The following is a 57671-nucleotide window of genomic DNA, read 5'->3' as shown; positions in this document are numbered from 1 at the left end:
GAATTCACCATGTAATGGCCAGGGCAATTAAAGATGTCTTTTGCCGATACAAAACCCTTAAAGGTTTCCAGGTAAAAAGAAAAGGAGGATGGGATACCCATGGCCTTCCTGTTGAGTTGCAGGTTGAAAAAGAACTTGGCATCACCAAGGAGGACATAGGTAAAAAAATCTCCGTAGAAGAATACAATCAAAAATGTAGGGAAACCGTTATGCGCTACAAGCATGAATGGGATGACCTGACAGAAAAAATTGGCTATTGGGTAGATTTGGACGACCCTTACATCACCTTTGATGTAAAGTACGTAGAGAGTCTGTGGCATCTGCTCAAAAAGCTATATGACAAAGACCTTATCTACAAAGGCTACACCATTCAGCCCTATTCTCCTGCAGCAGGAACGGGACTAAGTTCCCATGAACTCAATCAACCGGGAAGTTACCGGGATGTTAAAGACACATCTATCACCGCCCAATTCAAGGTGAAAGGTGAAGAGGATCTTTATATATTGGCCTGGACCACCACCCCATGGACTTTGCCTTCTAATTCAGCCCTTGCCATAGGTGAGAAGTTGGATTATGTAAAAGTTAAAACTTTCAATCCTTATACTTTTGCACCTCAGACGGTTCTTTTAGCGAAAGCCAGAATGTCGGCTTATTTTAATCCTAAAGGAGCTAAGGTAGATTTGGATGCCTATAAGCCTGGAGACAAAATCATTCCTTATCAAATCGTTGAGGAAATGAAAGGCAAAGACCTAATGGGCTTGAAGTACGAACAATTGTTCCCTATAAAGGCACTTGAGCTTCCTGAGCCGGCATTTACGGTGATCTCGGCAGATTATGTGACCACGGAAGATGGAACAGGGGTAGTTCACCTGGCCAAAGCATTTGGAGCCGATGACTTTAGAACACTTGTGCAACAAGATGTTCCTGGTGTATTCCTTAAAGATGAAAAAGGGCTTGAAATACCTATTGTTGACAAGAAGGGTAAGTTTCTTCCTGTTGTGGGCGAGTATTTGTTTTCCAAAATTGAAGAGCATGAAATCCCCGTACACAAAACCTTTGGTGTAGATGACTTTTATGTCAAAAATTATAGCCACGATGATGAAAGTGACAAGGCTTACAAGAGCACAGATGTCATTATTTCCATCATTCTGAAAAATGAAAACAAGGCTTTTAAAGTAGAGAAGTACGAGCATAGCTACCCACATTGTTGGCGTACGGACATGCCTATTTTATATTACCCGCTAGAAAGCTGGTTTATCAAAACCACTGCTTACAAGGACAAACTGGTTGCTTTTAATAAAACCATCAACTGGAAACCTGAATCTACCGGAACCGGCAGGTTTGGAAATTGGCTGGAGAATCTTGTTGACTGGAATTTGAGTCGCTCCAGATTTTGGGGAACCCCTTTGCCTATCTGGAGAAACAAAGAAGGAACCGAGACCAAATGCATAGGGTCTTTAGCAGAATTAGAAGCAGCTATAGAAGAATCGGTTGCCAAAGGTTATATGAAAGAATCTCCCTATAAAGGAAAAGAAGTGGATCTCCACCGTCCTTTTGTAGATGACATTGTGTTGGTAGCAGACAATGGAGACAAGATGTTCCGTGAGCCAGACCTTATCGATGTTTGGTTTGATTCCGGAGCCATGCCTTATGCACAATGGCATTATCCTTTCGAAAATGAAGACATCTTTAAAGCCAACTATCCAGCTGATTTTATAGCCGAAGGCGTTGACCAGACCAGAGGTTGGTTTTTCACGCTTCATACGCTGGCAGTGATGCTATTTGATAGTGTAGCCTTTAAAAATGTGATCGCCAACGGTTTGGTATTGGATAAGAACGGCAATAAAATGTCCAAGCGTTTGGGAAATGCAGTAGATCCATTTATAACCCTTAAGGAGTTTGGTCCTGACGCTTTGCGCTGGTACATGTTAAGCAATGCCAATCCTTGGGACAACCTTAAATTCAATAAAGAAGGAGTAGTGGAAGTGCAAAGAAGGTTCTTTGGTACACTTCAAAACACTTACAATTTCTTTGCTTTATATGCCAATTTGGATGCCTTCGCATACGATGCATCAAACAAAATACCTGTTAATGAGCGCCCTGAACTTGACCAATGGATTCTTTCCAAACTTCAGTCGCTGATAAAAGAAACAGAAACTGCCTACGAAAATTATGATGTAACACCAGCATCAAGGGCCATTATGAATTTCACTGTAGACCAGTTGTCCAACTGGTATGTGCGGTTGGCCAGAAAGCGGTTCTGGAGAGGAGACATGAATGCTGATAAGCAAGCAGCTTATGAGACCTTGTATGAATGTCTGGAAGTTATTTCCAGCCTGATATCGCCGATAGCTCCTTTTTATGCAGATTGGCTTTTCCAAAACCTTACTGCAAGTCTAGAGAGCAAACCTTTGTCCGTGCACCTGACGGATTGGAAATTATCTGATGAGGGTTTGATTAACTTGTCCCTTGAAAATAGCATGCAGTTGGCTCAGGATATTTCCTCTTTGGTGCATTCCTTAAGGAAAAAGGAAAGATTAAAGGTAAGGCAACCACTTCAAAAAGTACTTATTCCTGTATTGAATGAAGATACCAAGGCTTTAATTGAACATGTAGAGGAACTAATTAAATCAGAAGTTAATATAAAATCAATCGAATACATTGATGATACCTCTGACATTTTGGTGAAAAGTATCAAGCCCAATTTCGCCTTGTTGGGCAAACGGTTTGGGCCGAAAATGAAAGCTGTTAGCCAAATTATTCAGCAGTGGGGCAAAGAAGAAATTGCTCAAATTGAAAAAGAGGGGCAAGCCAGCATACAATTAGACGGTGAATCTGTCTTGCTTCAACTTGAAGAAGTGTTGATTCAGTCTCAGGATATTCCAGGTTGGTCTGTAGCTACAGACAATGGAATTACTGTGGCATTGGATGTTACTTTGACTACCGAGCTGAAGGAAGAAGGTGTTGCCAGGGATTTTGTCAACAGGATTCAGAACCTTCGTAAAGATATGGGGCTGGAAGTTCAGGATAAGATTCGAATTCAGATTGCTCCACTTAATGAAACCGTGGACAATGCTTTGTTGAATTTCTCTGATTATATTAAAACAGAGACACAGGCACTTGCGTTAACCCTAGATGGGGATAGTAATAATTCCACCGTATTGGACATGGATGAGTTTGAACTCGCCGTTAAAGTAGAGAAAGTATAACATATGAAGTATTGGAAGTATTTTGGGATCACCTTACTGGTGATTGTGATTGATCAGGCGGTGAAGATGATGGTTCATTACGGAATGGATTTTGGCACAGCAGGGCAGATCAAAGTTTTTGGAGATTGGTTCAAGCTGCATTATACCACCAACCCCGGAATGGCATTTGGGATGCAACTAGGCTCAGAATATGGTAAACTTATGTTGACCAGCTTTCGCTTGATAGCCATGTTCGGAATAGGCTATTATTTATATTCTTTGATAAGTAAAAAGGCGCATCCGGGATACATAATTTGTATTGCCATGATCTTAGGAGGGGCAGTAGGAAACCTTATCGACAGTGTATTTTACGGTGTTTGGTTAGGTAATGCACCTTTTGATGCTTCTACACCATGGTTTCATGGACAAGTTGTTGACATGTTTTATGTTGATATTTGGGAAGGTTTTGTTCCGGAATGGATTCCAATCTTTGGTGGAGGCTATACTGCCTTATGGCCAATTTTCAATATAGCAGATGCATCCATTTTTGTAGGAGTAGGCATCATTCTTATTTTCCAGAAACGTTTCTTTGATGAAGAAAATGAGGAGCATGTAGAAAAAGAAGAAGAGGACCAGGTTCAAAAACAGTTTATTGACGAGAAGTAAGTTTACTACTTCTTTAAGTAATTGAACATAAAAAAGGCGGTAAATGTCCCTTAGGGATATTTACCGCCTTTTTTATGTTTGGGCTTCAATTATATTAACCATAGTTGAAAACCCCATAGCCGTTGAATAATTCATCATTACCTCAACCTCGGAAGGGGCTGATCAAGGTTCAGTTTCTCAGTAGGAGCCTCGACTTGTGAATCATCTATGTTTGTTGCACATTTCTGAAAAGTTTTAACATGCCTTGTGCCTTGTCAAAAGTGAGTTATTGGTTTGAACTGAGTGGAGTAAAAACAGTTAAAAACCTTTTAGAAGAAAATTACCGTTTTTTGTTGTATTTAGGTTGTTTCAGCCTCAGCAAAGTAGTAATTTCAGTTTACCCTTTCGCCTTAATGGCGCGTTCTAGCACTTCTTTTATGCCTTCCAGGTTATCACTGAAATTGACCATTTGCAGCACTACCTGTGCCATTTCATCTTGATTTCCTAAGCCTCTTAACTTGTTGTTTTTAATAAAAGTGGTTTTTATTTCATCCCATCTAGCTTGTTCTGATGGTGTAATTGTGCCAGTTAGTTCTTTGTATTTTAATAAATTGGCTTCGGCGGAACTTGTAAGCGTTTGTGCCTCACTTTCGTAATGCGACAACAAAAGATTTTGTAACTCCTTATTGTTCATAATAGGAACCACTTTGGATACCAGTTTATTCATGTCTCGATAAGAGCCTTGTAGTTTAAATGGGGGTTCAGTCCTGTAGGCATCATCCTTAGCAGCGCTTTCTATATAAGCCTGGTTTACTTTGAGTACAGTGTCTCTTATCTTTAATACCTTTTGGATTACGCTTATGTAATCCTGAATTTCTTGATTGGTGTGATTTCCATGAAGTACACCGTCCTGTGTCTCGTTTTCAACTCGATTTAACAAGGTATATACATCTTCAAGAAATTTGTTCCTCAGTTGATTCAATACAGGATTGCTCGTTAAAGAATTTTCTATTAAGCTAAGGTTAAACTGATGGTCTGAATCGCCTATAATGTCCCCAAGATTATAAATATCGGCTCGGTTGGATAGCATGTCTGGAACCTGGAATTTTGCCCCACGCTCTGTATAGGGGTTTCCTGCCATTATTACACAGAACTTTTTGCCTCGAAGGTCATAGGTACGTGGCTTTCCGTTATATATTCCTTCAATTTTTCTGGTGCCATCGGAAAGGGATATGAATTTTTGTAAAAACTCTGGATGGCAATGTTGAATATCGTCTAAATACAACATTACGTTATTCCCCATTTCGAAGGCTAAATTCAGCTTTTTTAACTCCTCTTTTGCTGCACTATTTGTGGCTGCTTCAGGGTCTACCGAGGTAACCTCATGGCCTATGGCTGGACCATTAATTTTCATGAACACCAAGCCCAATCGATTGGCAATGTATTCCATCAAAGTGGTTTTACCGTAGCCTGGAGGCGAAATCAAAAGCAAAAGCCCCATTCTATCTGTCCGACTATTGTTCCCCACGGTACCAAGTTGTTTGGACAGGTTCTCTCCAAATAATGGCAAATAAACCTGATCGATTAGTTTGTTACGCACAAAGGAAGTCAGAACCTGAGGTTTATACTCTTCCAATTTTAACTGCTCTTTTAACTGAAGGGTAATATCGGTTTTTGCCTTTTTAAAGGCTTGGTAAGCGGGTACCTCCTCATTTGTGAAATGAGTTAAAGTAGCCACAAAATCATGATAATTAAAATGAAATTCACCTTCAATAATGGTAGGGTGGTTTCCCGCTAAATTATGAATGACAGCATTTGGCGAAATCATTTTCTTTTTTGCAATGGGTTGATCAAACAAGCAATTACAAACGATCTCATCAATATAACGGGCATTCTTTGGATGCTCCTGATTGATGAATGCAGCAACCCATTGCCTTGCGAGTTTTATTTTCTCATGAAATGTACTGGTATTGTCAATGGCTTCTTTAAAACGTAAATCAGCATTTTTTGCTTTCATGACATTATTAAAGGCTTGCCTTAATTCCTCTGCTTCTGAACTTACTTCAAAGGCATCATTACCCTGCAATTCTTCAAACAAATAATTTGAAATAACATTAATTTCAGCACTTGAAAATAGCTGAGTTTCAGAAATAAGCCTATGGATTTTTTGCTGCAATTCATCTATCAGGTAATTAAACTCTTTAGAATAAGGGAATACTTCCAAAACAGATCCAGCCGCTTTTATCATCCGATTAAAATGCAGGCGTTCCTTTTCAGTAAATGAATACCAACTGTATTGTGCATGGGCTCTTATGGCAGGTGAGTAACGCAGTAAACCCAAGTCTTTATGCGTATTCACTAGGGTTAGTAAAATTTTTGCTGCATCCTCATCGTGTACCCCTTTTGTATACCCTTCATTGTAGTTGGCACTGCTTGCCTTTTTTACCAATTGAACCAAGTTTTCCTGGGAGGCATCCGCCAATTGGTCCCAGGGTGTTTCCTTAAACAGTTTAAAAGCTAGGTAACTCCCCCTATATACTGTGATGTTTTCAGAAGGGTATTCTTGATCCCAATATTTCTGGCTGTTTACCAGTACTTTGTTGGTCAGTCTTTGATAGAAATCTGTCCCTGTTAGATGATAATTGAGGTGATTGTCTTTGAAAACGATGGTTAAATCTAGGGGCTGTTTATTTACACCAAATTTGTACTTGCCCAGTTTAATAACGTTTTCGCCATCTTCATACAGCTCCTGCTTGTCTTTTAATTTACGTAAGGCATCTTCCTTGGCAACCTTTAAAGAAGTGGCTACTTCTTCCGCATTCCCACTTTCATCCAATTCATTTAGCTGATCGATGATGTCACGGACCTTGTTGATCATTAAGTCGGATGCGAAATAACCATTTATTTCTGCAGTGGATTTTAAGGTTTCTGCTTTTTTGGCAACTCCTTTTAAAATGCGTGCTGTTGCAGTTTTTAAAGCAATTGATTTTTTATTGCGTCGCTCAATTAAGCCCGTTTTTTTATTGTCAAAAGCCGCATGGACTTCCTCCCGTTTCTCAATTATTTTGGGAATAAACGCATCATAATCTGCAAATTTACCTTCCAATTCTTCCAGTTGAATAGATATTTTGGTTTGGTATTCATCACATTTTTCGGGGGTATCGGCAATATCCAAATAGTTGATAATGCTTTGGTCCACCAATTTTATTTGCGCAGAAAAATCAGCAATGGCTTCTTTGCTGCCCAGAGATTTGCGTTTGTTTTTTATTGCGGCTTTGAGCTGATTTAACGTGGCAAAAATCAAGGAAATATGATCGATTATTTTAGTTGATTGGGATGTGTCTTCAATTTCTAAATTGGTTACAATCTCAATTAATAACTCTAAATCCTTTGCAATTTGATTTACCTCTTCCTCAAGTTGCTTGGCTTCGATTACTTTAGTGACTTTTTCCAAAGCCATTTTCTTTTCCTTAACTTGCAACTTATAAGGCGCCAATGCATCATCATTAAGTAAAAATGCTACACATTGCTGAGCAATATTGTCGGAATACTCGGCAATCGTATTTTCAAGTTCCTTGGTGTAGTCGGTATTTACATAGCGAACATCGTTTAATTCAATGGTTTCGCCCCTTAAGCCACGAAGCTGGGTTAACATTGATACAAAATCATTGATGCTATTAAATGAGGTGCTTTTTATTATAACAAAAAGTTCATCTGCTTTATTTTGCAAAGCCTTTGATTGGCTTGCAGCCGATTTTTTTAATTGAACAACCTTTGTAAATTCATCTATAGCAGCATTGGCTGCATCACTAATTTCATTTAGAGGTTCAGAAAGATCCTGTGTATCCGGTTCCTTAATCCAATAATACGAGTCTAATAGGTCTTTTGCGGCCTTGGAAACATCCTCATATAGGCCCTCATAATTATCATCTTTGTTGAGTAAATTGATCAAGGCATTGCTTTCAGCCATGGCTTTGACAATGTCTTTATTTCCAATTTTATACAACAGCGAGTCCGTGTGTTTACTTGGGATGAAATCACCTTTTAAATAAGGAGTTTGCCAAATTTGTACCACATGATGCTTGGTTTGCTCTCCCTCACCCTTAAAGTAACTAAGTTCTCCATTTTGTAAAATGGTGTAACCATTACAAATAATAGGCGTGACAATCTGTTGAGTGATCACATTATAACTCATTAGAATATACAAACCTTCCGAGGGTGAATAGAATACGAACATATAATCTTCACCATTGGGAGAAGCAATTCGCGAAACAAACTTTACATTGGGGATGCTATTATCGAAAACATGGTATTCTCCGGTTTGCAAATAGTACCCTGTCGGAAAAATAATTCCTTGGTCATCAGGTAGAAGTACCGCAGCTTCTCGTAAACTGTCAATTTTTTGCACTTCCTGTACCTTGTGATTGTATACAAAAAATCTGGAATCTTCTTGAAATGGTTTTATATCAATAAGAATAAGATTTCCTAAATCTGCATATTTGTACTGTGCATCGTCTAGCGTTTGATCTGGATAATCTACAGGTTCATCATAGACCCCTTTACCATCTTCTGTATTGTCCTCTATTTTTATGGTAAGATCTCCTCCTATTGCCTCTACAAATACTTTATCCAATATTGAAACATGTGAATGCACCCCATACCTGTGCATATCACGAGTAACTTCTAGCCATTTAAACTCATATTGGGCAGGGAACTTGTATTCATGATCGCTTCTGTTGTCTACATATACCAGTTTTCCATCTTTGATAAGCCATTTAAATGCCTTAATATCAGTGACACTTTCACTCAATTGAAAAATCATGTATAGAAAATTGCCTATTTTGGCAAATCTCGCAAAGATGGTATTTCGGTAGTATTTGTATAGATTATCAAAATCTGCTTGAAACTGTACGTCTTCTATGAAATCTAGCCCTATGGCTTCAAACCTGTTATTGGTGAAACTGTATACGCTAAATACATCGTTGAGCTTTATATCTGTACGTAAACCAAAATGCACATTATAGCCAAACACACAAGTATTCCCAAAAGAAACGATATCACGTGCGATACAATTATTTTCCGTGGAAATTCTATCATTAGCTATCAGTTTTGTTTCTAAAGCACCAAAAACAGCCTTACGATCCTCATTAAGTTGGTTTAACCGATTTTGAAGGTCTTGTTTATGTTTTTGTAACCTATTTCTAATGATTTCATATGTGCCACCATCTAAAATTTGCTTTGGTTCCGTTTTATTTGGTTCAGTCATTGGAGTTGTGCTATATAGGTGTGCGTAACTTACATGAATCATTTACACATGAGCTGCTCAATGTTTACACTTGCGTGTTGTTTTAAGAATAACTTTTTGGAATAGAAAAATGCGTTCAATGCACTTATTAAGCTTTTGCAGAAAGACATTGAACGCGATAAGTTTTACAATTTATTTCCTGAAATCCCTAGGCCTTTAGCTAAACTCAGAAGGTTGCCAATCACGTTTTGTTCATTTTTATCTGTAGCCTGATTTTGCATGGTCATCAATAAATTGGCAATAGTGACGTTTTTAATGTCCTCACTTGAGATGTTATATCTTTCAGCAAAATCTTTTATTCGAGACAATAATTCTCCCTCATTACCATTGCCGTCACCTAGTAAGGCCTGCTTAATTTCCTGGATGTTTGTGCTGTTATTTACCATTCTGTCAAAGCCTTTTGCTTTAGTGATTTGACCAATAATTTGCTCAAAAAACATTGTTTCTCCTCCCACGATGTCAATTTTGGAAGTTTTCAAGGCATCTCCAATCACTTGAGCCTGCGCATCTGCAATTGCTTTCTGAATATTGATTTCTGCCAAATCAACCTGTAATTCTTTATCCAACTTAAGCTTAAACTCTTCGTGCTCTTTGCCCACACCATCTAATTTTTTCATTGCATTGGCCTTCTCTTCAATTCCGGCTGCATCGGCTAGAGCTTTTTCTTTAATAACGTCTGCTTCTGCCAATCCGTCTTTGCGTTTTGCTTCTGCATTAGCCTCAATTCCTTTGGCCTCAGCCAAGGCTTTTTTCTCAATTATTAATGCCTCTACAATTCCTTGGCGCTCATTTGCTTCTGCTTTGGCATGCATAACTTGTGCCTCTGACAATCCAATGGTCGCTTCTTCCTTCGCGGTTGCTTCTGCCAGGATTTTTCTACCTTCTGCCTCCTTGGCACTTGCTTCTTTTTTCGCCTGTGCCTCAATGTTAATTTCCTCGGCATGTTGCTTCATGGCCTCCTTTTTGGATTCCGCTTGCTTAATTACTTTAATAAGCTCTTCCTCTGCAACACCTTCTGCAATTGTGATTTTCACCTTTTTATCCCTATCTGCTGTTTTAAAGGCCTCAATATCCTTCATGTTCTCCTGTTCCTGAACCACACCTTTTTCAAGCGCCACTCGGTCACGGATTACATCTTGGATATTTTTCTTTTCAACTTCAACAACTTTTTCCTTTTCAATTTGAGCAAGAGTTACTATACGTTCTCTTTCGGTTGCCTCAAGCATTCTGTCTTTTTCAACTCGCTCCGTTTCTATAGCGTTGGTTCGTTCCTTGTTCTTTTCTGCAACAATGATCTGACGTTGCATATTTTCTTCAGCCACCTTTACTTTCTCCTCAGTGGCTATTCTAGCAGTTTCAGATTTTAATCGCTCTTCTTCGGCCACTTTTAAGATGTCCGCTTGCTCTCTGGCTTTAATGTTGGCAATCTCTCTACGTTGGGATTCCTCCTTTTCTGCCAATTGCCGGTCTAATTCCAGGATTGCTTCTCGTGCCTCCACATCTTGCTTTCGTATGACTTTTTCCTCATCACGTTTAATGAAGTTAGCTTTTTTGTTTTGCTCTGCTGTCAGTTCAGTAATTTTCTTTATTCCTTCTGCATCTAGAATATTGTCAGCCCTTAAATAATTTACCGGAGTCTGCTCTAAAAAATCGATCGCACAATCTTCAAGGGTATATCCGTTTAGATCTGTCCCTATTATATCTACGATCTCATCCCTAAACTCCCGTCTGGCTTCATACAGTTCAATGAAATCAAACTTTTTTCCCACGGTTTTTAAGGCTTCGGAAAATTTGGCCTCGAACAAGTCTTCAAGGGTTTCGATTTTTGAAGCCCGCTCCGCACCAATTGTCTGTGCTACTCTTTTGATAAATTCTATGTCGTTGTTGACACGAACAAAAAATGCTACTTTAATGTCCGCTCGCATATTGTCTTTACATACCAAGCCTTCAGATCCTAGTCTTTCGATCTGGATTTTCTTTACAGAAATATCCATGATTTCTAACTTGTGAAATAAAGGAACCACATACATGCCCTTATCGGTGGCGATTTGGATTCCGCCAAAACCGGTACGGATTAAGGCCTCGCCTTGGCGAACCTTTTTATAGAACAATGCAATAATTGCAAAGAAAATTATAATTAGGAATACGATTAACGCTATTCCTATTGCCAATAATGATGGAATCTCTGTCATAGTTGTTAATTAGTCGTTATATACTTGTGCGTAATAAAAACTTTTGTCTTCTGACTCTTTGATAATGAGAACTATTTCTCTAAAACTGATTTTTTCTCCATTTAAAGATTTGATGTAAACAGACATAGGGTTGCCATCGATGATAAATTCTGCATTGCCTAATTTATCCTTTTCAATACTGGATAAACTTGTGCCTTTTCTTCCGATAAAATCTATGGCCTTATCTCCGTTTTTATTAAAACCCTTGAAAAAACCTTTGAATGGACTTGTGAAAACTTTCGTGAAAATTAGTGCTGGGATAAAACTGGCCAGCATAAAAATAAAGCCTATACTGTTTGAATAGCTATGTGTTATAGTTGTTACAGTCAAAGTGATAAACCACCAGGCAAATACAAAACTTGTGAAAGTAAACATAAAGGGCAAGCCTACAAAATTGAAATAAATCAAAAATACCTGCCACCATTTTAATTGCATTCGCCTATTTCCCGCTACATCTTTCTCGTTGAATTCCGCGTTCGCTACATCTTCAAAATCAATATTGCTACTTTCTAAACCGGTATTAGCATCTAAACCAGCATCAACATCAATATCTAAGTCAAAGTCAATCCCACTAATCATGGTTAATAACCAATAGAGGATCAAAATAATGGTAAAAATACTTAATGGTAGATTTACACTCGAAAATATAATGTCAATAATGTTTTCCACTTTTATGTGTTTTTATCATTTAGGCCAAGATTTTTCTTTAATTCATTCAGCTCATTGTCAGCATTTGCTTCACTGATATTCGCGGCCTTATCTAACTCGCTGTCTATGCTTTGATTCTTATTGGCTATTTCGCCATACGCCTCAGCCAGTGCCTCTTCTTGGTTTACTTTTTCTTTCATTCGCTCCAGCATAGATACGGTTCCTGTACTGTCCAACTGGGCCATTTGTTTGTTCAAGCTATTTTTTGCATTGCTCACCTTCACTCTGGCCTTAAGTGTTTTTAGCTCATTTTCCCAGTTATTAATGGTGCTTTTTAGCTCTTGAATGTTTCCATCAAGTTGATTTACGGATTCTTGCAACTTGCTTGCTTCGTTTGCATATTGGATAGCCTTTTTGGAAGCTTCCTCTTTTTTTAACAATGCCTGTTTTGCCAAACGATCGGCTTCCTCAGAAGCTAATTCTCCCGATTTCCCTTTTTTTATTATAATAACGGCTTTATTGTAGTATTCTTCAGCCGAACTATCCATCTCTTTTTTATCATTTCTTGCACGTATAGCCAATGCTTTAACTTGAGCAAGCGAATCTAAATTTTTATTTAAATCCAATTTTAAATCTCGAATGCCTTGTTCGGTTAGTTTTATTGGATCTTCCATATTATCTATAGCAGCGTTTGCTTCCGCCTGTCCTATTTTAAATATTCGTTTCAAGAAGTTCATTGTTTTTGAATTTTAGTATTTAGAAAACTTAATGATTTGTTCCGAGTATTCACTCAGTAAGAGACTTAGAGAATTTAAGGAAGCTTCTATCTCATTTAGATCTAGGTTTTCTATTTGAAGTGTGTCCCTAAAAATTACTTTATCGCCATCGTCATCCAGTACAAATGCTCCATGAATAATGTCTCTGTTTTTTTGCAATAAACTTTTGTAGATCGAGTTGTTATTGTTTTTGATTTTAAAGATATACTGCTCTAAAATTAAAACCGGGGGTGCAATCCCTACAATAAGGTTCTTGATACCGTTGTCCTCTTTCTGGATTACCAAGATCCCTTCGTCAGGATTTTCTTTTGTAATATCAACATCCAGTTTCAATAAAAATTCTATGATACGATTATAATAGTTATCCATAATTTATTGTTTGCTTAAGTAACAATTTCGCTTATGACAATCTAAAAAAAGAAGATATAGCCGAAGTAATTTTAATTTTTTTGCTGAATAATACAAGTAAAATTCCCTGTAATTAGCAAGTTAGGTCACGGCTCAGCCCCTGAATGATTGGCTAAAATAATTTGCAATACCACTGCTTTTAACTAATATTGCTAGAACAAATATAGTAATAAAATGGATTTATGCAAATTAAATTAGCAAAACATGTCTTTTTTTGGAAGGAATATTAAAAAAATACGAAGTTTGAAGTTGCTATCTCAACAAGCATTTGCAGAGGTTTTTGACCTTAAAAGAGCTACTTTAGGCGCTTATGAGGAAGAACGTAGTGAGCCTAAAATAGATACTATCATCAAAATTGCAAATTATTTTAGCATCCCCATTGATGATTTGCTAACAAAGGAATTGACCATAAATCAATTATTGAAATTTAATACCAATTTAACTACCGATGCAGACCAGATGGAGGTTGCGGCCTTAACAAAGGTGCCTATAATATTACCCGAGTGTGTTGCAGACTATCTTAATCACCATTCAAAGAAAAACTTTATTGCAGACTTGCCTGTGATGAGCTTGCCCATCAGTAATGAGAAAATATTTAGGGCTTACACCGTTACTGATTTGGAAATGGCGAATCAGGATGTGGGATTCTATCCTAACGATGTTGTAGTGGGTGAATTAGTTCCAAAATCAGCCTATAAGAAACTCAATAATCGAACCCCTGTAATAGTTGTCACCGATACCGATATTTTAGTAAGAAGATTTTTTAGCACAGATAAAGGTTATGTGCTAAGGGCGGATCATAAAGGCATTGATGACCAAGTTTTTAACGCGAAGCAAATCTATGAGCTTTGGCGTATTCGCTATGTGTTCTATAAACGAATTCCTGAAACCTCTGGCGAAATATCGGATCAGATTAACCTTTTAAGGATGGAAATTGAGAAATTAAAAAAGTAAAACATCCCGTAATTGTATTGCTTTTTATAGTTATTTACTTAAGGGAAAACTCATAGCCCGAGTTTACTACTTCTTCAAGTAATTGAAAATAAAAAAGGCGGTAAATGCCCCAAAAGGACTTTACCGCTTTTCCGTTTTACTTTGTCATGAGTACTGAACTATCAGTGCTTTCTAGTTCCCTAAAGGGATTTATCTTTTGTTGATTTTTGGCTTTCCTTAATCTTATTTACCATCAGGTAAACGAATGCTCCTCCCAGCGCTGCTGCAATAAGTAAAATAACAATCCAAACTATGTTCATGGCTTTAGGTTTTTATTTGTTATAAGTTATTGAATATCTGGTAGATTTTCAATTAAATGGCTTGAAAATAATTTCGGAAGCAAACCTATTTCACTAAAGGCCTGAAAGGCCTAAATATCAAAGCCATGTGTGCAGCCCATGGTAAGGAGATATATACGTCACGATTTTGGCGGTATTGTTGCCAGCTTTTAGCAACAATGCTGACAAAATCTCATATCGATTTGCTCAATTTAGCTTAAACTTGAAGTCGATGTAATCATCCAAAAAATGATCATCCATAGCAAAGGCAGACTGCTACACCCTTTCCACGCCAACAGCCCCCAAAAAAGGGTTCGCAGTGACGATTTGTTGGGGGCTATACGATATTATAAAACCAAAAAAATAGGCCGGAACAATGTCTCGGCCTATTGGATTCACCTTAAAGGGTGTAATGGGTTTTTATTTATAACTAACCCCTATTCTTCACTGCATGGTCCACTGCTCTTGCAGTAATTGCCATATAAGTAAGGGAAGGATTTTGGGTGCTGGTGGAGGTCATACAGGCCCCATCCGTAACGTATACATTTGGGCAAGCATGTACCTGATTCCATTTATTGAGTACGGATGTTTTCGGGTCTTTGCCCATTCTGGCTCCTCCCATTTCGTGAATGTCCAGGCCTGGTGCACGTTTGTCATCCCTAGTACGGATATTGGTGAAACCTGCCGCCTCAAACATTTCCGACATTTGCTCCAAATAATCTTTTATCATGGCCTCATCATTGTCGTCATAATCCATGGAGATTTTCAATTGTGGAATGCCCCATTCGTCTTTTAGATTAGGATCAAGGCTAACCTGGCTTTCTTCTTTAGGAATGGTTTCGCCCATCATGTGAGAACCCATTCTCCAAGGACCGTATTCCGGTGCCTTGGCCATGGACTGTTCCAATTCATCACCTATGCCTGAATAATCATTATGCGTGCTTCTTCCTGAGCTAAAACCTGCCGCATAGCCTCTAAGGAAGTTCGTTTCCTGCTTGTGTAGGTTTCTGAACCTTGGGAAGTAACCTGAAGTAGGTCTTCTGCCTTCGGTGGTGTATTCCTTCAGTCCATCGTATTCGGCTGAAATGCCTGCACGGTAATTATGAAAGGCAACATATTTACCCAGTATACCGCTGTCATTACCTAAGCCATTTGGGAAACGACTGGAAGTAGAATTAAGTAAAATCAAATTGGTATTCAGCGCACTTGCATTGACAAAGATGATGTCTGCATAAAACTCCTTCATTTCTTTGGTTTGGGCATCGATTACCCTTACTCCCGTAGCCTTACCTTTGGCATCATCATAAATGATGGAGTGTACCACTGCATGATGGTGCATGGTAAGATTGCCTGTTTTGGCAGCCCAAGGTAGCGTGGAGGAATTGCTACTGAAATATCCACCAAAGGGACATCCACGCTGGCAAAGGGTTCTGTTTTGACACAGGGTTCTGCCTTGCTTGGCATAGAATTCCTGGTTCCCAGTGATATGCGCACAACGTGCAACTACAATTTCCCTTTCTGGGTAATTGTTTTTCAAAAACTCCTTAAAATATTTTTCTCCGGCTGTCAATTCAAATGGAGGCAAAAATTCCCCATCAGGCAAATTTGGTTTTCCGTCTTTGTTACCCGAAACGCCGATGAATTTTTCTACATGGCTGTACCAAGGCGCCAGGTCTTTGTAGCGGATGGGCCAGTCAACAGCAAATCCATCTCTGGCAGGTCCTTCAAAATCGAAATCGCTCCAACGTTGTACCTGTCTGGCCCAAAGTAGGGATTTGCCTCCGGTTTGGTAGCCACGAATCCAGTCAAAGGGTTTTTCTTGAACATAGGGATGTTCGGTATCTTTTACGAAGAAGTGCTTTGTATCTTCTTTATAAGCATAACACCTGCTTACTACCGGGTTTTCTTCTTTTACACTTTGGAGTATTCCACCCCTGTGCTCAAGTTCCCAAGGCATGCTGTTGGTGGTGGGGTAATCTTTGATATGTTTTACCTCGCGGCCTCTTTCAAGTACCAGGGTATTCAATCCTTTCTCACAGAATTCTTTCGCTGCCCATCCCCCACTTATTCCAGAGCCGATGACGATGGCGTCATAGCTATTTTCTTTTTTGCTTTTTATATTCAAATTGGCCATTGCGTCCGTTCTTTTTAAGCGTTTTCAATTAATTTGCTGCCATAAAATCGGGCAGGAACCAGTTCGTAGGGCTTAATTTCAGTCATGAAATACTCAGAATTGAGGTAGGCCTGAAGTGCGAAACGTTTTGTGGTATTTAGAAATTGGCGGGTATGGCCGGCTTCACTTTCATTTTCGCCTTCCAATGCCATTCCCTTCACAATCGCCTCTTCAGCTTCTTTTTGGTCCATTTTTGAAAATGCCTTGCCAAAGGTTTTCTTTGAAAAATCTTCCCAGCCTTTAAGGCCTTTTACGAAACCATCTTGCTGATCCGCACTTAGGCAATCGTTACTCATTACAAGTACAAAGTCCTGAATCATTAATTCTTCAGCCTTCTTTAGTGTAGTGCCTGGAAAAATGGTATTTGTTACCTGAGTGAGTAAAACTTTATCACTCTGGGTAATGTTTAGGTTTTGATAGGCTTGCAAAATAGATTCCTCGCTGAAGTCACAGGCTGGCATTAATACCGCCCCTCCGGTTAGAATCGCTAATTGCTTCATAGCTGATCTTCTATCCATAATCGTTTTTGGGTAAAATGAAAATACACGAACAAGTTATCAAAATTTTGATTAATCTAGTAAGGTTTTTTTCATCGGTGGTGCATTACTACAAAAATGCCGTAATTTTGGCGTTGAAACTTAACCACAACTATTATAAAATTTACAAAATGAAATTAAAATTATACCTATTAGTATTATGCCTTCTTCCGCTGGGGCTTTTGGCACAAACGAATATTAAAGTATTGGATGCCGAATCCCGAGAGCCAGTTGCCTTTGTCACGGTTAAGGTAGATACCAAAAAAGCCATAACCGCCAATGAAAATGGAGAATTAACGGTTGACCTCAGTGAGCCTTCAAATTTGCTATTTTCACATATAGCCTTTGAGGAACAATCCGTATTGGTGCCTGCTTCAGGTGAGGTTACTGTGTTTTTGGTTAGAGGAGAAAATGCACTTACTGAAGTTTTGGTTAGCTCTTTTGAGTCAGAACGGCCACTATTGGAACAGGCAGCAGGAATAGCGCGTGTATCAGAATCAGATTTGTATAGGTTCAATGAAACCTCCATTGTGCAAGCATTTAATACCAAACCTGGGATTAGAATTGAAGAACGTGCACCTGCCAGTTATCGGGTGTCTATTCGCGGAAGCTCTTTGCGCTCTCCTTTTGGGGTGCGAAATGTAAAGGTTTACTGGAACGGTATGCCTTTTACAGCTCCAGATGGTACCACACCTTTGAACATAATGGACTTGTCCAATATTCAAAATACAGAAATCATTAAAGGTCCTGCAGGTAGTATCTATGGTGCTGGCAATGGAGGAGTGATTAGCTTTACCAGCAAAGAGACGGTAGATGAAAATAGAATTGGTGCAGACCTTTCTGTAGGAGCCTTTGGTTTGGTTCGTTACCGATTGGGCATAGACCAAAAACTAGAAAATGGAGGTCTTAGCGTATCTTATGCCAAGCAAAAATCAGATGGTTACAGAGACCATACTGCCATGGACAGAGAAGTGCTTCAAGTGACAGGTTATTTTCAGCCTTCCAAGAAACAAAAGCTAACCACTCAAATCCTTTATTCCGATCTTTTCTATGAATTACCTGGGGCATTGAATGCGACACAATTAGCTGAAAATCCAAGACAGGCCAGGCCAGGATCTGCAGCTCAGAATGCCTCTATCAATCAAAAGTCAATGTATGGTACGCTGTCTCATGATTATAGATTTAATCATAACCTTGACAATAAAACGTCTATTTATATCAATACCACAGATTTTGAGAATCCTTTTAACCTGGATTACAAAAAAGAGACGCAATTTGGTTATGGCGGAAGGACAAGCTTTACTTATGACGACATATGGTCTAATATTCCTGTAAGGCTTATAGGTGGAGGTGAATACCAGTTTTCTAAAACATCTGCCCAAAATTTTGGCAATAATGGAGGGCAAATTGATACCATCCGTTTTGGTGATGAGCTATTGACAAGTACTGCTTTTCTTTTCCAACAGTTGGAAGCGGAACTCTCCGATAGGTTTTTGATGACCATAGGCTTGAGCGAAAACTTTTCTAGTTTTAACATCGCTAGAAACATTGATATGATCAATGGGGTACCTTCCAATGCCAAGCGTACTTTTGACCCGGTGATTGTGCCAAGGGTGGCTTTGTCAGCAAAATTAAACAACAATGCAGCTTTGCATGCCAGTATTAGCTCAGGCTTCTCTCCACCTACCATCGATGAGGTAAGGACCAATGAAGGCTCAATTAACCTTGACCTGGAGGCGGAAAAGGGAGTGAATTATGAATTGGGTTACCGCTCAAGTTTCAATAAGGGCAGGGTCAATGTAGATGGTTCTGTTTTCTACTTTAAATTGGATGAAACCATCACTACTTTTGTCAATGAGCAAGGGGTGGTGCTCTTTAGAAATGCTGGAGCAACCAACCAGAAGGGAATAGAATTGATGGTAGATTATGCCCTGGTAAGAAAGCAAATGTCTTTCGTACAAGAAGTGAAAGTCACGCATTCTTTTACAGGTCATTATTTTAAGTTTGAGGACTTTGTAAAAGGAGACAACGATTACAGTGGAAACGACCTCACTGGCGTTGCCCCCCACACCTTGGTGAACCAATTGGATATTAAAACCAAGCCTGGGTTTTACCTGAATTTCACCCATCAGTATGTGGATGACATTCCTTTGAATGATGCCAATACTGTGTTTCAGGAGTCTTATCACCTGATGAACTCAAGAGCAGGATGGAGAGGGGATGTTGGAAAAGCTTTTGACCTGGAATTGTATTTTGGGGTTCAAAATTTAACGAATGCCAGTTACAGTCTAGGCAATGACCTCAATCCATTTGGGGGTAGGTATTACCAACCTGCAGCCATAAGAAACTTTTACGGAGGAATAAAGGTTGGTCTAAAATATTAGTGGATCAAAAAAATTATAACAAAATATGAACAACAAGCCTGTATTCAATATAGAAGAAGTCAATAAAATCATCCGCAACAGAAGGTCCCAATTTGTGGCCCAATTCAAGGAAAATGATCCCATAGAGGACAGTATTATTAAGGAGCTTTTGGAAAATGCCAATTGGGCCCCTACTCATAAGTTGACACAACCATGGCATTATATGGTGTTTTCAGGTGAGGGATTGAAAAAGCTGGCTGATTACCAGTCCAATCTATACAAAGAACGAAGCGAAAAAACAGGGGTTTTCAAAGAAGCCGTGTATACCAAATTGAAGGAGAATCCATTAAAAGCTTCTCATGTAATCGCAATAGGTATGAAAAGGGATCTTCGAGCCAATCTTCCCGAAATGGAAGAAATAGCCGCTGTTGCTATGTCAGTACAAAACATGTATCTTACAGCCAGTGCTAGAGGATTAGCTGCATACTGGAGTACAGGTGCACCTACTTTCTGGCCAGAAGCCAAACCGTTTTTTGGACTTGGTGAAGAAGACATGTTAATGGGTTTTTTCTTTATTGCCAAACCTGTATCAGACGGATGGCCTGAAGGAAAAAGAACACCCATTTCGGATAAAGTGACCTGGGTAAAAGAATAATGAGTTTTATTAAAAGACAATTTCAAAATCCTGCTTTGGCAATCTGTTGGTTGGCTTTGCTTTTGATTGGGGCATGTAGTGAAGACTACCTTCCCAAACCCAAAGGCTATAACCGAATTGACCTACCAAAGCGGGATTTTGTTAGCTTAAATAAAAACTTACCTTATAATTTTGAACATTCTGTTCATGCACAAATAGAAAGGGATTCATTTAACTTGCAAGAGAAGACCTGGACCAATGTGCATTACACAGATTTAGATGCCAGAGTGCACCTGACTTACAAAGCGATCAACTGGGACAAGGCTTTATTAAAAACTTATCTGGATGATGCCATGAGCCTTACCTTCAAGCATCAGGTAAAAGCTTACGGTATAGATGAGGCAGTAGTGTTAACCCCCAGAGGGTATACCGGTTTTGTCTCAGAATTAAGTGGAGAGGTGCCCACTCAATTTCAGTTTTTTGTTACAGATTCTACGCAACATTTTTTAAGAGGAGCCTTGTATTTCCAAACAGCAGTTAAAAATGACTCCTTGGCTCCAATCATAGAGTATATCAAAATTGACATGATGCATTTAATTAATACCCTAACTTTTTAATTGAAAATGTCAAATTAAATTGGTATCTTTAATATATCTTAATTGAACCCTACCTAAGGCTATTTTTAATAGTGTACTTAAGCCGAGTAATGTTACCCGAAATCATTTAATTTTAATTTAATATATGGCTACGCCAAAATTCTCCAGACCTAAAATAACATTTCACCAGGATTTAAAATCCAGAGTGGCAGAATATTTTAAAGCACACAATCTAGCACGTTCAGGAAATTCCGAATTATTCGTAAAAGCGGGTATCATGGTCGTTGGATTTGTATTGTTGTACATTCACCTGGTCTTTTTTACACCGCACTGGATTTTAGGACTCGTAGAATGTTTGGTTTTGGGTGCATTGACAGCATTTATTGGTTTTAATGTAATGCATGATGGGGCACATGGGAGTTTTAGTGACCGACCTTGGGTCAATTCTCTGGCCGGAATGTCAATAAATTTTCTAGGAGCGAATGTTTTCATGTGGAAGACAAAGCACAATGTTGTGCACCACTCATTTACAAACGTAGATGGTGTAGATGATGACTTGAATGCCAGGCCATTTTTACGCCTTTCTCCAAGTCAAAAGAAATTTAAAATACACCAGTTTCAACACTATTATTTTATCTTCACCTATTCTTTATTGTACCTCTATTGGGTATTTTTCACAGATTACAAAAAGTACGTTACCGGAAAAGTAGGAATAGTGCCTATTCAAAAAATGAAAATGTCTGATCATATCAGCTTTTGGGCTTTTAAGGCACTTCATTTGGTGCTTTTTGTTGCCATTCCGGTTTATATGGTTGGATGGGGCCCATGGTTAGTAGGTTTTCTTGTATATGGCCTATTCGCAGGGCTAGTGCTGACACTTGTTTTCCAACTGGCACATAGCTTGGAAGAAACGGCTTTCCCTGTTCCTGAGCCTGTGTCCAATTGCCTTGAAGACGAATGGATGATTCACCAAATCAGAACAACTGCAAATTTTGCCACTGGATACAAGTTACTTACCTGGTTTTTGGGTGGGTTAAATTTCCAGATAGAGCATCATTTGTTTCCTAAAGTATCACATATCCATTACCCGGCTATAAGTAAAATCATTAAGCAAACCTGCAAGGATTATAACATTCCATACCTTGAGCATCAAAAATTAAGATGGGCCTTTAGGTCTCATTTTAGACATTTGAAGGGCTTGGGAACGGCCTGATCTAAAGGTCGTGATTTGTCATTTTAAATAATACCAGCTACATTTGTGGCAAGATCATTAGGGGTGCCTTAATATAACGGGCTGAGATCATACCCATATCACCTGATCCGGATAATGCCGGCGCAGGGAAATGAAAAATAGCTAATCGTACGTAATGCTATTGGGTAAACAACTAAAGGAGATTTGTCCCCTCATTTCTGCTATGTTTAACCAGAATAAATTATCAACATGAATCGTATTTGTTTTACAGCAATATTTTTATTGCTGTGCCAATTGTCTATTGCCCAAACCAGTATACAGGGAATAATCACCGATGCTGAAACTTCCTTGCCTCTTCCTGGAGCTACTGTTTACCTGGAAAACACCCAGAAAGGTACTGTAAGTGACCAAGATGGAGCTTTTCAGATTAATGACATCAAGCAAAAAGTGGCAAACCTACGCATAACCTTTGTAGGCTTTTCCTCCAAAAACGTAAGTGTAGCCCTTCCTCAGCAAGGAGATTTATTAATCGCCCTGAACCCAACCACCCTAACTGCTGAAGAATTTATTGTTTCAGGAACAAGGGCCTCTGAGACTACGCCCACTACCTTTCAGGTCATCAGTAAGGAAACACTTGGGAAGGACAACCTTGGGCAGGATCTGCCACTATTGTTAAATTATACCCCTTCCATTGTTACTCACTCAGATGCTGGAACGGGCGTTGGTTATACCGGTTTGAGAATCAGAGGAACAGACCAAACCAGGATCAACGTCACTGTTAATGGAATCCCATTGAATGATGCCGAATCTCATGGCGTGTTTTGGGTAAATATGCCAGATTTTGCCTCTTCAGTGGACAATATCCAAATCCAACGTGGAGTGGGTACTTCTACCAATGGGGCTGCTACTTTTGGTGCCAGCCTTAATATTCAGACCGACACCAAAAAGGAAGAAGCCTATGCAGAAACCGACAATTCCTATGGTTCTTTCAATACCCGAAAACATACCATTAAAGCCGGTACTGGCTTGATCAATGACAAATGGGCTGTAGATGCCCGTCTTTCTCAAGTTACTTCTGATGGATACATTGACAGGGCTTTTTCTGACCTTAAATCTTACTTTGTTTCCGGAGGCTATTATGGAGACAAGCATGTGTTTAAGCTGAATATCTTTGCAGGAGCCGAACAAACCTATCAGGCTTGGAATGGAGTACCGGAAAGCCTACTTAAAAGCAACAGGACATTCAATGGTTATACCTATGAGAATGAAACTGACAATTACCAACAAAACCATTATCAGTTTATCTATGCAGGAACACTGACGGATAATTTGAAAGCGAATTTTGCATTGCATTATACTGCTGGACAGGGTTATTATGAACAGTTTAAGGAAGACGATGATCTGGAAGATTACGGTTTTGCCCCAATTGAAATAGGCAGTGAGGTAATAAACAGTACAGACATTATTCGCAGAAGATGGTTGGACAATGACTTTTATGGTTCCGTTTTTTCTCTGAATTACGTTTCAACCAATGGTAGATTGGACGCTATATTGGGAGGTGGAGCCAATCGATATGATGGAGACCATTTTGGTGAAGTCATCTGGATGGGCGTTACTGGTAATACCAATATTAGAGACAAATATTACAACAATGTAGCTGTCAAAGACGACCGGAATATTTACCTCAAGGCGACCTATGAGGTTAAGGAAAGACTTTATTTGTTTGCTGACATGCAGGTAAGAGGAATCGACTATTCTTTTGATGGGAAAAATAACGACCAAAGGGATGTTAGTGGAAACCAGTCCTATACCTTTTTCAATCCTAAGTTTGGTGTGTCTTACGAAACAGGAACGGGTCAAACCCTTTATGCTTCCTACGCAGTGGCCAATAGAGAGCCTGTAAGAAGTGATTTTACTGACTCTCCATTATCTGAAATTCCAAGACCAGAGAAACTTAAAAATGTGGAGGCTGGAATCAGGGTGAAAAAATCCAACTTCCAGTACAATGCCAATTTTTACTATATGGGATATAAAGATCAGTTGGTGCTGACCGGACAATTGAATGATGTGGGTGCTTATGTTCGGGAAAATGTCGCCAGTAGCTATAGGGCGGGTATAGAACTTGATGGTGCAATAGTGCTAACACCTAAATGGACGCTAGGTGGTAACATTGCTTTTAGTCGAAATAAGATTGATTCCTATACTGAGTACAGTGATGTGTATGACGAGAACTGGGATTTTACAGGGCAGGAAAGCATCACTTATACCAATACCGACATTGCTTTCTCTCCAGATGTTGTAGGAAGTGCTATTATTGATTTCAGGCTATTGAAGAATCTTGAAGTAAGTTTACTTAATAAATATGTAGGACAGCAGTTCCTTGACAATGCACAGCAAAAGGGAAGAAGCCTGGATGCTTATTGGACTTCTGACTTGAGATTTGTGTATTCTTGGAAACCAGGTTTTGTGAAAGAAATGGTTTTTTCAGGTAAAGTTAATAATTTATTCAACAACCTTTATGAGCCAAATGGCTATACCTTTGGTTATTTCGTTCCTTCCAGTGAAGGACAGGGCATGGAACGTATAGCAGAAAACTATTACTACCCAATGGCAGGAACTAGCTTTATGGCTGGTGTAGCTATCCGTTTTTGATATTTCGGGTTTGAGAAATTTAATATTCAGAATTTATTGAAAATGCTCCTTGGCTTAAGCTTGGGAGCATTCTTACTTTATGGGTTGTCCATGGGTTTGAAGAATGAGTTTTTTCGCCAGGTAAGGAGATTTTTTGATCACATTCACAGCAAGGTTTGAAACAAAAGGAGCGCCGAAAAGCTTTTGTACTGCTCTTCCCGTTCTCAGGCGACTGAAAAAATACTGGTTCCAGGCTTTGGCGTATGCTTTTTGAATCATTGCCAATTTCTTGTGCTTGAGAATGGCATCAGCTGCAAGCTTCCCCGTATGAATTGCGATGGCCATACCATTGCCGCACAAAGGGGTAATCATCCCGGCAGCATCTCCAATCATAAGTAACTGATTTTCCACCGGAGACTTGGTTGCGAAACTGATTTCATTGATTACCTCTGGCTTTTCCCAAAGGAATTCTGCCCGACTATATATTTCTTTGATATGAGGGTTTTTAAACAAATATTGTTCCTCCATGCTTTGAATATTCCCAGCGGCCTTTAATTGCTCTCTACTTCCCAGGTAGCAAAGATTAAACGCCCCATTTTCAATTTTATTGATGCCAAGATAGCCACCATTGTAATTGTGTAATGCCACCATGTTTTCCTCATGCGCTATATTAATATGGTATTTAATACCTACATAAGGGCTTCTTTGATTGAGGAAGCCACGGTCAAGGTACTTGTCTATTCGGGATCTTTTACCGTAGGCTGCCAGGACAATAGGAGCAGTCAGAAGATCACCTTCATTGGTATTTACCTCAAATACATTTTGGTCTGCTTTGAAATCGATGGTGGATGCCTGGGTTTTTAAAAGAAATTTAACCCCTACATTAAGGCATTTTTTGTATAAAAAGTTATCCAGGTTGTAACGACTTATTCCAAATCCACCTAAGCCCAGGGGGATTTCTGCCAGCGCACCATTTACGGCACTGAGCCTGAAGGTATTGATTTCAGCAGGTTCAAAAGAAGAAGGGAATAAATCTTCCTGTATTAGAAAATCCCTGACTTCATTGGAAACGTACTCCCCACAAACTCTGTGAAAAGGGTACTCTTTTTTTTCAATAACAAGAACGCTTTTGCCTTCTTTTGCTAAGAGGTAAGCGGCAATAAGTCCCGAAAGCCCTCCTCCAATGATTGTGATTTGATTTTCATCCATGTTTTTTATTAACAACTTGATGCCTGATAGGTTTGCTCCTGTTTGATTTAGGTGTTGGGTTTTGCCAAGTTTACAAATTAAAATTTTAATTTTAGCTTTCTATTATTCCTAACTTAATTAATTGAACTCAAATGTTAAAGTCAAAAGCAAGCATTTTGATTTTGCTGTTAGTAAGTTTTGGCCTGAATCTAATTTCTCCAGATTTGGCAGAGGCACAGCGAAGGAAGAAAAAAAAGGATGAGCAAGAAACCAAAGAACCGGAAAAAAAACCGGCGAAGAGCAAAGATGGTTTGAAATCCTATAAAGAGATTATTAAAGACAGCACCGAAACAAAAGTTGGTCTGTTTACAGTCCACAAGGTGGATGAAAAATACTACTACGAAATCCCAGAAGAAATGCTGGGTAAGGAAATGCTTATGGTCACTACCATTGCCAAAACAGCCAATGGAATAGGCTATGGCGGAGAGCGCACCAATACGCAGATGCTTAAATGGGAAAAGAAAGACAAAAACATATTGTTGAAAGTAGTTTCTTATGCCAATACGGCTGCAGATTCCCTACCCATTTATCAGGCGGTTAAAAATTCAAACTTGGAACCAATTCTTTATAGGTTTGATGTTGAAGCCAAAGGCAAAGACGGAAAAGGCTGGTTGATTGAGGTGTCGGATCTCTTTTCAAAGGATGTGCAGGCTTTGGGCTTACAACAAAGCAGACGAAAAGGATACAAGGTAACGCGTTTGGATACAGATAGGTCTTATATAGAGCGTATAAGTCCTTATCCTACTAATATTGAAGCGAGGTATGTGCTCACTTATGCCGCCTCTGCACCTCCATCTAACACTTCAACTGGACTTATCACAGTGGAGATGAACAGTAGCATGGTCTTGCTTCCTGAGGTACCAATGAAACAAAGATTAGCTGACCAAAGGGTGGGTTGGTTCAATACCCGTGTTACTGACTATGGACTGGATGCCCAAAAGGCAAGTAGAAGAATTTACCTTGATAGATGGAGATTGGAAGTGAAGGAGGAGGATATTGAGAAATTCAAAGCGGGAGAACTGGTTGAGCCCAAAAAACAAATCGTTTATTATATAGATCCTGCCACACCTACAAAGTGGGTGCCTTACCTCAAAGCTGGGGTGGAGGATTGGAATGCAGCTTTTGAAGAAGCGGGATTTAAGAATGCCATCACGGCCAAAGAAGCCCCAAGCCCCGAAGAGGATCCTGATTGGAATCCTGAAGATGCCAGGTATTCTGTCATTAGGTATTTTGCTTCCAATATTCAGAATGCTTACGGGCCACATGTTTCTGATCCAAGATCTGGTGAAATTATAGAATCGGATATAGGTTGGTACCACAATGTGATGAACCTTTTGCGCAACTGGTTTTTTGTACAAACTGCAGCGATCAACCCGGATTCAAGGGGTATGCAGTTTGACGATGAAGTTATGGGCAGGTTGATCCGTTTTGTGTCGTCCCATGAAGTGGGGCATACACTTGGTTTACCGCATAACTTTGCTTCTTCTTTTGCCTATCCTGTAGATTCATTGCGGTCAGCTACTTTTACAGCGAAATATGGTACAGCTCCATCTTTGATGGATTATGCCCGTTTTAATTATGTCGCCCAGCCCGAAGACAAGGGAGTGCACTTATTTCCAGAAGTAGGGCCCTATGATAAATTCGCCATTTCCTGGGGATACAAGCCAATACTGGATGTCGAAACACCGGAAGATGAGCAGGAAATCCTGGACCAATGGATTGTAGAGAAGAATGGAGACCCAATCTATCGCTATGGCAGACAGGGAAATTCTTATGACCCCAGTACCCAAAGTGAAGATTTAGGTGATGATGCTGTGAAGGCTTCTACTTATGGAATTCAAAATCTAAAACGCATTGTTCCGAACCTAATCGAATGGACAGGTGAATTGGACAAGCCCTTTAAAAATTACGATGACTTAGAAGAGCTTTACGGACAAGTCTTGACCCAATACAATCGTTACATGGGACATGTGAGGACAAATATTGGTGGGGTTTATGAGATTTATAAGGCCATTGGTCAGGAGGAAGCTGTTTATACCCATGTAGACAAGGCCAAGCAAAAGGAAGCCATGGATTTTATCCAAAAAGAGCTTTTTGCGACCCAGGATTGGCTTACGGATGATGCCATTACTAGTAGGATCCAGGATTTTGGAATACTAGACAGAATTAGAAAATTGCAAGTAGGTACATTGAACGGTATACTTGATTGGGGAAGATTGGGCCGAGTAATTGAAAATGAAGCCTTAAATGGTTCCGAAGCCTATGGTTTATTGGAATTGATGACAGACTTAAGAAAGGGGATTTGGGAAGAACTAAGTTCTCGCAAAGTCATCGATATAAACAGAAGAAGCCTTCAAAGGGCTCATATTGAAAAGCTTGAAGAACTAATGACTAAGGATGCTAGTGGAAGGTCAGCTTCTTCACTAAATGCCTCTCAGTCAGATATACCTTCTGTGGCAAGGGCATCATTAAAAGTGATTCAAGCTGAAATTAAACGTGCTATATCAGGTACCTCAGACAGTATGAGCAAAATCCATCTGGAAGACTGTCTAGAAAGGATTAATGTAATATTAGATCCTTCCTGAGCAGGAAAATATAAAAAGTAAAATGAAACCCATGGGCAAATGCCTATGGGTTTTTTTATGGTCCATTATTGGACTTTTTTAGTGGTGGTTTTGGCTTATTTATTCCAGATATCCCAGGCAGCCTCAGCTTGTAAGTGAAGCATTTCTATCCCATTTTTAGTTTTCGCACCCATTTTCGCAGCAGCCATCATCATGGCCGTTTCTGTGGGATTGTAAACCAGATCATAATACCAATTGCCTTTGTTTAATTGTGCAATAGGCAGGTCAGGCATGGCCGAAACATTGGGGTAAGTACCCAATGGGGTGCTGTTAATGATAAGTGGATATTTAGCCAGATAATCAGGGGATTTCTTTATTTCATCGTAACTGATGGTGTCCTTGGCTGATGGATCTGGGTTCCGAGATATCTTCAAAAAGGGGATTTCCAGGTCTTTAAGTGCTTGGCAAACCGCCTTCGAAGCACCGCCTGTACCTAGAATCAAGGCTTGAGGCCTTTCTTCACCCAGCCAATTGGTCAATGAGGTTTTGAACCCATAATAATCGGTGTTATAGCCCACCAGACCATTAGACGTAAGTTTGATACAGTTAACCGCACCGATAGCCTTACAAGCAGGGTCTAGCTTGTCCAAATAGGGGATTACCTGTTCCTTGTAGGGTATGGTTACATTGATACCTATTAATTCTTCTTGAGAGGCAATTATTTCAGGTAAAGCCTTGATGCTGTCGATTTCATACAGATCGTATTGGCAGTCTGAGGTTCCCTCTCGGGTGAATTTATCTGAGAAATACTTTTTCGAAAAGGAATGGGTAAGTGGGTAACCGATTAAGCCAAATTTTTTCATTCTTTTCTAAAATTATATGCTACTCTTTCAAGTCCAACCACAAGAATAACCCCGATTAAGAATGCCAAAATGGCAACCAGAAAAGCAGGTTCCTGACCTGTCTCTGTAAGGTATACATGAGGTAAGATGTTCTCAGTTAAAAATGGTTTTTGATCTCCAGAACTTGACATTCTGTAACTGAGTATTTTTTTCCAGGGCCATATTTTGTTAATAGAGCCGATCATAAAGCCGGATAAAAAAGACAAAGTGATGGCATGGTAGTTTTTCAAGAACCATGATATTAGTCTGCTGAATAGTAGCAAACCTGTGATACAACCTAAGGCAAAAACTGCCAAAACAACAAAGTCTTTTTCATTGACAGCGTGAAGGATGTATTCGTATTTGCCAAGAATAAGCAACAAAAAGCTTCCAGATATTCCAGGGAGAATCATGGCGCATATGGCTATGGCTCCAGAAATAAAAGTAAACCAAATGTTGTTCGGGGAGGAAATCATCGGTAGTTCTGTGATGAAATACGCAATGACCACTCCTATCGGAAACATCAAAATGGCAATAATGTTCCATCGCTTAATGTCCCTTAGGATTATTATCGCACTAATAAGTATTAAACCGCAGAAAAAAGACCACAATGGGATGGGATAGCTATCTATAAGAAAGGTAATGGCCTTTGAGAAAGCAAAAATACTGGTAAGGATTCCCAGGAATAAGGTCAGCAAAAAGCTTGCATTTACATGTTTCCAGAAAGCGACAATATCAAACTTTGCCAAGAGCTTAAGGGCATCAAGATCAAATGAATTGATGCTAGAAAGCAGTTCTTCATAAATCTTTGTTATCAGTGCAATGGACCCCCCTGAAACTCCAGGAACAATGTCGGCACTTCCCATACCCATGCCTTTTAAGAAAAGCAATACCTTCTCATTAAACTTATTCATTGGTTGGACTTTGTTTATAAAGAGGTGTAAAATTATTTATCCAAAAAGAAATCGAAAGTATCTCCTCTTAGGCCAAGTCTTAATGTTTCTAAAGGAATGATTTCATTGGGCGCGATATTCCCAAGGTTGACATTTGATCCAAGTAATTTGATAAACCAGACTTGTTGTTCTTTCTGTGGTGCTTCCCAAATGATTTTTTCTTCAGGAACCTGAGTTAAGATTTCTTCTACAAGACCTTGTCTTACTTCTCCGGAATCCCTAAAAAGTCCTACGGTGCCACCTTCTCTTGCTTCACCGATTACTTTCCAAGCACCTGCACTCAACTCTTTTTGCATCTGATCAATCCACTTATAAGGAGGGATGATTTTTGCTGCGTCTTTTGAACCCACTTCTGAAAGAACTGTCACGTCTTTTGCAAGGGTGCGAATGTATTCGCATTTTACGTCATGGTCCAAAGTGATCGACCCATCGGAAACCTCCACGAAAGACAGTTGGTACTTGTCCAATAAACGCCTGTAATCGTCAAATTGATTTCTAATAATAAAGGCTTCAAATAGTGTCCCACCAAAGTAGACGGGTATCCCTGCAGAGCGATAAATGTCTATTTTTTCTTTAAGTTTCGATGTGACATAGGAAGTGGCCCAGCCAAATTTTACGATATCAACGTAATCTCCGTTAGATTCAATAAAGTCCTCCACTTCTCTTAGACTTAAACCCTTGTCCATTGCCATGGTGAATCCTGAATCTCTAGGCTTTTGTGTTCTGGACGGGATGCTTTTTAGAATGTAATTCATTCAATGTGATTTTGATAAAATAGATAAACAAGAATTTTTATTCTTTCAAACCCTCTCTATACTGTTTGATAATTTTGAAGATTGCTTTTTGTTGTTCCAGTTCTGGCATCAACTCATAAAGCAAGATGTGTTTTTCAAAGTCCAAAGTTAATGCATTTTCCAAAATTGAAAAGGCTTCTTTGTATTTACCTGTCTTAATCATGTATACTACCAATCGATAATACAAGGATGCTTCTTCAGGTAATTCCTCCAATCCTTCCATTATAACATCTTCAGCCTCTTCAAATCGGTTTTGGTCAAAATAGATCAAAGAAAGGTTGACGTAAGTTTCTAATATGCCGGGTTCTAGATTGATAGCTTCTTCATAGGCTTCGGAACTTGATTGAAGATTGCCTAATTCGTATTCCGCATCGGCAAGCCCTACCCAGTAGCTGGCATTTTCAGCGGTGAGTTTAATGGCCTTTTTAAAATAATGAATGGCCTCAAAATACTTCTTCTTTTTGACCATGCACATGCCTAAGCCAAACCAAGCATCATCGTATTCTGAATCTAACTTTGCTGACTTTTTGAAATATTTGAAAGCCATGTCTATCTGATCCAGCTTTTCATAAGAGGCAGCCAGATAGCAACAGTTTTCGGCATTGCTTCCTTCGCAGTTTATGGTGTTTTGATAGGCTTCCAGCGCTTTTTCATACTGATTGGTGTTCATCAGTGCATTGCCTAGGTTAAAATAGGCAGAGGAAAAGGTGTCGTCTATCAAAAGGGCATAATCGTAAGCCTCAATGGCATCTTCGAAATTTCCCAGGCGATTGTGGACTACGCCCAGATTGTACCATGCATTGGCATTGTATGGGTCATGGTCAATAAATTCCTGGTAGAAGTCTAAAATCTCATCAAATGAGCCTTCCTCATCGGTCAACATGGCCAATTGGAACAAGGCGTCCTCATGATTGATTTTGAGTTTTACAGCTTCTTTCAAGCATTCAATGGCCTCTTTGTTTTTGTTTTCAATTCTGTAAAAATTACCTAAAAGGTAAAAAACCTCCGCTTTGTCTTCTGCCAAGGGCATGAAACTATTTAGCAACTGAATAGCGTCAGCATTTTGGTCAAGAATAGACATGGCATTGGCAAGTGTCAGTACGATATCCTCATTGTTTGGAGAGATATTGTTTAGGTTTTCAAGAATTTCCAAACCATCCTCTACTTCATCTAAGAAAATGAGTGATTGGGCCATCAATAGTTTGATTTCTATTGAAAATGGAAATTTTGATAGGGCCCATTCGCTTGTTTTTAATGCTTTTCTATATTTAAAATGGTCATGGTAATATCTAATGATGTCCTCTAGTTCTTCTTCTCCGAAGAACAAGTCCAAGTTTGCGCTAAGTGAGTTTTCAAACCTCTTAACCAACTCTTTCTCTTCATCTGGTTGATTATCAAAATCTCCTGTCATAGGTTTGATGTATATTTTAAACTTAAGATACCAAATATTTTCTTTTTGAAGGGCTATGCATTTATATGTTTAAGATAATTTAACGTCAAGCAGTTTTTTTAATTTTCTGACATGGCCCATTTAAATGTATCCTTCAAAGGTGTATAGGTAAAATTCGTTAATTCATTTACTTTAGTGTTGTCATAGCTGATTTTGGTTTGTGCATTTTGAATCGTTTGCCGCGAAATAGGAATTTTGTTTGCGGCAAAATAATTGTAAAACATAGACCAATTAACGACCAATTTGGCCATCCAGTTATTTAAAGGTTTTTTGGGAGCGGTTAGTTTGAATTCAGTAGCCATTTCCTTAAAGAATTTCTCATATGGAACGGCTTCTTTGTTGATAATGTATCGGCTGCCCCAGGATTCTGAGGTGATTATGGAATGGATAAGCGAAACAGCATCTCTTATGTCAATGTAATTGATGTCTCCAGTTGGATAATAACTGTGGCCATCTAAAACATAGCGGTATATCTGACTGCTGCTTCTTTCATCTCCTACTTTAGCGAGGAGTACGGATGGATTGAAAACCATCACTTCAAGACCTTCCTGAGCACCTCTCCATACTTCAAGTTCTGCAAGATGCTTGGAAATTGCATAGGGAGTATTCATTGTGGAATTGACCCATTTTTGATTTTCATTGATGATAGGAATATTGTCCTTTCCAAGTGCCGCCACCGAACTTATAAAAACCAGGTTTTTGCAGTTGGTAGAAAGCATGGCATTGACCAGGCAAGCTGTTCCTTGCGTATTGGTTTTCAATAAGGCCTCCTTTTTGGATTCATCAAAGGAAACCATGCCGGCAGCATGGATAACCAGGTCCTGATCCTTGCAAGCCTCAATGAGTAATTCTACATCTGTGATTTCACCTTCATACCATTGAACCTGGGTGGATAAGTCTCCGAGAAGCGCTGTGCTGCTACTTGGTCTTTTGAGACCTGATAGTTTTGCCTTACCAGCATAGCTTTTCGCTAGATAGCTTCCCAAAAGTCCGGTAATGCCGGTAATCAATATTTTTTTCACACGCAATAACGCTTACAGGTTGTTGTTATAAATTTTTATTCCACAAATCCAATTCCTGCAATTTGTCAAAGTATTTACTATGTGGCAACCTTTCCATGGCATCAAGGTATTTTTCGTTGTGACAATCAGTGCCTACTAATTTCACTAAACCCTTGTCAATCAATTTTTCAGCAAATTTTTTGACTCCTTTGGAATAATAACCAGTCAGAGAAAGCAAGTTAAGCTGAAAAGGAATGTTCCTATCCACCAAAGATTCCAAGGTGTCGGATTCTTGATGCAAGTACATGTACCTTTCTGGATGTGCAAATATAGGCTGATAACCTAACATTTCCATTTTGAAAAATGTTTCCAAAAGAATGGGAGGTTTGCTCATAAAACCAGTCTCTACAAGCACCATCTTGTTGCTGCCGAAATGAAGAAGTGGCTCTTTGTTTTCCACTTTTTCGTACAAAACTTCATCCAGGTAATATTCTGCAGCAGCTTCCAACTCAATGTCAATTCCAGCCTCTTTTACTGCCAATTTGAGTTTCTCTAAACCCGCATTGATGATCTCAGGTGTATTTTTGAAAAACTCACTCATGATATGTGGCGTGATGATGAGCTTTTTGAAGCCATAGCCCGAAAGCCTGGTGATCAGCTCAATGGATTCTTCCATTTTTTGTGAACCATCATCTATGCCTGGAATCAAATGACTGTGCATGTCTGTTTCCACCCAACTAAGGTCAAGTGGCTTGTCATTTGATGAATTTTTAAATTTTCTGAATAGTTTAATGATAGACATTAAAGTCCTCCTTTGCTTATTTCTGTGAATTTTTCAATGTCAGGCCACAATTGGTCTTTTTCAGAAAGTAGTGGTTCATCGACTCCCCAATCAATGTTTAACTGTTTATCATTCCAAATAATTCCACCTTCACTTTCTTTATTGTACAAGTTTGAACATTTGTAGGTGAATACGGCTTCTTCTAAAACTGCAAATCCATGGGCAAAACCAGTAGGTACATACAGCATGTTTTGAAGTTTTTCATCCAACATCACCGAATGAAATTTCCCATAAGTGGCTGACCCTTTCCTAAGGTCTACACAAACATCCAAAACCTTGCCACTAATAACCCTGACAAGTTTGGCTTGTGCATGAGCTCCTGTCTGAAAATGGAGACCTCTTACAATTCCAGCTTCTGAATAGGATTGATTGTCTTGTACCCAGTTGGTATTTAAACCTTTACTTTCAAATTTGTCCTGACGATAACTTTCCAAAAAATAACCCCTTGCATCTTTAAATACTTTTGGGTAGATTTCATATACATCTTTAATAGGCGTTTCCCTGATTTCCATACCTTTGGATTTATAATTTTAAAAAACGGTGTAAATTCGTAAATATCTTTTGAAGATATAAAATTTTAAAATGAATTTTTAAAGTTGGGAGTAAAAAGAAAATAAAGTAAAGAGGGATCCTAGAGCAGGGTTATTTAATTTAATTGATAGTGAATCTATTGCCGCAAGAATGCGTTATGATTTACTGAATTAAAAAAAGATAGAATTATACTTTCTGAATGAGTAAACACAGTAGAAAATTAGCAAAATTAGTAGATACCTCTCCAAAGGAAGAGACCGCTATTTTAGTGGCACTTATCCATCAAAATGAAACTGAGGCCTTGGTTCATGAGCATTTAGATGAGCTGGCCTTTCTGACAGAAACCTTGGGGGCAAAAGCCATTCATCGGTTTACCCAAAGAATGGATAAACCTGATACCCGGTCTTTTGTAGGCTCTGGTAAACTTGAGGATATTAAAGCTTATATCGAATATTTCGCGGTGGATATGGTCATCTTTGATGAGGACCTGAGCCCCTCTCAGGTAAAGGTGCTGGAGAATGAATTGAAGATCAAAATTTACGATAGATCCATGTTGATTTTGGATATCTTCTTAAGCAGGGCACAAACCGCTCAAGCCAAAACCCAGGTGGAATTGGCTCGATTTCAATACTTACTCCCTAGGCTTACCCGAATGTGGACCCACCTTGAGCGTCAAAGAGGAGGAACCGCAACCCGTGGTGGGGCTGGTGAAAAAGAAATAGAAACGGATAAGCGAGATATCCGCAGAAAAATTGATATCCTAAGAGAGAAGCTCAAGAAAATTGAGAAGCAAGGACAGACGCAGAGAAAAAGTAGAGGAGGCATTGTGAGGGTAGCATTGGTAGGATATACCAATGTGGGGAAAAGTACTTTGATGAACCTATTGACTAAAGAAAATATTCTAGCAGAAAACAAACTCTTTGCAACGGTAGATTCTACTGTGAGAAAAGTAGTGCTGGAGAATATTCCTTTCTTGATTTCTGATACAGTAGGTTTTATCAGGAAATTACCTACTCACCTTATTGAGTCCTTTAAATCTACCCTCTCTGAAATAGAAGAAGCAGATCTTTTGGTTCATGTGGTGGATATTTCTCATCCCAGTTTTGAAGATCAGATAGCTGTTGTCAATCAAACCCTGAGTGAATTGGGTGCAGGTGATAAGCCAATGATAATGGTTTTCAACAAAATTGACATCGCTCCTAAAATGCCTTCAGAGGAAGTACTGATGGAAATGTCGGAATTTGAAGTGGAGCAGGCCAATTTTATTGATTTTGATAAATTGGAAGCGAGTTATGCGAAGAAATCGGCCATCAAGCCGGTATTTATGGCTGCCGAAAACGCAACCAATATTGAAGGGTTTAGAACAAGCATTACAGCAGAAGTAAAGAAGATTCATAAAAAAATGTATCCTCACTACCTTGCTGATGAAGTGTTGGACATGTCACAATTTCCGGAAGAGGATTGAGTTATCATGATTGAATTGGGTTTTTAATCTTGTAAAAGGGTTAGAAGAATTTAAAGCCGGTAAGATTTTAATTATTGATTTAACCCAGATTATGTAATAGAATTTGTGATCAGTGTTGCAATCGCAAGGAAATCAGACTGTTTGGAGATTTTAGCATAGCACCGCTATGGTGAAATTAAAAACAGCAACGAAGTGGCTGATTTTAAAGCGATTTCAGCACGTAATAGAATGTCTATTTCATATTTCGGGTTTAATACATGCCCCTTGATATCTGATGTTATTTTGATCGGAGTACATGGGGCATTTAAGGGCTTTTGAAGTTATTCCTTGCTTCAAAAGCCTTTTTTATGGCCTAAATTTTGATTAGAAGGAAAAGGTGCCTTCTAAGGGTTTGAAGGATAGGCTTTTAATTGTTAGTGGCTTAATTTATTAAACATTCATTCTTTGAAGATAATAATTGCTTGGGTAGGAAAGGTGTTGCTAGCCTTGTTTGTAGGCTCAATAGTATTGGTCGCTTTATTGAGCGTTTTTCCAGTTTATTTTACGCCTTTAATGGGGATTAGAACGGCGGAACAAGCTATTTTAAAAGACAAAAGCCTTGCTTTTAAGAAGGACTGGGAGCCTATTGAAAATATTTCTCCTCATTTGTACTTGGCGGTAGTCGCTGCTGAAGACCAGAAATTTTTGACACACAGTGGATTTGATTGGGAAGCCATAGAAAAGGCCTTTGAAGGTAACAAAACAGGAAAGCAGTTAAGAGGGGGAAGTACCATTTCCAATCAGACAGCCAAGAATGTATTCTTATGGCCTGGAAGAAATTTTATTAGAAAGGGGATTGAAGCCTATTTCACTGTTTTAATTGAGTTTTTGTGGGGCAAAGAAAGGATTCTTGAAGTATACCTGAATGTGATAGAAATGGGAGATGGGATTTATGGTGCAGAGGCTGCCGCTCAATATTATTTCAAGAAACCAGCATCTAAATTAACCCGGCAGGAAGCGGCTTTAATTGCAGCTGTACTCCCCAACCCGATTAGGTGGAGGCCCGACAAGCCTACTGCTTATATCAAAAAAAGACAAGCTTGGATATTGAGGAATATGAGGAACCTGGGAGAAGTGAAATTTGAAGAGTAAGGTTTGGAATTATTTCCTTATGATACTTCTTAGGCGGCTAGTGAATCTAGGTCTGTCTTCCATTATGTTCAAGTCGTCCTCCGAAATTCGTTTCACACTCTCAATGGTATAGAAGGCCTTTTCATGACTTTCTTTAAGTTTGCCGATAAAGCTTTTAAGCATTTCTCTTTTGATGACAGTGAACATCAATATTACTTTTCCATATCGTCCTTCCGCTCCCACAGAGGTAAATCTGTACCCTTTTTCTTTCATGTACTCTACAAGCTCTGGCAAAGGTTCTGGAGTGATTACTCTCACAAGTACTCTGCCTAGTGCGAGCCTTTCCTCTATGACCATGCCAACATAGGTGCCAGTTGCAAAACCTCCTGCATAAGCCACGTAGGACATGGGATTACTGATGTTTTGGAAGATTTGTCCTATAGCCAATAACCATATAAGGGCTTCAAAAAAGCCTAAAATAGGAGCTACGGTCTTTTTGCCATTAAGCACAAACATAATCCTCAGCGTGTTGATGGAAACATCCACTACCCTGGCAAAGAAGATCAATAGAGGCATCACCAGATAATCAAAAACAGGTGTGGAAATGCCAATGGATTCAAAAAATTCTTGCATGAGAATACTGAAAGGTTAGAGCAGGCAAAAGTAAGGAAAGTAAACTGATTTTTATAATTATTTTACAATAGTTGTAATATGGTCATTTATAGGGTTTTATTAATGTTAATAGTTAGGTCAGTAATAGGGGGTGGACCATTTGGCCTTTAATGCATTCCCTTCAAAAGCAGGAAATCTGTTGGCAAATAACTGAAATTATTTAAACCTTTTTTTTGCCCCTAGTTAGATGAAGACAAAGGTACATATCAATGCCCTTTGACCAACTGATCTTTGGACTAAAAGAGGAATAATAAAGTGCGAGATCTTGGTTAAATTGTTTTGTCCTTTCCCGCAAAATATCCGAAATAGGTAAACATACAGGAGGCCAATACCATCAAGTAGATCAACATGTCCCAGTTGTGCCAAATATCAAAGGCCATACCAAATAACATAGGACCAAAAGCTGCCAAGAAATAACCTGCAGACTGTGCCATACCGGATAAGGCTGCGGTGTAATTGTCCCCTTTTGTTCTAAGGGTAATCAGAGTATAAGCCAGACTGATACTAGCCCCCATTCCCAATCCTACCAGTCCAATGCTTAATATATTTAGCCATAGAATAGGGATAAATAAACTGGCAAAACCTACAATATATAAAATGCCTATGGACATATTGAAGGTGGATTGTTGTTGGTACCTGACAGCGATGAATGGGGCAACAAATGTACCTGTCAATCCTACAACTTGCATCAAAGAAGCCGTCAATCCAGCTTCTACTGGAGACAAGCCTCTTTCTATCATCATATCCGGAAGCCAGGTCACCAGGGTGAAGAACAGGAAGGATTGGATGCCCATAAACATTGTTACTTGCCATGCCAGTCTTGATTTCCACACGGATTTACTGGTTTTTTCAGGCTTTACCTTTGGTTTAGGGCTTAATTTAAGTTGTGGCCACCAAGCGATAAGGGCGACAAAAAGCAAAGAGCTCCAAAATAGCAGTGACCCTCTCCAGCCCCAGCCAAGGTCAATGGCCAAGGGGACGCTTAATGCAGTGGCGACGGCTGCCATCAAAGACATACCAGTGCTGTACATTCCCGTAACAGCTCCAGTTTTCTTAGGCATTCTTGCCTTTACCAAAGGAATAAGCAAAACATTGCAGATAACTATACCTATGCCAGTAAGTGCTGTGCCTACAAAAAGGGCTAGAGGGCCAGCGGAAACTCTAATAAGCGAACCGATGCCTAAGACAAGAAGCCCGAGAAAAATGGCCTTGGCCTTGCCAAAATAGTCTCCAATGGCTGCGGAAAATAGAGAGAAAACAGCAAAACTAAGCAATGGTAGCGTTGTAAGAAATCCCGCAAGGCCATGTGAAAGAGACATTTCCTCCCGGATAAAAGGAATAAGTGGACCTACGGCAGTAATGGATGGCCTTAGATTAAAGGACACCAATAAAATACCCAATACAAGCCAATGATTACTTGTTTTGTCCTTTAAACTGCTTATGGTACTGCTAAAAGTCATGAAAGGTCAACCCATCTTGGAGTATATAAGGTTCCGTAAAAGGAGAAAAGGATTCTAATTTCATTAATTTTCATTTTTTGAAGGGATTTCATCTGAAATTATTAAGGCTAATGGGTGATTTGGCTTGCTTCTTTGCAAAGGCTTTAGTAGTAAATTCATGCTAGTTTTAAATAGTCTCGCAATCAGGCTTAGTTCTTTAAATGGAATTGGTAATTTAATGAATCATTGCATTTCTGATCGAATTTGAAATCCTATTTTAGATTTTATTCGTAGACAATTCAAATTGAAACCACCATTTCTTAATTGTTTAAAGATGAGTACAAAGAAAGTATTGGTAGCAGGGGCAACAGGATATTTGGGTCAGTACTTGGTAAAGGAACTTAAAAAAAGAGGTTATTTGGTGAGGGCGCTCATTAGAAATGAACAGCAAAAAGATAAGTTTGAGTCTGTAGATGATTTTTTTATTGGTGAGGTTACTGATTCAAAAAGTCTGAAAGGAGTAGCCAAAGGAATAGACTGGGTTTTTTCTACCATTGGGATCACCCGGCAGAAGGATGGTTTGACCTATATGGATGTTGATTACCAAGGCAATTCCAATTTATTGAAGGAAGCCTTACATGATGGAGTAGCATCATTTCAATACATCTCAGCTATCAATGGGGATAAACTGAAACATTTAAAGATTTTTGAAGCCAAGGAAAAATTTGTAGAGGAACTAAAAGATGCAAACATTACCTACTGTGTGCTTCGGCCAAATGGATTTTTTTCAGACATGAAAGATTTTTTACAAATGGCCAAAGTCGGCAGGGTATATTTATTTGGTGAGGGCAATTTCAAACTGAATCCCATTGATGGAGAGGATTTGGCAAAAGTGTGCGTTGATAAAATGATTTCCGGAGAAAAGGAGGCCACTGTTGGAGGACAAGATATTTTAAGTCAAAATGAGGTGGCTTCACTTGCTTTAAAAGCTTGGGGTAAACCTATAAAAATCCTTCACTTGCCCGATTGGACAAGACGTCTGACAATTGTTGCTTTGCGGACTTTTACTTCTTCAAAAACCTATGGGCCGATTGAATTTTTCTTAACAGCTATGGCGGAGGACAATATCGCCAACCAATATGGGACAAAGCGGCTTGAAGATTTTTTTAACCAAGAAGTGGACCGAATGAAAAAGGAGTAAAACCTAGCTGATCTCTGTGAAGAGTCGAAGGGAAGGGATTCTATTCGAAACCGATTGATTTTTCGGTTGGTTTTATTATTTAATGACGCAGAAAATTTAAAAGAGAATGATATTCCAAGCATTTATTTAAGCCCTAAAACATGAAAACTTTAGTCGTAGGAGGCAGCGGAGCAACAGGTAGAAAACTGGTCGAACAACTTTTGGCATTAGGTCAGGAGGTTAAGGTGATCCTAAGGTCCACTGGAAATATTCCAGAACACTGGAAAAACAAGGGTAATTGTTCTCTTGTCATTGCCAATATCAATGAGATTGGGGTGGAGGAGATGGCTGGATACATTAAGGATTGTCAGGCAGTAGTCTCTTGCTTGGGTCACAATATGTCTATGAGTGGGCTATTTGGCAAGCCTAGAAATTTAGTAAGGGATGCTGTTCAGTTGCTATGTGATTCCATTGAAAGAAAAGGAGCGGATAACCCTATAAAACTTGTCTTGATGAATACTGCTGGTAACAGGAATAAGGATTTGGTTGAAGCCCTTACGTTTAAGGAAAGGATAGTCATTGGCTTAATTCGAAAATTGCTGCCGCCTCATTCAGACAACGAAGAAGCAGCAGAGTATTTGCGGGTAAATATTGGACAAAACAACCCTCTAATAGAATGGGTCGTCCTCCGTCCGGATTCTTTGATTAATGAGGAGAGGGTCACTGTTTACAAACTATATCCATCACCTATCAGAAGTGCTATTTTTAATCCAGGAAAAACCAGTCGCGTAAATGTAGGGCATGCGATGGCTCAACTGATTGTAAATGATAAGCTTTGGGCATCTTGGAAAGGTAAAATGCCAGTAATTTACAATGAAGGATCAAGGTAATTCTAGCAGGAGGAATGGTTTGTAACTGCTTATTCCTTTTCAAGTAAAGCGTCAATATGCTTGATCATGTCTTCCAATTCGGGTCTATAGGTTTTTTGTATAAAGTTGTCATTTTCTTTTTTATACTTTTCGTACATACCTGATCCCTGGCTTTTAGAATGCGTTATATTGGCAATTCGATCGCATAATTTTATGAAAACAGCATTTGGGGTTTTATGCATTTCCTGGTAGTATTTGTCATTTGCTCTTTCGCTTCTGCTTTTCCCTTTTTCATTGGTTAGGGCAAATGCCAACTCCGCAATGGTTTCATTAGTGTTCTGTAAAACATCGTTGTAGGTTTCTCTGGCATCTTCTATAATGTCATGAACCCAACAGCCGCAATAAACATTCTCTTGATCCTCTTCTGCTATTAGATAGATAAACTTTTGAGCAACAGTAAATACCATTTCTAAGTGGTAAGCATAATCCCTGTCTCCATATTTATGGTTGACTTTCTGATGCGAACAAATAGCGTATTCGGTGGTTTTTTGTAACATGTTATCTGAAATTTATAATAAAGCCATTTGGGTTCAGCTTTGCAGTGAATAGGCTGTTTTCTTGACTATTTCTGATTGCAATGAGCTAATAATGAACTAAGAGATGATAAATTGATTAAGGATGGTGAGTTTTGAGTGAAAAGACTTCAATTTGGTGGGGTATTAAGATTAGGGTTTTTAGCTTGATTTCTATATTGCTATTTCCAGTATAAAAGTGAGAGGATTTTTGATATAAACCAAAGTCCAGATAGCGTAATTTATTGAATGCCTTCTAATTCAAGAGGATTTTATTTAATTGAGTATCTTTTGTAAATTTAATGTTTGGGTTGCGATAGTTACTTATTGTAGTTCAAGACTTAGATTTTAACCTAACTCAATTGTTGGTATGAAATACGCCTCCTTTCTGTTTTTAATGACAATAGCCCTTTCAATACCAGTGTTCGGTCAGTATAAAACGAATTATCCGGACATCCCAAGAATCGATGTGCACAGCCATGTGGCCAATGACCTGGATGGCATTGCAAATTACCTTGTTCTTGGAGATAAATTGCGGGAACGCAATGGCATTGATTTAGCATTTTGGATTAACCTTGGCAATGGACGGCAGTCAATAGAAGATATTGAAGAAGTAAAAACAGCAAGTGAAGGGAGAATGCTTTGTGGAATTGCTGATTATAAAGCCCATGATGGATTAAGTTATGCGCCGGAATCTTTAGAGGGCCTTAAAAAACAAGGTTTTGTGGGCTATAAAATTTGGTCAGGGCCTTGGTACCGAACACTAGAAAAGAAGGAAGATGGCTTTCCTTATATTGACGATCCAGCCCATGAAGCGACCTTTGCTGAAATGGAAAGAATAGGGTTTTTGGGTGCTTCAGTCCATGTGGCAGATCCAAATGGTCCTTTCGGTGAAAGGACAGCATGGCTGGCCGACCCATAGAATATTGGACCCAGATCAATGCCTGGAGAAATGTACTAGAAAAACATCCCAATTTGATTGTGGTGGCTGCCCATGGCAACTGGCTTTTGTGTCAGGATGCGCAGATAGATTATTTGCGGAACATGCTGGCAACTTTCCCCAATTTGAATATTGATTTGGCTGCTACTTTTCAATATTACCACTTGGTCAATAGAGACAATCTACGATCTTTTATGATTGAGTGGGCCGATAGGATTGTATTTGGTACAGACATCGGGAAGGTAGAAAGCAAGGAAGAGGCAGGTATTAGGGCGGAGCAATATGTAAAAGCCTTTAGAATATTGGAGACAGGAGATATGGTAAAAGGAGGCTTTTTTGGAGGGCCTGAAACCCAGGGCCTGGAATTGCCTAGAGAGGTTTTGGAGAAAATCTATTATAAAAATGCCATGCGGTTATATCCTCATGTAAAGGAAAGCCTCGCCGACCTTGGGTATAAGGTGACGAAATAATGCCTGTAGTTTTCCTTTGCTGAATATGGTGTTATTAATAGTTTAACCCGAATTACACAATTGGTTATCACCTATTTAAACCAGCAATAGGAGCTTTTTGTCTATTTTCGGTTTAAGGGTAAGTTGAGGAATACATAACCCATCAAGTAAGCACTTCATTGATGACCTTGCCATGAACATCTGTTAACCTGAAATTTCTTCCCTGGAATTCATAGGTCAGCTTTTCATGATCAAAGCCCAGCCTTTCCAGGATGGTGGCTTGCAAGTCATGCACATGGGTACGGCCTTCTATGCCATAGTAACCAATTTCATCTGTAGCACCATGAATATGTCCCTTCTTAACTCCTGCTCCTGCCATCCACATGGTGAAGGCTTCCAAATGATGATCTCTACCATCAAAGCCTTCTCCTGTTCTGGATTCCATCATTGGGGTTCTACCAAATTCTCCTCCCCATACGACAAGGGTATCATCCAATAGGCCTCTTTGTTTGAGGTCCCTTAGCAAAGCAGCAATGGGTTGATCAATGTTTTTACAAGACCTGCGCATTCCTGCTCCTACACCATTACCAGCACCCACGCCATGGGTATCCCATCGGTTATCGAAAAGTTGTACAAAGCGCACGCCTTTTTCAACCAATCGTCTCGCTAAAAGACAGTTATTTGCAAAAGAGGCTTTTCCGGGGTTGGTGCCATACATTTGATGGATGTACTCTGGCTCATCGTTGATGTTCATGGTCTCCGGTACAGATGTTTGCATGCGGAAAGCCAGTTCGTATTGGGAGATGCGTGTTAATATTTCCGGATCGTTTGATTCATCGTATTCCATCTTGTTAATTTGATTGATGGCATCAATGGATTTTTTTCTCAGGTGGCTGTCAATGGAATTTGGATTAGACAAAAACAAAACCGGATCACCTTCGGAACGACACTGTACGCCTTGGTAGATGGTTGGAAGGAAGCCACTTCCCCAGGCACTTTTACCCGCACTAATGGCTCCGCCACCAGAGGTAAGTACCACGTAACCTGGAAGGTCTTCATTTTCAGTACCCAATCCATAGGTCGACCAGGCCCCTATACTTGGCTTGCCCAGCCTGGGACTGCCAGTGTGCATAAACAACTGGGCTGGGGCATGATTGAATTCGTTGGTATGCATGGCTTTTAGAAAACTTACCTCATCCACCATTTTTGCAAATTCAGGCATATAATCAGAGACAAAAGCGCCTGACTGGCCATGTTGGCTAAAGTTGGCTTGAGGGCCTAGTAGTTTAGGCGTCCCTTTCAAGAAAGCAAACTCTTTTCCTTCCATCAGGGATTGGGGCGTATCTTTGCCATTTAATTCCTGCAAGGTGGGTTTGAAATCAAATAGCTCCAAATGAGAAGGACCACCTGCCATGTGAAGGAAAATCACACTTTTTGCTTTTGGCGCAAAATGTGAGGCTTTTTTTCCAAGTAATGAGGTTGCCGGATCAGGGCTAGACTTGCTACCGCAGCCGATAAGTGAGCCCATGGCCAATGCGCCAAGTCCAGAGGTGCATTTTTTTAAAAAATGACGCCTGCTATTGTACTGTGCTTCACGGATAATTGCTTCTTCCCAAATATTCATCCTATCTCCTGGTTACAGATTCATCTAAATTTAACATGGCATTGCTTACGATCCGCATGGCGGCTAATTGAGCGTTATCGTCCAGATCTTTACCCTCTCCTTCATAGTAGGCGAGTGATTCCAGATAAAGCTTGTGCAACACTTCCACTTTTTCTGGTTCTGGTTTTTTGGCAGTGACCAACTGAAGGTTTTTTTCTATACCACGCTTAATGTCCCCGGCACTTTCCTTCAATATTCGCTGCGCCCAAGCCTCCGCAGCTTCTATGTATACGGGGTCATTTAACAATACCAATGATTGAAGCGGGGTGTTTGTTCTGATTCTTCTGGAGGTACAAATTTCCCTTGATGGACTGTCGAAGGTGACAAAGGAAGGGTAAGGGTGTGTTCTCTTCCAGTAGGTGTATACGGCTCTTCGGTATTTTTCCTCTCCTTCGCTAGGAAACCAAAACTTACCATTAAAACTAATGATGTTTTCAGGTTGGTAAGGCATTACACTTGGCCCTAACTGTTTTTCATTCAATAAGCCACTGATGGCCAAAGCCTGATCTCTAATGGTTTCTGCCGGTAACCTCGTTCTTGAACCCCTAGATAAGTATTTATTATAAGGGTCTTTTTTCATCTTTTGTTCGTCAGTAGTGGAACTTTGTCTATAGCTCTGAGACATAAGAATCTTTTTGATCAATGTCTTCATGGACCATTTCATTTCATCCTGAAAGTTGACAGCCAACCAGTCCAGTAATTCTGGATGACTTGCAGGAATGCTCTGACTTCCAAAGTCCTCCATGCTTTCGACGATGCCATAACCAAACAGTTGTTCCCAAATGCGGTTGACAAAGACCCGTGAGGTCAGGGTGTTTTCACCACTAACCAGCCATTTGGCAAAGTCTAGCCTATTGGGTTCCTGACTAGATAGTGTACCCATGATTTCAGGGATTCCAGCTTTTACCTCTTCTCCTTTTGATCTCCAATCTCCTCTTTCAAATACATAGGTTTTTCGAGCGTTGGATTTAGGTAAGTCCTTTAAAATAGGTGTCTGTACAGGTTTAGCATTTGAAAGTTCCACTAATTTGGCCTGTATGCTTTGTGGATACTTGTCTATTGATGGAGATTTTTCATGGTAAAATACCCAGTCTAATCGGATTAAATCTTGTGCAAAAGTTTTGTCTTTTTTAAAGTAATAAAAAACATCTCTTTTACCTGATACAGGTTTAATAGGGACCTTTAAGGTTTCCCAGTCCTTTGGTTTGTTTCCTGGGAAGTTTTTGTCGGTAATACCAAAGTTTCCTTTTCCAATGATTTCACCTAACATGGAGTCCAGCCTGATCTCTAGTTGGGCGCCATAAATAGAGGCATAGCCTAAGGAAATGGCAGTTACCTGATCCAGGTCCACATTTTCAAACATGATCCATGAACTGTCTTGTACCTGCCAGATGGATTCCTGATCATGGGCTACCAATTCTATAAATCTGCTTTTGTCCTGAAATTCTTCTGCTTCTACCTTTCTATACCCCAGGTTATAGAGCAGATCTTCCTTTTGTTGGTGTAAAAATTCATCCGAAATTTTGGGTAGCTTTTCTGAAGGTTTGAGCTTGTCATTGACCCAGGAAAGCAATTCTTTTACTTTTTGCTTATCTTCAGCTTGGTAGGTGAAAACTTTTGGTTGTTCATTGTATAGGTCTTTGTCCTGTGTATTGTTAAAGAATGCCTGACTTTGGTAAAATTCTTCATGCCTGATGGGGTCATAAGGATGACTGTGACATTGGACACAAGCCATGGTAGTACTCTGCCAGACTTCGTAGGTTGTGCCCACTCTCTCCATGACTGCAGCTACTCTAAATTCCTCATCATTGGTTCCCCCTTCATCATTGGCCATGGTGTTTCTATGGAAAGCCGTAGCCAATAAGTCCGATTCTGTTGGTTCGGGTAGTAAATCTCCAGCCAATTGGGCAATGGTAAATTGATCAAAGGGCATGTCTTGGTTAAAGGCATTAATTAGCCAGTCCCTGTATTTCCAAATTTCTCTGTGCAAGTCTTTTTCATAGCCTTTGGAGTCGGAATACCGTGCAAGATCCATCCAGAAAGCAGCCCATTTTTCTCCAAAACGAGGAGAAGCAAGTAATTTGTCTACTGTTTTCTCATAAGCCATAGTAGATGTATCGCTTATAAATTCTTCGTAAGCTTCCAGTGTTGGGGGCAATCCTGTAATGTCCAATGAAAGCCTTCTTAGCAGTAATTCTTTGGGCGCTTCTTTATTAGGCCTCAATTCGATTTCCTCCAGTTTCTTAAAAATGAAATGATCAATCTCATTTTGTGCTGGCACATCCATGCTTACTTCCGGTACTTCTATGTCTTTTTTCGGAGCTATATAGGCCCAATGCTTCTCCCAATTGGCACCTTGGTTGATCCATTCTTTGATCAAGTCAATTTCTTCAGTTGACAATGGAGCCTTGCCCAAAGGCATACGCATTTCCGGGTCATGGTGGGTAAGGCGTTTGACCATTTCTGAAGCGCCTGCATCTCCTGGTATAATGGCCGGTTTGCCTGATTCAGTATTCATTTTCGCTTCTTCCTCAAAGAGCAAAGAAAATCCGCCGGATTGCTTTACACCTCCGTGGCAGGAGATACATTTATTGTTGATTATTGGCCGTATTTGACGGTTATAACTTATCTTTTCTTCCCCAGACCACATCCAATAGGTAAGGACAACAATGAGAGGCATTAAGAAAATGAGGTAACGGCTTTTCATTTTGGGTAGTTAAGCTGACAAAGGCATTAAATGTAATGAAATAAAGCATTATTTTCAAAGACCAGATATGTATTGATCTTTTAGGTTGGTGTAAAAAGTCTTGTGTTTACGCAAATCATAAGTTAACTTTTACCAATTAAGCAGGATAGTACAGGGTAGTTGTAATGCAAAATTTTAATAGTATTGTAACAAGCAGCTCTTGTGTTAAGTTTAGTAATTGACTGTGTTTGCAGTTATTTTATGAAGCCATTTGCTTGCTAATAAGTGGATTATTTTTTTTAGGTTTATGTTCTTTTCTTGGCCAAGCTTATGAAAAATGTGTGTATTGCCTGCTGAGATAAAAAATTGAAATTAATGATTAAGATGAATAAAGATAACCTGTTATTATTCTGTGGGATAGTTTTTTTCTTGGTTTTGGGTGTCTCAATTGAGGTGCAGGCCTTTGGTACGGTCTTGCTATTTCAGGCAGAAGAGGCAGAAACTTCTTTCTGGTTATGGCAGCTTTTTGGGCGCCTTCACCCACTTGCAGTTCACTTTCCTGTGAGTTTCTTGATATTAGCGGCCCTGCTTGAGTTGTTTACACTCAAAGACTTTAACCACAAGCTTAGACCAGGCATTACTGCCTTGGTATGGGCAGGAGCAGTTGGAGCAATCGTAGCTGTTGTCTTAGGTTTGCTTTTAGCAAACATAGAAGACTATGGTGGTAGCATGCTTGATATTCATCAGTGGACAGGAATAGGGACTGCCTTATTGAGTATTTTCTTACTTGTCTTGATGGGAAAAACCACTGGCAGTCAAAACGCCAAAGGAGTTAAAGTTTTTCGGGTTGCTCTTATTGTTACTGCCGTGGCAGTGTCTGTAGCAGGACATTTTGGTGCCTCTTTGACTCATGGAGAAGAGTACTTAACAGAGACCTTGCCATGGAATGAACCCGAATTTTCTACGGAGGACTTGGATATAGATCTTGTGGCTTTTGAATCCGAAGGAGAATTAAGTGAGCAAAAGCAAATTGAATTGGTTGGTAAGGTTAGGGCCGTTTTTGCCCATAATTGCTATAAGTGTCACAGCGATGCCAAGATAAAAGGTGAGTTGAGGCTAGATACGAAGGAGTTTGCTTTTGAAGGTGGAGAGTCCGGGCCGGTAATCATTCCGGGAAATGCTGGGAAAAGTGACCTGGTTCGTAGAATAAAACTTCCTAAAGACCATAAAGAAGCCATGCCTTCCAAAGGGAAAGTGCTCTCTGATGATGAGATTGCGTTAATTTCTTTCTGGATTGACAAGGGAGCTCCTTGGCCGGATGCTGCAGAAGATGTAAGTGTGTACAGAGTAGCAGAACTTGCACCCCGGAGACCAAATTTACCAGCTCCTAGAAAAGATCTGAATCAAGCTATTGACATTTGGGTAGATGAATATTTCGAAGAACAAGAAATTGATTGGAAAGCGCCTGTTGATGATAAAGTATTTTTAAGGAGAATATACCTTGACCTTTTAGGTCTTCAACCATCTACCGAAGAATATGATGCTTTTATAAAGGACAGCAGACCTGACAAAAGGGCCTTAAAAGTAAGAGAGCTTCTAGATAGAGATGACGATTATGCCACTCATTGGTTGACTTTTTGGAATGATGCTTTGAGAAATGATTATACTGGTACAGGTTATATCACCAAAGGTCGGTATGCCATTACGGATTGGTTGTACAGTTCCCTTCGGGACAATAAACCTTATGACCAATTTGTAAAGCAATTGTTGAATCCGGATGAAAAATCGAAAGGCTTTATAGAAGGCATACGATGGAGAGGGGACGTAAATGCCAGTCAGGTCACCGAAATGCAAGCAGCTCAAAATGTAGGACAGGTTATTTTAGGGCTTAATTTGAAATGCGCTTCTTGCCATGACAGTTTTGTAAGTGATTGGAAACTTGAAGAAGCCTATGCTTTTGCCAATATCTTTTCGGATTCCTCATTGGTCGTAAGCCGCTGTGATATTCCTACTGGAGAAAAGGCAGGGACTAAGATTTTGTGGGAAGAATTAGGTGAAATTGACAGCACTGCCAACAGGGCTGAAAAGTTAGAACAACTTGCCAATTACCTTGTTCAACCTGCCAACGGAAGGCTTTACCGTACTATTGTTAATAGAATATGGAAGCAATTAATGGGTAGAGGGCTGGTGGAACCTGCAGATGAAATGGACAATATCCCATGGAGTCAGGATCTATTGGATTGGCTGGCAACAGATTTTGAAGATGAAGGCTATGATCTCAAGGAATTGATATACAAGATTGCAATTTCTAAAGCTTACCAACAGCCGGCTGTAGCCGTAGAAAATCCATTGTTTCTTGCGGATGATGATTTTGTTTTTGAGGGTGCTGTGATACGTAGAATGACTGCCGAACAGTTTTCTGATGGAGTAAGTCAAAAAATCCACCCAATCTTTAGTGAGGAGCAAATGAAATATAACCCAAATGAATTGGCGGTATCTGAGCAATCTGATATTGGCTTTGTTCGGGCAGCACTGGTGGCCAATAATGGGCTTCTCAAGGCCCTTGGTAGGACAAACAGGGAGGTTGTTATGACGAGTAGAGACAGTCAGGCAAGTTTATTGCAAGCCCTGGAGTTAACGAATGGTGAACAGCTAAACAATACCCTCAAGGAAGGGGCTGTCAAATGGAAGGAAAAGTATGAAGCCGGTGATATTATTGTTCATGAAGTATACAGGCAATTACTGGGTAGAGACCCTCAGCAGAATGAATTTAATATAGCCATGGCAGTATTGGGAGAATCTCCAGAGCCTGAGGCAATTCAAGATTTATTTTGGGCTGTTTTGTTACTTCCTGAATTTCAATTAATTTACTGATCAAAAGCAAAAGCTATGAATTATAATTGGAGAAGAAGAGATTTCTTAAAGAAAACTAGCGCTGCTTCTATAGCAGCCATGGCTGCAGGAGCTCCAATTTCAGCCTTATTGAATGCTTGCTCCCCGAAAGAGCAATTAACAAGTACGGCAGATACCGTGATTTTACTGTATATGGCTGGAGGTATGGCCCATACAGAGACATTTGACCCTAAAAAATATACCCCATTTAGAAAGGGAATGGAATCCAAAGAGGTTTTAAGTACTTTTAAAGCAGTTCCTACTGTTTTGGATGGGATAAATTTTTCTGAAGGACTTGAAAACATTGGTCAGATAATGGACAAGGGAAGCCTGATCCGTTCTTATGTGGCGGCTGACCTGGGGCATATATTGCATACCCGCCATCAATATCATTGGCATACATGCTATGAGCCACCACAATCAGTAGCGGTGCCTCATATGGGTTCATGGATGGCCAAAGAATTGGGGCCTGTGAATCCTGTTATTCCTCCTTTTATAAATATTGGACAGCGTTTTACTGTAGGTGAAGGAGAAGAGTTGAAAGCTTTTCATAGTGCAGGATTTTTAGGCAGTGAATATGGGCCTTTCCTAATACCAGATCCAACTTCTGGTTTGGATAGTGTTCGACCACCTGTAGGGATGTCTACCAAGCGGTTTGAAGCAAGAAATCAACTTTACGAAAATTTAATAAAAGAAAGTGCCATGGGGGAATTTGGTAGTGACTACCAAAAAGAATCCTTAAAGCGATCCATGGAACAGGCTTATATGTTATTGAACTCTCCTGAGGCCAAAGCCTTTGACCTGAGCCTTGAACCCAAAGAGAAATACGATATTTACAATACCGGGAAATTTGGCTTAGGTTGTCTTATGGCCAAAAGACTGGTAGATCAGGGTGCTCGATTCATCAGTGTCACCTCAGAGTATGAGCCTTTCAAAGGTTGGGATACGCATGAAAATGGACATACTAGACTTACGGATATGAAAAAACAAATTGATGCTCCTATCGCTCAACTTATAAAAGATCTTGATGAAAGTGGTAGGTTGGACAGGACCATGGTGGTTTTGGCCAGTGAGTTTAGCAGGGATATGCTAACAGAAGGCAGGCCGGGAGCCAAAGTAAAAGATCAGGTAGAGGTTCCTGATATTATTGAAGACCTTAAAAATTACGGTATGCACAGGCATTTTACGGATGGCTGCTCAGTCTTGATGTTTGGGGGAGGAATTAAAAGAGGGCATGTGTATGGAAAAACTGCAGATGAGAGACCTTGTAAAAGTATAGAGAAGCCCATTAAGATAGCTGCCTTACACCAAACCATTTACCATGCCCTTGGAATGGATCCAGAAACGAATTATGAAATAGAAAAACGTCCTTTTTATACCACTCCTGATGGACATGGGGAGGCAGAAATGGATTTATTCGCTTAAATTAGAACCATGAAAGAAAACTTAAACCCAAGAAGGGAATTCCTTAAAAAGTCAGGTCTGACCGTACTCGCCGGTGCAGTTGTTCCCAATATAATTGTAAATAAAACTTACGCAATGGAAAAAGACAATTTACTAGGCCATGGTTCTCACCGTTATAAGGTCATAGAAGGCTGGGGCAATTTGGATCCAGTGAAAAATCCTGTAAATGATTGTCATGAAATGGTGGAAGATGCAAAAGGAAGATTGATCCTTTTGACGAATGAGACCAAGAACAATGTCATCATTTATGATAAATCCGGAAAGTTGCTGGAGACCTGGGGGTCTACCTATCCTGGCGCACATGGGCTTACTATCAGTGATGAAGGTGGGGAGGAGTTTTTATATATCTCAGACAATACCCGTAGTCAGGTGATCAAAACTGACCTTAAAGGTAGAGAGATTATGGTTATAGATTACCCAAGAGAAACGGGTAATTATGCCTATCCCAAGCAATTTGTCCCCACTGAGACGGCCATCAACCCTGCCAACGGTGATATTTACATTGTAGATGGATACGGTTTAAACTACGTGACCCAATACAATGCCAAAGGGGAGTTGATTCGTCAGTTTGGTGGCAAAGGAGAAACCAATGAAACCTTTAACTGCTGCCATGGTATTTTGGTAGACACAAGAGACAAAAGCAACCCTACTTTATTAATTACAGATAGGGGAAATATGCAATACAAGCGTTTTACCTTGGATGGAAAATACATTAAAACAATTCCTACACCAGGTTCATTTGTTTGTAGGCCTGTTTTGAGAGGAGACAATGTCTATGCTGCTGTCTACAGAAGTACCACGCAAGCCTATCCAAATTCCGGTTATATCACCATTTTGGACAAAAATGACCAGGTAGTCTCCACTCCAGGAGGTACTGCTCCGGAATATGTAAATGGAGAACTTCAGGAACAACGCAAAGACATGAGCTTCCAGGGATTTATGCATCCGCATGATGTCTGTGTAGACAGAGATGAGAACATTTACGTTCCACAATGGGCCTCCCAAAAAACCTATCCGGTTAAGTTGGAAAGGGTTTAACCCGAAATATGCAATAGACATTCTATTAGGTGCTGAAATCGCTTTAAAATCAGCCACTTCGTTGCTGTATTCAATTTCACCATAGCGGTGCTATGCTAAAATCTCCAAACAGCCTGATTTCCTTGCGATTGCAAAACTTTCCGTAAACACGGGACATGCTTCACCCCTAACTATTGTCAGGACGGAGAAATCCTATTACATAATCCGAGTTTAACAGAGGATTTTATAAAACGGACAAAAAAAGCCATCTTTTATTGAAGATGGCTTTTTTTGTGGCAATTGATTTTCATTTAAGCGGTATTACACCCCTCTTTTGGTTCCCACAGGAACATGTCCTTAAATTCTTGGCTCCTTTAATCGAAAAACATCTCCAAACAGGGTGAAATCTCAACCTAAAGCCCAATGGAGAACACATTAGGTTAGTATTGGTAGTAGGAGGAAGTATTTGGTTCTTATTGCTAGTGTTACTCTAGCATCTCGATTTCACAATTAAGCATTTCTATTTGCCGTTGGTTGGCTTCAATTATTTTTTGTTGTTCTTTGATGGCATTTACCAAAACGGCCATTAGATCCATGTATTTAAGTTTTAGATGTTGGTCGGATTTATCTATACTTACCAATTCAGGCATTATTGTTTGTACATCCTGAGCCATAAAACCCATACGCTTTTCTGCTGACTCATCAGATTTATAGGTGTAGATTTTTGCATCCAATTGCAGTGCTTCTGCCAGCCCATATTGAAGTAAAGAAATATTGTCTTTTAGCCTGTAATCTGAACCGGCCATTATACAATTGTCATCTTCTGAACAATCTCCATCAGCACAATCTATTTGTCCATCGGAATCATCATCAATACCATTATTACAGATTTCGACTTTAATATCTTTGTCATCATCGTCTAATGAGCAGGACAATATTCCTATACTTAAGATTAAAATAAGCGCAAATTGAATATTAGGTTTCATAATGGAAAGGTTTATAATGTTTTATATTATAATCAATTTAAAAAATATGTTGTAAGAAAAAATATTTCTGGTTTGATTTTTCAATAGCATGGCCTTAAACAAGCGATTTGGTGAATTAAATAGCAATAGACTTACAATGAGGGTATTATTGCTTCACCGCAATGGAAGCTGCAGGGCTGCATTGGTATTAAAATTTCCTGAAATTACTTTTCTAATTACTCAATGACGTACACTCCATCACCTGTGCCCATCCATATTTCGCCATTTGGGGCCTGAGAAATACTGAATACGCTTATGTCCTTAAAGGTTTCTTCATCGTAGGACCAGCTTTCATGCATATAGATTGCATATCCTGTATATCCGGCACACCATATTCTATCGAAACTGTCAACTAGAATTTTGCTAATTTGAAAAGATTTGTTGGCATTAATCTGCTTGCCAACCTTTTCATCAAAGGTAAAAAGTGGTGGCCTACCACTGGTATTGGAGCTTGAAAAGGAATAATCAATCCCGGCTACCAAGTCTCCACGGCTGTTTTCTTCCAGATTTGTGATGGAATATGGATTAAAGCCTAAATTATCCGTATTGTAGAGGCTCCATTCCCCCTCTTTTATTTTGGCTAGTTCCACATTGCCTACGCTGGTTTGGGAAGAAACCCATACTTCATCCTTGCGGGTTACCTTTATACCGCTTACCCAATGGGCGGTTAAAGGTGAATTGTCCGGAGTGTAGAAGGTGAGGCTTTCTTCATCCAGTCTACCTAATCCGCCGCTGTTAAATCCTCCCATGGCAAACCAAACCTGGTCTTTTGAATCGATGTCCAAATCCATAACAACACCTTCCATACCAGGGGTATTGCTGGGATCGTATCGGGTGAAATTTTCACCATCAAACTTTACGAGGCCATCTGTAGCAAGAAAGACTTGATTTTTGCTATCTACTTTTAATACTCGAATCATTTTTGTGATTTCGGGATATACTTTTATGTTTTGGCCATCAAATTTTAGTAATCCCTGATCTAATGTTCCCAGCCATGCATTGCCTGCCTTATCAAAATCAATAGTGGTAATGTGGTAGCCCTCCAGGATTTGCTTACTCTGTAGAGGATCCTCTGAAGACCAATTGCATGAGAATACAAGAGGTAAAATAACACACAGGTAGAAAAGGACTTTCATAATCTTTTTGTAGATCGCAATTCCATGTGGAATTGTTTATCAAATTAGTTATTTATGATTTTATTTACAAAATATTCTTGTAACTCGCATCAAAATTGAGATTAATGATTAAAAAGAAGATTGCGTTGGTCATGGGAGGCTATACTGGGGAGTCAGTAGTCTCTTTAAAGAGTGCTGCTGTAGTGGCGCAACACCTAGATGAGGACCGTTATGAGGTTTGGCCGGTCCATGTTTATCAAGACAGTTGTTATCATTTGGCTGCAAATGGAGATAAAATACCTGTAGACTTTAATGATTTCTCTATAAGCTTAGCTGGGGAAAAGATCAAATTTGATGGGGTGTTTAATATTATCCACGGATCTCCCGGGGAAGATGGTAAGCTTGTAGGGTATTTTGATATGTTGGGAATTCCATACACAACCTGTGATTCCCTTACTTCTTCTATTACCATGAATAAGGCTTATACCAAGAACATCATAGCGGATATTCCTGATTTGCATGTGGCCAAATCAGTGCAGCTATTTGAAAATTATAATGGGTTGGCTGAAGAGTTACTTGAAAAATTGAGCTTGCCGATTTTCGTCAAGCCCAATAATGGAGGTAGTAGTATAGGGATGAGCAAGGTGAAAAATGCCGAAGAGTTGGACTTGGCCTTAGACTTGGCCTTTAAGGAAGATGATCAGGTGATGGTGGAGGAATTTGTTAGTGGTAGGGAGTTTTCTATAGGGATTTATAAAGCCAAAGGGAAAATTACCGTTCTTCCTTCGACAGAGATCATCAGTTCAAAGGAATTTTTTGATTTTGAAGCCAAATACAAGCCTGGTGTTTCTGAAGAAATTACTCCAGGAAGAATGGATGAACGAGATGTAGAAAAGGTCAAAAAAATAGCCGAACAAGTTTACCGGAAATTGAATTGTAAGGGAGCGGTACGGATGGATTATTTTTTGGAAACAAAAACAGATGACTTCTATTTTATAGAGATCAATACTGTACCTGGGCAAACGGAAACTAGTCTTATCTCTCAGCAGGTAAAAGCAGTAGGAATGAACCTTAAGGATTTCTATACAGAGCTGATTGAAGAAATGTGGCATTAATTTAAATAGTTGAATGTGAAAAGTGAAGTCAGGATAAATAAGTTTCTAAGTGAAATTGGCTATTGTTCCAGAAGAGAAGCTGATAGGATGATTGCGGCCAATAGGGTGACCATTAATGATAAGGTACCTGAAATGGGTACTAAAATTGTTCCTGGAGATGTGGTGAAAGTGGATGGAGAAGTGGTCTCCGCACCAAAAGAAAAGCATGTCTACATTGCTTTCAATAAGCCCGTAGGTGTTATTTGTACCACAGACACAAAAGTAAAAGACAATATAGTAGACTACATCAATCACCCACAGCGGATTTTTCATATTGGCAGATTAGACAAGCCGAGTGAGGGACTTATTCTTTTGACTAGTGATGGGGACATTGTTAATAAAATATTGAGGGCGGGGAATGCGCATGAAAAAGAATACATAGTAAAAGTAAACCGACCCATAGAAGGAGATTTTATTGATAGGATGAGTAAAGGTGTGCCCATTTTAGACATTGTCACCCAAAAATGTTACGTCAAGCAACTGAAAAAGGACACTTTTAAGATCATCCTTACCCAAGGCCTCAATCGGCAGATAAGAAGGATGTGCGATTACCTTGGCTATAAAGTCGTTGCCCTCAAGCGGGTTAGAATCATGAATATTTCTCTAGACCTGCCCAAAGGTAGATGGAGGGACTTGTCTGCTGAAGAATTAGATGAAATTCAATATTTGGTAAAAGATTCTTCAAAGACTGCCCCAGATGCTGAATAAATAAGGGTTTTTACTTGAGTTTGCTGCTAAGAATTTTTGTCGTTAAGGATTTTCTAATTTCAGGCTATAAAATTATATCTAAAATTAATTTATGGCAATATAATAGCTGTAATATAAATTATAATGTAAAAATTGAATTGTTTTATTGCCAAAATTTTAATTTTATGATCTTTTTATTACCTTTGACATATCAAACAAAGACAAAAGGTCTTTGGTCAATAAAGACAGGTATTTTATTGATGATATATATTGTAGGATGATGAAACTGGCAGACATGCCCTCCTGTCTCGGGGGTGGGGAACACAGAATAAAGAAAATAGCGAGCTCGTATTTTTCCTAACTGCCCCGTGGAGGTTCGACTCCTTCTCCTACAGCAGGTTATTTTGGGTTT

General features: G+C 39.4%; 43 protein-coding genes and 1 riboswitch (1 of these 44 running past the window's edge). Of the genes, 20 read left to right on the top strand and 23 right to left on the bottom strand.

Going from position 1 to position 57671, the window contains the following annotated elements; genetic code table 11:
* Together ileS and AC13EX_RS05785 are read left to right on the top strand one after the other, a co-directional pair.
* Positions 1 to 3209, top strand: partial view of an isoleucine--tRNA ligase gene (ileS, locus tag AC13EX_RS05790; RefSeq protein WP_482891935.1) — the 3' portion only. The gene continues 166 nt to the left of window position 1, outside the view; 3209 of the gene's 3375 nt are visible here — the last part of the coding sequence; its start codon lies beyond the left edge, outside the window; the stop codon is at positions 3207 to 3209.
* A 3-nt stretch (positions 3210 to 3212) separates the two neighbouring features.
* A complete protein-coding gene (locus AC13EX_RS05785; RefSeq protein WP_482891934.1) occupies positions 3213 to 3854 on the top strand; it encodes a lipoprotein signal peptidase in 642 nt (213 codons plus the stop codon).
* Positions 3855 to 4230: 376 nt separating this feature from the next.
* Here the strand turns inward: AC13EX_RS05785 and AC13EX_RS05780 are convergent, their stop codons facing one another.
* The 5 genes from AC13EX_RS05780 to AC13EX_RS05760 form a co-directional block, all read right to left on the bottom strand.
* On the bottom strand, positions 4231 to 9099 hold the full coding sequence (locus AC13EX_RS05780; RefSeq protein ID WP_482891933.1) for a DNA repair ATPase: 4869 nt from the start codon (positions 9097 to 9099) through the stop codon (positions 4231 to 4233).
* A gap of 164 nt (positions 9100 to 9263) precedes the next feature.
* Complete coding sequence (locus AC13EX_RS05775; RefSeq protein ID WP_482891932.1) at positions 9264 to 11330, bottom strand: flotillin family protein; 2067 nt, start codon at positions 11328 to 11330, stop codon at positions 9264 to 9266.
* A 9-nt stretch (positions 11331 to 11339) separates the two neighbouring features.
* The gene (locus tag AC13EX_RS05770; RefSeq protein WP_048641224.1) at positions 11340 to 12038 is read right to left on the bottom strand and encodes a hypothetical protein; all 699 of its coding nucleotides are present in this window, start codon (positions 12036 to 12038) and stop codon (positions 11340 to 11342) included.
* Between the two features lie 2 nt (positions 12039 to 12040).
* Positions 12041 to 12754, bottom strand: a complete 714-nt coding sequence (locus tag AC13EX_RS05765) for a PspA/IM30 family protein (RefSeq protein WP_482891931.1) — start codon at positions 12752 to 12754, stop codon at positions 12041 to 12043.
* Positions 12755 to 12766: 12 nt separating this feature from the next.
* Entirely contained in the window at positions 12767 to 13162 is a 396-nt protein-coding gene (locus tag AC13EX_RS05760) for a type III secretion system chaperone family protein (protein WP_339711810.1), read from the bottom strand.
* A gap of 243 nt (positions 13163 to 13405) precedes the next feature.
* Between AC13EX_RS05760 and AC13EX_RS05755 the strand changes: the two genes are divergently transcribed.
* Positions 13406 to 14155: a helix-turn-helix domain-containing protein gene (locus AC13EX_RS05755; RefSeq protein ID WP_482891930.1), complete on the top strand. Its 750-nt coding sequence runs from the start codon at positions 13406 to 13408 to the stop codon at positions 14153 to 14155.
* Between the two features lie 747 nt (positions 14156 to 14902).
* Here the strand turns inward: AC13EX_RS05755 and AC13EX_RS05750 are convergent.
* Both AC13EX_RS05750 and AC13EX_RS05745 read right to left on the bottom strand, forming a co-directional pair.
* Positions 14903 to 16606, bottom strand: a complete 1704-nt coding sequence (locus AC13EX_RS05750) for a GMC oxidoreductase (protein WP_482891929.1) — start codon at positions 16604 to 16606, stop codon at positions 14903 to 14905.
* 14 nt (positions 16607 to 16620) lie between these two features.
* Entirely contained in the window at positions 16621 to 17163 is a 543-nt protein-coding gene (locus AC13EX_RS05745) for a gluconate 2-dehydrogenase subunit 3 family protein (protein WP_482891928.1), read from the bottom strand.
* 149 nt (positions 17164 to 17312) lie between these two features.
* On the opposite strand from AC13EX_RS05745, the gene AC13EX_RS05740 reads away from it, so the two are divergent.
* The 5 genes from AC13EX_RS05740 (at position 17313) to AC13EX_RS05720 (ending at position 24618) form a co-directional block, all read left to right on the top strand.
* Positions 17313 to 19565, top strand: a complete 2253-nt coding sequence (locus AC13EX_RS05740; RefSeq protein ID WP_482891927.1) for a TonB-dependent receptor — start codon at positions 17313 to 17315, stop codon at positions 19563 to 19565.
* 25 nt (positions 19566 to 19590) lie between these two features.
* The gene (locus AC13EX_RS05735; protein WP_339711820.1) at positions 19591 to 20199 is read left to right on the top strand and encodes a nitroreductase family protein; all 609 of its coding nucleotides are present in this window, start codon (positions 19591 to 19593) and stop codon (positions 20197 to 20199) included.
* Positions 20199 to 20795 carry a gliding motility lipoprotein GldD gene (gene gldD, locus AC13EX_RS05730; protein WP_482891925.1) on the top strand — a complete coding sequence of 199 codons (597 nt, stop codon included), beginning with the start codon at positions 20199 to 20201 and terminating at the stop codon, positions 20793 to 20795. The genes AC13EX_RS05735 and gldD overlap by 1 nt, the downstream gene beginning before the upstream one ends.
* 124 nt (positions 20796 to 20919) lie before the next feature.
* Positions 20920 to 21987 carry a fatty acid desaturase family protein gene (locus AC13EX_RS05725; protein ID WP_048641216.1) on the top strand — a complete coding sequence of 356 codons (1068 nt, stop codon included), beginning with the start codon at positions 20920 to 20922 and terminating at the stop codon, positions 21985 to 21987.
* A 49-nt stretch (positions 21988 to 22036) separates the two neighbouring features.
* Positions 22037 to 22133: riboswitch (TPP riboswitch) on the top strand.
* Positions 22134 to 22215: 82 nt separating this feature from the next.
* Positions 22216 to 24618 carry a TonB-dependent receptor gene (locus tag AC13EX_RS05720; RefSeq protein WP_482891924.1) on the top strand — a complete coding sequence of 801 codons (2403 nt, stop codon included), beginning with the start codon at positions 22216 to 22218 and terminating at the stop codon, positions 24616 to 24618.
* A 72-nt stretch (positions 24619 to 24690) separates the two neighbouring features.
* Here AC13EX_RS05720 and AC13EX_RS05715 read toward each other — a convergent pair whose 3' ends face one another.
* Positions 24691 to 25806 (bottom strand): NAD(P)/FAD-dependent oxidoreductase, encoded by a 1116-nt coding sequence (locus AC13EX_RS05715; protein ID WP_482891923.1) that lies wholly within the window; start codon positions 25804 to 25806, stop codon positions 24691 to 24693.
* Between the two features lie 131 nt (positions 25807 to 25937).
* Between AC13EX_RS05715 and AC13EX_RS05710 the strand changes: the two genes are divergently transcribed.
* Positions 25938 to 28430 carry a zinc-dependent metalloprotease gene (locus AC13EX_RS05710; protein WP_482891922.1) on the top strand — a complete coding sequence of 831 codons (2493 nt, stop codon included), beginning with the start codon at positions 25938 to 25940 and terminating at the stop codon, positions 28428 to 28430.
* A 95-nt stretch (positions 28431 to 28525) separates the two neighbouring features.
* Here the strand turns inward: AC13EX_RS05710 and AC13EX_RS05705 are convergent, their stop codons facing one another.
* The 7 genes from AC13EX_RS05705 to rfbC all read right to left on the bottom strand — a co-directional run bounded on the left by AC13EX_RS05705 (position 28526) and on the right by rfbC (position 34841).
* On the bottom strand, positions 28526 to 29272 hold the full coding sequence (locus AC13EX_RS05705) for a shikimate dehydrogenase family protein (protein ID WP_482891921.1): 747 nt from the start codon (positions 29270 to 29272) through the stop codon (positions 28526 to 28528).
* Complete coding sequence (locus AC13EX_RS05700; RefSeq protein ID WP_482891920.1) at positions 29269 to 30204, bottom strand: DUF368 domain-containing protein; 936 nt, start codon at positions 30202 to 30204, stop codon at positions 29269 to 29271. Before AC13EX_RS05700 ends, AC13EX_RS05705 begins: the two co-directional genes overlap by 4 nt.
* Before the next feature lie 32 nt (positions 30205 to 30236).
* Positions 30237 to 30998 (bottom strand): phosphosulfolactate synthase, encoded by a 762-nt coding sequence (locus tag AC13EX_RS05695; protein ID WP_048641210.1) that lies wholly within the window; start codon positions 30996 to 30998, stop codon positions 30237 to 30239.
* Positions 30999 to 31035: 37 nt separating this feature from the next.
* Entirely contained in the window at positions 31036 to 32448 is a 1413-nt protein-coding gene (locus AC13EX_RS05690) for a tetratricopeptide repeat protein (RefSeq protein ID WP_048641209.1), read from the bottom strand.
* 98 nt (positions 32449 to 32546) lie between these two features.
* Positions 32547 to 33509, bottom strand: coding sequence for an NAD-dependent epimerase/dehydratase family protein (locus tag AC13EX_RS05685; protein ID WP_482891919.1), 963 nt, complete (start codon positions 33507 to 33509; stop codon positions 32547 to 32549).
* Positions 33510 to 33534: 25 nt separating this feature from the next.
* Positions 33535 to 34290, bottom strand: a complete 756-nt coding sequence (locus tag AC13EX_RS05680; protein ID WP_048641207.1) for a tyrosine-protein phosphatase — start codon at positions 34288 to 34290, stop codon at positions 33535 to 33537.
* Entirely contained in the window at positions 34290 to 34841 is a 552-nt protein-coding gene (gene rfbC, locus AC13EX_RS05675; RefSeq protein WP_482891918.1) for a dTDP-4-dehydrorhamnose 3,5-epimerase, read from the bottom strand. Before rfbC ends, AC13EX_RS05680 begins: the two co-directional genes overlap by 1 nt.
* A 218-nt stretch (positions 34842 to 35059) precedes the next feature.
* On the opposite strand from rfbC, the gene hflX reads away from it, so the two are divergent.
* Positions 35060 to 36325, top strand: a complete 1266-nt coding sequence (hflX, locus tag AC13EX_RS05670) for a GTPase HflX (RefSeq protein WP_048641205.1) — start codon at positions 35060 to 35062, stop codon at positions 36323 to 36325.
* A gap of 435 nt (positions 36326 to 36760) precedes the next feature.
* Positions 36761 to 37456 (top strand): monofunctional biosynthetic peptidoglycan transglycosylase, encoded by a 696-nt coding sequence (gene mtgA / locus AC13EX_RS05665; protein ID WP_482891966.1) that lies wholly within the window; start codon positions 36761 to 36763, stop codon positions 37454 to 37456.
* A gap of 9 nt (positions 37457 to 37465) precedes the next feature.
* On the opposite strand, the gene AC13EX_RS05660 is transcribed toward mtgA, so the two are convergent.
* Both AC13EX_RS05660 and AC13EX_RS05655 read right to left on the bottom strand, forming a co-directional pair.
* Positions 37466 to 38068, bottom strand: a complete 603-nt coding sequence (locus tag AC13EX_RS05660; protein WP_048641203.1) for a DUF2179 domain-containing protein — start codon at positions 38066 to 38068, stop codon at positions 37466 to 37468.
* A 308-nt stretch (positions 38069 to 38376) separates the two neighbouring features.
* Positions 38377 to 39567, bottom strand: a complete 1191-nt coding sequence (locus tag AC13EX_RS05655; RefSeq protein ID WP_482891917.1) for a CynX/NimT family MFS transporter — start codon at positions 39565 to 39567, stop codon at positions 38377 to 38379.
* Positions 39568 to 39880: 313 nt separating this feature from the next.
* Between AC13EX_RS05655 and AC13EX_RS05650 the strand changes: the two genes are divergently transcribed.
* The gene (locus tag AC13EX_RS05650) at positions 39881 to 40747 is read left to right on the top strand and encodes an SDR family oxidoreductase (protein WP_482891916.1); all 867 of its coding nucleotides are present in this window, start codon (positions 39881 to 39883) and stop codon (positions 40745 to 40747) included.
* A gap of 140 nt (positions 40748 to 40887) precedes the next feature.
* Entirely contained in the window at positions 40888 to 41616 is a 729-nt protein-coding gene (locus AC13EX_RS05645) for an NAD(P)-dependent oxidoreductase (protein WP_482891915.1), read from the top strand.
* Between the two features lie 29 nt (positions 41617 to 41645).
* Here the strand turns inward: AC13EX_RS05645 and AC13EX_RS05640 are convergent, their stop codons facing one another.
* Entirely contained in the window at positions 41646 to 42152 is a 507-nt protein-coding gene (locus AC13EX_RS05640; protein WP_482891914.1) for a phosphohydrolase, read from the bottom strand.
* Between the two features lie 385 nt (positions 42153 to 42537).
* Between AC13EX_RS05640 and AC13EX_RS05635 the strand changes: the two genes are divergently transcribed.
* Positions 42538 to 43089, top strand: a complete 552-nt coding sequence (locus AC13EX_RS05635; protein ID WP_482891913.1) for a hypothetical protein — start codon at positions 42538 to 42540, stop codon at positions 43087 to 43089.
* Entirely contained in the window at positions 43071 to 43577 is a 507-nt protein-coding gene (locus AC13EX_RS05630; RefSeq protein WP_482891912.1) for an amidohydrolase family protein, read from the top strand. The genes AC13EX_RS05635 and AC13EX_RS05630 overlap by 19 nt, the downstream gene beginning before the upstream one ends.
* A 142-nt stretch (positions 43578 to 43719) precedes the next feature.
* On the opposite strand, the gene AC13EX_RS05625 is transcribed toward AC13EX_RS05630, so the two are convergent.
* The gene (locus tag AC13EX_RS05625; RefSeq protein ID WP_482891911.1) at positions 43720 to 45180 is read right to left on the bottom strand and encodes a DUF1501 domain-containing protein; all 1461 of its coding nucleotides are present in this window, start codon (positions 45178 to 45180) and stop codon (positions 43720 to 43722) included.
* Between the two features lies 1 nt (position 45181).
* Positions 45182 to 47926, bottom strand: a complete 2745-nt coding sequence (locus tag AC13EX_RS05620; RefSeq protein ID WP_482891910.1) for a DUF1553 domain-containing protein — start codon at positions 47924 to 47926, stop codon at positions 45182 to 45184.
* A gap of 354 nt (positions 47927 to 48280) precedes the next feature.
* Here AC13EX_RS05620 and AC13EX_RS05615 point away from each other — a divergent pair, with 354 nt between their 5' ends.
* From AC13EX_RS05615 to AC13EX_RS05605, 3 genes are read left to right on the top strand one after another with little or no spacing between them, the layout of a single operon-like run.
* The gene (locus tag AC13EX_RS05615) at positions 48281 to 50779 is read left to right on the top strand and encodes a DUF1549 domain-containing protein (protein WP_482891909.1); all 2499 of its coding nucleotides are present in this window, start codon (positions 48281 to 48283) and stop codon (positions 50777 to 50779) included.
* A gap of 15 nt (positions 50780 to 50794) precedes the next feature.
* Positions 50795 to 52222: a DUF1501 domain-containing protein gene (locus tag AC13EX_RS05610; RefSeq protein WP_048641195.1), complete on the top strand. Its 1428-nt coding sequence runs from the start codon at positions 50795 to 50797 to the stop codon at positions 52220 to 52222.
* A gap of 9 nt (positions 52223 to 52231) precedes the next feature.
* Complete coding sequence (locus AC13EX_RS05605; protein ID WP_048641194.1) at positions 52232 to 53299, top strand: NHL repeat-containing protein; 1068 nt, start codon at positions 52232 to 52234, stop codon at positions 53297 to 53299.
* Between the two features lie 464 nt (positions 53300 to 53763).
* Here the strand turns inward: AC13EX_RS05605 and AC13EX_RS05600 are convergent, their stop codons facing one another.
* Both AC13EX_RS05600 and AC13EX_RS05595 read right to left on the bottom strand, forming a co-directional pair.
* Positions 53764 to 54264, bottom strand: a complete 501-nt coding sequence (locus AC13EX_RS05600) for a tail fiber domain-containing protein (protein WP_482891908.1) — start codon at positions 54262 to 54264, stop codon at positions 53764 to 53766.
* 215 nt (positions 54265 to 54479) lie between these two features.
* A complete protein-coding gene (locus AC13EX_RS05595; RefSeq protein ID WP_482891907.1) occupies positions 54480 to 55439 on the bottom strand; it encodes a hypothetical protein in 960 nt (319 codons plus the stop codon).
* Positions 55440 to 55546: 107 nt separating this feature from the next.
* Here AC13EX_RS05595 and AC13EX_RS05590 point away from each other — a divergent pair, with 107 nt between their 5' ends.
* A complete protein-coding gene (locus AC13EX_RS05590; RefSeq protein ID WP_482891965.1) occupies positions 55547 to 56533 on the top strand; it encodes a D-alanine--D-alanine ligase in 987 nt (328 codons plus the stop codon).
* Between the two features lie 15 nt (positions 56534 to 56548).
* Complete coding sequence (gene rluF, locus AC13EX_RS05585) at positions 56549 to 57280, top strand: 23S rRNA pseudouridine(2604) synthase RluF (RefSeq protein WP_048644390.1); 732 nt, start codon at positions 56549 to 56551, stop codon at positions 57278 to 57280.
* Positions 57281 to 57470: 190 nt separating this feature from the next.
* Here the strand turns inward: rluF and AC13EX_RS05580 are convergent.
* A partial coding sequence (locus tag AC13EX_RS05580; RefSeq protein WP_482891906.1) for a hypothetical protein occupies positions 57471 to 57671 on the bottom strand: 201 nt, incomplete at its 5' end.

The organism is Cyclobacterium sp. L-R, assembly GCF_056859355.1.
This window is presented reverse-complemented; position numbering and strand designations above follow the sequence as displayed.

What these genes read in the sequence shown, in the direction of transcription:
- AC13EX_RS05780 (WP_482891933.1), bottom strand. Translation starts at nt 9,099, where the DNA reads ATGACTGAACCAAATAAAACGGAACCAAAGCAAATTTTAGATGGTGGC.
- AC13EX_RS05705 (WP_482891921.1), bottom strand. Translation starts at nt 29,272, where the DNA reads ATGAAAAAATTTGGCTTAATCGGTTACCCACTTACCCATTCCTTTTCG.
- AC13EX_RS05640 (WP_482891914.1), bottom strand. Translation starts at nt 42,152, where the DNA reads ATGTTACAAAAAACCACCGAATACGCTATTTGTTCGCATCAGAAAGTC.
- AC13EX_RS05715 (WP_482891923.1), bottom strand. Translation starts at nt 25,806, where the DNA reads ATGGATGAAAATCAAATCACAATCATTGGAGGAGGGCTTTCGGGACTT.
- AC13EX_RS05655 (WP_482891917.1), bottom strand. Translation starts at nt 39,567, where the DNA reads ATGACTTTTAGCAGTACCATAAGCAGTTTAAAGGACAAAACAAGTAAT.
- AC13EX_RS05720 (WP_482891924.1), top strand. Translation starts at nt 22,216, where the DNA reads ATGAATCGTATTTGTTTTACAGCAATATTTTTATTGCTGTGCCAATTG.
- AC13EX_RS05775 (WP_482891932.1), bottom strand. Translation starts at nt 11,330, where the DNA reads ATGACAGAGATTCCATCATTATTGGCAATAGGAATAGCGTTAATCGTA.
- AC13EX_RS05695 (WP_048641210.1), bottom strand. Translation starts at nt 30,998, where the DNA reads ATGAATTACATTCTAAAAAGCATCCCGTCCAGAACACAAAAGCCTAGA.
- rfbC (WP_482891918.1), bottom strand. Translation starts at nt 34,841, where the DNA reads ATGGAAATCAGGGAAACGCCTATTAAAGATGTATATGAAATCTACCCA.
- AC13EX_RS05700 (WP_482891920.1), bottom strand. Translation starts at nt 30,204, where the DNA reads ATGAATAAGTTTAATGAGAAGGTATTGCTTTTCTTAAAAGGCATGGGT.
- hflX (WP_048641205.1), top strand. Translation starts at nt 35,060, where the DNA reads ATGAGTAAACACAGTAGAAAATTAGCAAAATTAGTAGATACCTCTCCA.
- AC13EX_RS05760 (WP_339711810.1), bottom strand. Translation starts at nt 13,162, where the DNA reads ATGGATAACTATTATAATCGTATCATAGAATTTTTATTGAAACTGGAT.
- AC13EX_RS05740 (WP_482891927.1), top strand. Translation starts at nt 17,313, where the DNA reads ATGAAATTAAAATTATACCTATTAGTATTATGCCTTCTTCCGCTGGGG.
- AC13EX_RS05620 (WP_482891910.1), bottom strand. Translation starts at nt 47,926, where the DNA reads ATGAAAAGCCGTTACCTCATTTTCTTAATGCCTCTCATTGTTGTCCTT.
- AC13EX_RS05615 (WP_482891909.1), top strand. Translation starts at nt 48,281, where the DNA reads ATGATTAAGATGAATAAAGATAACCTGTTATTATTCTGTGGGATAGTT.
- AC13EX_RS05600 (WP_482891908.1), bottom strand. Translation starts at nt 54,264, where the DNA reads ATGAAACCTAATATTCAATTTGCGCTTATTTTAATCTTAAGTATAGGA.
- AC13EX_RS05725 (WP_048641216.1), top strand. Translation starts at nt 20,920, where the DNA reads ATGGCTACGCCAAAATTCTCCAGACCTAAAATAACATTTCACCAGGAT.
- AC13EX_RS05610 (WP_048641195.1), top strand. Translation starts at nt 50,795, where the DNA reads ATGAATTATAATTGGAGAAGAAGAGATTTCTTAAAGAAAACTAGCGCT.
- AC13EX_RS05750 (WP_482891929.1), bottom strand. Translation starts at nt 16,606, where the DNA reads ATGGCCAATTTGAATATAAAAAGCAAAAAAGAAAATAGCTATGACGCC.
- AC13EX_RS05660 (WP_048641203.1), bottom strand. Translation starts at nt 38,068, where the DNA reads ATGCAAGAATTTTTTGAATCCATTGGCATTTCCACACCTGTTTTTGAT.
- AC13EX_RS05745 (WP_482891928.1), bottom strand. Translation starts at nt 17,163, where the DNA reads ATGGATAGAAGATCAGCTATGAAGCAATTAGCGATTCTAACCGGAGGG.
- AC13EX_RS05690 (WP_048641209.1), bottom strand. Translation starts at nt 32,448, where the DNA reads ATGACAGGAGATTTTGATAATCAACCAGATGAAGAGAAAGAGTTGGTT.
- AC13EX_RS05595 (WP_482891907.1), bottom strand. Translation starts at nt 55,439, where the DNA reads ATGAAAGTCCTTTTCTACCTGTGTGTTATTTTACCTCTTGTATTCTCA.
- gldD (WP_482891925.1), top strand. Translation starts at nt 20,199, where the DNA reads ATGAGTTTTATTAAAAGACAATTTCAAAATCCTGCTTTGGCAATCTGT.
- AC13EX_RS05605 (WP_048641194.1), top strand. Translation starts at nt 52,232, where the DNA reads ATGAAAGAAAACTTAAACCCAAGAAGGGAATTCCTTAAAAAGTCAGGT.
- AC13EX_RS05785 (WP_482891934.1), top strand. Translation starts at nt 3,213, where the DNA reads ATGAAGTATTGGAAGTATTTTGGGATCACCTTACTGGTGATTGTGATT.
- AC13EX_RS05630 (WP_482891912.1), top strand. Translation starts at nt 43,071, where the DNA reads ATGGCTGGCCGACCCATAGAATATTGGACCCAGATCAATGCCTGGAGA.
- AC13EX_RS05645 (WP_482891915.1), top strand. Translation starts at nt 40,888, where the DNA reads ATGAAAACTTTAGTCGTAGGAGGCAGCGGAGCAACAGGTAGAAAACTG.
- AC13EX_RS05765 (WP_482891931.1), bottom strand. Translation starts at nt 12,754, where the DNA reads ATGAACTTCTTGAAACGAATATTTAAAATAGGACAGGCGGAAGCAAAC.
- AC13EX_RS05680 (WP_048641207.1), bottom strand. Translation starts at nt 34,290, where the DNA reads ATGTCTATCATTAAACTATTCAGAAAATTTAAAAATTCATCAAATGAC.
- AC13EX_RS05755 (WP_482891930.1), top strand. Translation starts at nt 13,406, where the DNA reads ATGTCTTTTTTTGGAAGGAATATTAAAAAAATACGAAGTTTGAAGTTG.
- AC13EX_RS05650 (WP_482891916.1), top strand. Translation starts at nt 39,881, where the DNA reads ATGAGTACAAAGAAAGTATTGGTAGCAGGGGCAACAGGATATTTGGGT.
- AC13EX_RS05735 (WP_339711820.1), top strand. Translation starts at nt 19,591, where the DNA reads ATGAACAACAAGCCTGTATTCAATATAGAAGAAGTCAATAAAATCATC.
- AC13EX_RS05710 (WP_482891922.1), top strand. Translation starts at nt 25,938, where the DNA reads ATGTTAAAGTCAAAAGCAAGCATTTTGATTTTGCTGTTAGTAAGTTTT.
- AC13EX_RS05625 (WP_482891911.1), bottom strand. Translation starts at nt 45,180, where the DNA reads ATGAATATTTGGGAAGAAGCAATTATCCGTGAAGCACAGTACAATAGC.
- AC13EX_RS05635 (WP_482891913.1), top strand. Translation starts at nt 42,538, where the DNA reads ATGAAATACGCCTCCTTTCTGTTTTTAATGACAATAGCCCTTTCAATA.